This is a genomic window from Hymenobacter sp. B1770 (assembly GCF_049896385.1).
In the GTDB taxonomy this organism is placed as follows: Bacteria; Bacteroidota; Bacteroidia; order Cytophagales; family Hymenobacteraceae; genus Hymenobacter.
This window is the reverse complement of the sequence record NZ_JAFCUF010000005.1, coordinates 169,425-226,646: the sequence shown is the minus strand read 5'-3', so window position 1 is coordinate 226,646 and position 57,222 is coordinate 169,425. Positions and strand designations below refer to the sequence as shown.

47 protein-coding genes and 2 riboswitches (1 of these 49 cut by a window edge) are annotated in these 57,222 nt (G+C 59.0%); of the genes, 28 read left to right on the top strand and 19 right to left on the bottom strand.

From position 1 onward, the window contains the following. Nucleotides 1–37: 37 nt before the first annotated feature. A riboswitch (TPP riboswitch) is annotated at nt 38–136 on the bottom strand. A 44-nt stretch (nt 137–180) separates the two neighbouring features. The 7 genes from ACP7AJ_RS12255 to ACP7AJ_RS12225 all read left to right on the top strand — a co-directional run bounded on the left by ACP7AJ_RS12255 (nt 181) and on the right by ACP7AJ_RS12225 (nt 11,213). Beyond that, on the top strand, nt 181–1,236 hold the full coding sequence (locus tag ACP7AJ_RS12255; RefSeq protein WP_426060493.1) for an acetamidase/formamidase family protein: 1,056 nt from the start codon (nt 181–183) through the stop codon (nt 1,234–1,236). A 342-nt stretch (nt 1,237–1,578) separates the two neighbouring features. Next, nucleotides 1,579–2,040, top strand: a complete 462-nt coding sequence (locus ACP7AJ_RS12250) for a hypothetical protein (RefSeq protein ID WP_426060492.1) — start codon at nt 1,579–1,581, stop codon at nt 2,038–2,040. Then, nucleotides 2,037–2,969, top strand: a complete 933-nt coding sequence (locus tag ACP7AJ_RS12245; RefSeq protein WP_426060491.1) for an alpha/beta hydrolase — start codon at nt 2,037–2,039, stop codon at nt 2,967–2,969. The genes ACP7AJ_RS12250 and ACP7AJ_RS12245 overlap by 4 nt, the downstream gene beginning before the upstream one ends. A 461-nt stretch (nt 2,970–3,430) precedes the next feature. After that, entirely contained in the window at nt 3,431–4,501 is a 1,071-nt protein-coding gene (locus ACP7AJ_RS12240; RefSeq protein ID WP_426060490.1) for a tetratricopeptide repeat protein, read from the top strand. An 82-nt stretch (nt 4,502–4,583) separates the two neighbouring features. Beyond that, the gene (locus ACP7AJ_RS12235; RefSeq protein WP_426060489.1) at nt 4,584–6,647 is read left to right on the top strand and encodes an OmpA family protein; all 2,064 of its coding nucleotides are present in this window, start codon (nt 4,584–4,586) and stop codon (nt 6,645–6,647) included. A 128-nt stretch (nt 6,648–6,775) separates the two neighbouring features. Further along, the gene (locus tag ACP7AJ_RS12230; RefSeq protein ID WP_426060488.1) at nt 6,776–10,411 is read left to right on the top strand and encodes a two-component regulator propeller domain-containing protein; all 3,636 of its coding nucleotides are present in this window, start codon (nt 6,776–6,778) and stop codon (nt 10,409–10,411) included. Nucleotides 10,412–10,472: 61 nt separating this feature from the next. Further along, complete coding sequence (locus tag ACP7AJ_RS12225) at nt 10,473–11,213, top strand: LytR/AlgR family response regulator transcription factor (protein ID WP_426060487.1); 741 nt, start codon at nt 10,473–10,475, stop codon at nt 11,211–11,213. Nucleotides 11,214–11,542: 329 nt separating this feature from the next. On the opposite strand, the gene ACP7AJ_RS12220 is transcribed toward ACP7AJ_RS12225, so the two are convergent. After that, a complete protein-coding gene (locus tag ACP7AJ_RS12220) occupies nt 11,543–13,069 on the bottom strand; it encodes a hypothetical protein (protein ID WP_426060486.1) in 1,527 nt (508 codons plus the stop codon). A 369-nt stretch (nt 13,070–13,438) separates the two neighbouring features. Here ACP7AJ_RS12220 and ACP7AJ_RS12215 point away from each other — a divergent pair, with 369 nt between their 5' ends. The 4 genes from ACP7AJ_RS12215 to ACP7AJ_RS12200 all read left to right on the top strand — a co-directional run bounded on the left by ACP7AJ_RS12215 (nt 13,439) and on the right by ACP7AJ_RS12200 (nt 17,531). Continuing rightward, entirely contained in the window at nt 13,439–13,675 is a 237-nt protein-coding gene (locus tag ACP7AJ_RS12215) for a hypothetical protein (RefSeq protein WP_426060485.1), read from the top strand. 269 nt (nt 13,676–13,944) lie between these two features. Continuing rightward, entirely contained in the window at nt 13,945–15,504 is a 1,560-nt protein-coding gene (locus tag ACP7AJ_RS12210; protein WP_426060484.1) for an ABC transporter substrate-binding protein, read from the top strand. Nucleotides 15,505–15,507: 3 nt separating this feature from the next. Further along, nucleotides 15,508–16,578 (top strand): ABC transporter permease, encoded by a 1,071-nt coding sequence (locus ACP7AJ_RS12205; RefSeq protein WP_426060483.1) that lies wholly within the window; start codon nt 15,508–15,510, stop codon nt 16,576–16,578. Beyond that, complete coding sequence (locus tag ACP7AJ_RS12200) at nt 16,575–17,531, top strand: ABC transporter permease (protein WP_426060482.1); 957 nt, start codon at nt 16,575–16,577, stop codon at nt 17,529–17,531. The genes ACP7AJ_RS12205 and ACP7AJ_RS12200 overlap by 4 nt, the downstream gene beginning before the upstream one ends. Before the next feature lie 747 nt (nt 17,532–18,278). Here ACP7AJ_RS12200 and ACP7AJ_RS12195 read toward each other — a convergent pair. The 6 genes from ACP7AJ_RS12195 to ACP7AJ_RS12170 form a co-directional block, all read right to left on the bottom strand. Beyond that, a complete protein-coding gene (locus tag ACP7AJ_RS12195) occupies nt 18,279–19,190 on the bottom strand; it encodes an SDR family oxidoreductase (protein ID WP_426060481.1) in 912 nt (303 codons plus the stop codon). 79 nt (nt 19,191–19,269) lie between these two features. Next, a complete protein-coding gene (locus ACP7AJ_RS12190) occupies nt 19,270–19,920 on the bottom strand; it encodes a peptidylprolyl isomerase (RefSeq protein ID WP_426060480.1) in 651 nt (216 codons plus the stop codon). Nucleotides 19,921–20,012: 92 nt separating this feature from the next. Continuing rightward, the gene (gene hemC / locus ACP7AJ_RS12185) at nt 20,013–20,945 is read right to left on the bottom strand and encodes a hydroxymethylbilane synthase (RefSeq protein ID WP_426060479.1); all 933 of its coding nucleotides are present in this window, start codon (nt 20,943–20,945) and stop codon (nt 20,013–20,015) included. 38 nt (nt 20,946–20,983) lie between these two features. Next, on the bottom strand, nt 20,984–22,129 hold the full coding sequence (locus ACP7AJ_RS12180) for an ATP-binding protein (protein WP_426060478.1): 1,146 nt from the start codon (nt 22,127–22,129) through the stop codon (nt 20,984–20,986). Further along, on the bottom strand, nt 22,126–23,337 hold the full coding sequence (locus ACP7AJ_RS12175) for a GlmU family protein (RefSeq protein ID WP_426060477.1): 1,212 nt from the start codon (nt 23,335–23,337) through the stop codon (nt 22,126–22,128). The genes ACP7AJ_RS12180 and ACP7AJ_RS12175 overlap by 4 nt, the downstream gene beginning before the upstream one ends. A 174-nt stretch (nt 23,338–23,511) precedes the next feature. Then, nucleotides 23,512–23,781 (bottom strand): type B 50S ribosomal protein L31, encoded by a 270-nt coding sequence (locus ACP7AJ_RS12170; protein WP_068191230.1) that lies wholly within the window; start codon nt 23,779–23,781, stop codon nt 23,512–23,514. A 375-nt stretch (nt 23,782–24,156) separates the two neighbouring features. Between ACP7AJ_RS12170 and rdgB the strand changes: the two genes are divergently transcribed. The 5 genes from rdgB to secDF all read left to right on the top strand — a co-directional run bounded on the left by rdgB (nt 24,157) and on the right by secDF (nt 29,608). After that, nucleotides 24,157–24,741 (top strand): RdgB/HAM1 family non-canonical purine NTP pyrophosphatase, encoded by a 585-nt coding sequence (gene rdgB, locus ACP7AJ_RS12165; protein WP_426060476.1) that lies wholly within the window; start codon nt 24,157–24,159, stop codon nt 24,739–24,741. 93 nt (nt 24,742–24,834) lie between these two features. Further along, nucleotides 24,835–25,461 (top strand): uridine kinase family protein, encoded by a 627-nt coding sequence (locus ACP7AJ_RS12160; RefSeq protein ID WP_426060475.1) that lies wholly within the window; start codon nt 24,835–24,837, stop codon nt 25,459–25,461. Between the two features lie 104 nt (nt 25,462–25,565). Beyond that, on the top strand, nt 25,566–26,027 hold the full coding sequence (locus ACP7AJ_RS12155; RefSeq protein ID WP_426060474.1) for a DUF4268 domain-containing protein: 462 nt from the start codon (nt 25,566–25,568) through the stop codon (nt 26,025–26,027). Nucleotides 26,028–26,114: 87 nt separating this feature from the next. Beyond that, on the top strand, nt 26,115–26,489 hold the full coding sequence (locus ACP7AJ_RS12150; RefSeq protein ID WP_426060473.1) for a hypothetical protein: 375 nt from the start codon (nt 26,115–26,117) through the stop codon (nt 26,487–26,489). 140 nt (nt 26,490–26,629) lie between these two features. Further along, nucleotides 26,630–29,608, top strand: a complete 2,979-nt coding sequence (gene secDF, locus ACP7AJ_RS12145) for a protein translocase subunit SecDF (RefSeq protein ID WP_426060472.1) — start codon at nt 26,630–26,632, stop codon at nt 29,606–29,608. A gap of 361 nt (nt 29,609–29,969) precedes the next feature. Here the strand turns inward: secDF and ACP7AJ_RS12140 are convergent, their stop codons facing one another. The 3 genes from ACP7AJ_RS12140 to ACP7AJ_RS12130 all read right to left on the bottom strand — a co-directional run bounded on the left by ACP7AJ_RS12140 (nt 29,970) and on the right by ACP7AJ_RS12130 (nt 33,655). After that, nucleotides 29,970–30,572, bottom strand: a complete 603-nt coding sequence (locus ACP7AJ_RS12140) for a NifU family protein (protein ID WP_426060471.1) — start codon at nt 30,570–30,572, stop codon at nt 29,970–29,972. 147 nt (nt 30,573–30,719) lie between these two features. After that, nucleotides 30,720–31,799, bottom strand: coding sequence for a chorismate synthase (gene aroC / locus ACP7AJ_RS12135; protein WP_426060470.1), 1,080 nt, complete (start codon nt 31,797–31,799; stop codon nt 30,720–30,722). Nucleotides 31,800–31,990: 191 nt separating this feature from the next. After that, nucleotides 31,991–33,655, bottom strand: coding sequence for a hypothetical protein (locus ACP7AJ_RS12130; RefSeq protein ID WP_426060469.1), 1,665 nt, complete (start codon nt 33,653–33,655; stop codon nt 31,991–31,993). Between the two features lie 294 nt (nt 33,656–33,949). On the opposite strand from ACP7AJ_RS12130, the gene ACP7AJ_RS12125 reads away from it, so the two are divergent. The 7 genes from ACP7AJ_RS12125 (at nt 33,950) to ACP7AJ_RS12095 (ending at nt 40,097) form a co-directional block, all read left to right on the top strand. Then, on the top strand, nt 33,950–34,681 hold the full coding sequence (locus tag ACP7AJ_RS12125) for a ferritin-like domain-containing protein (protein ID WP_426060468.1): 732 nt from the start codon (nt 33,950–33,952) through the stop codon (nt 34,679–34,681). 37 nt (nt 34,682–34,718) lie between these two features. Further along, nucleotides 34,719–35,690: a ferritin-like domain-containing protein gene (locus ACP7AJ_RS12120; RefSeq protein WP_426060467.1), complete on the top strand. Its 972-nt coding sequence runs from the start codon at nt 34,719–34,721 to the stop codon at nt 35,688–35,690. A 354-nt stretch (nt 35,691–36,044) separates the two neighbouring features. Beyond that, nucleotides 36,045–36,845, top strand: coding sequence for a ferritin-like domain-containing protein (locus ACP7AJ_RS12115; RefSeq protein WP_426060466.1), 801 nt, complete (start codon nt 36,045–36,047; stop codon nt 36,843–36,845). A gap of 39 nt (nt 36,846–36,884) precedes the next feature. Then, nucleotides 36,885–37,898: a ferritin-like domain-containing protein gene (locus ACP7AJ_RS12110; RefSeq protein ID WP_426060465.1), complete on the top strand. Its 1,014-nt coding sequence runs from the start codon at nt 36,885–36,887 to the stop codon at nt 37,896–37,898. A 146-nt stretch (nt 37,899–38,044) separates the two neighbouring features. Next, a complete protein-coding gene (locus ACP7AJ_RS12105) occupies nt 38,045–38,761 on the top strand; it encodes a ferritin-like domain-containing protein (protein ID WP_426060464.1) in 717 nt (238 codons plus the stop codon). Nucleotides 38,762–38,784: 23 nt separating this feature from the next. Further along, nucleotides 38,785–39,672 carry a ferritin-like domain-containing protein gene (locus ACP7AJ_RS12100; RefSeq protein ID WP_426060463.1) on the top strand — a complete coding sequence of 296 codons (888 nt, stop codon included), beginning with the start codon at nt 38,785–38,787 and terminating at the stop codon, nt 39,670–39,672. A 209-nt stretch (nt 39,673–39,881) separates the two neighbouring features. Then, on the top strand, nt 39,882–40,097 hold the full coding sequence (locus tag ACP7AJ_RS12095) for a hypothetical protein (RefSeq protein WP_426060462.1): 216 nt from the start codon (nt 39,882–39,884) through the stop codon (nt 40,095–40,097). Between the two features lie 41 nt (nt 40,098–40,138). On the opposite strand, the gene queG is transcribed toward ACP7AJ_RS12095, so the two are convergent. From queG to ACP7AJ_RS12065, 6 genes are all read right to left on the bottom strand, one after another. After that, nucleotides 40,139–41,074 carry a tRNA epoxyqueuosine(34) reductase QueG gene (queG, locus tag ACP7AJ_RS12090; RefSeq protein WP_426060461.1) on the bottom strand — a complete coding sequence of 312 codons (936 nt, stop codon included), beginning with the start codon at nt 41,072–41,074 and terminating at the stop codon, nt 40,139–40,141. A 161-nt stretch (nt 41,075–41,235) separates the two neighbouring features. Next, nucleotides 41,236–42,291, bottom strand: coding sequence for a Holliday junction branch migration DNA helicase RuvB (gene ruvB, locus ACP7AJ_RS12085; RefSeq protein WP_426060460.1), 1,056 nt, complete (start codon nt 42,289–42,291; stop codon nt 41,236–41,238). A 220-nt stretch (nt 42,292–42,511) separates the two neighbouring features. Next, on the bottom strand, nt 42,512–42,859 hold the full coding sequence (locus ACP7AJ_RS12080; protein WP_426060459.1) for an HIRAN domain-containing protein: 348 nt from the start codon (nt 42,857–42,859) through the stop codon (nt 42,512–42,514). A gap of 159 nt (nt 42,860–43,018) precedes the next feature. Continuing rightward, nucleotides 43,019–43,450, bottom strand: coding sequence for a hypothetical protein (locus ACP7AJ_RS12075; RefSeq protein WP_426060458.1), 432 nt, complete (start codon nt 43,448–43,450; stop codon nt 43,019–43,021). Nucleotides 43,451–43,665: 215 nt separating this feature from the next. Next, a complete protein-coding gene (locus ACP7AJ_RS12070) occupies nt 43,666–44,319 on the bottom strand; it encodes a hypothetical protein (RefSeq protein ID WP_426060457.1) in 654 nt (217 codons plus the stop codon). Between the two features lie 107 nt (nt 44,320–44,426). After that, nucleotides 44,427–45,662 (bottom strand): acyl-CoA dehydrogenase family protein, encoded by a 1,236-nt coding sequence (locus ACP7AJ_RS12065; protein WP_426060456.1) that lies wholly within the window; start codon nt 45,660–45,662, stop codon nt 44,427–44,429. Nucleotides 45,663–45,932: 270 nt separating this feature from the next. Between ACP7AJ_RS12065 and ACP7AJ_RS12060 the strand changes: the two genes are divergently transcribed. From ACP7AJ_RS12060 to ACP7AJ_RS12050, 3 genes are all read left to right on the top strand, one after another. After that, entirely contained in the window at nt 45,933–47,753 is a 1,821-nt protein-coding gene (locus ACP7AJ_RS12060; protein ID WP_426060455.1) for a TrkH family potassium uptake protein, read from the top strand. 22 nt (nt 47,754–47,775) lie between these two features. Next, complete coding sequence (locus ACP7AJ_RS12055) at nt 47,776–48,456, top strand: potassium channel family protein (protein ID WP_426060454.1); 681 nt, start codon at nt 47,776–47,778, stop codon at nt 48,454–48,456. A gap of 110 nt (nt 48,457–48,566) precedes the next feature. Further along, the gene (locus tag ACP7AJ_RS12050) at nt 48,567–50,306 is read left to right on the top strand and encodes an APC family permease (protein ID WP_426060453.1); all 1,740 of its coding nucleotides are present in this window, start codon (nt 48,567–48,569) and stop codon (nt 50,304–50,306) included. Nucleotides 50,307–50,560: 254 nt separating this feature from the next. On the opposite strand, the gene ACP7AJ_RS12045 is transcribed toward ACP7AJ_RS12050, so the two are convergent. Further along, nucleotides 50,561–53,047 (bottom strand): TonB-dependent receptor, encoded by a 2,487-nt coding sequence (locus ACP7AJ_RS12045; protein WP_426060452.1) that lies wholly within the window; start codon nt 53,045–53,047, stop codon nt 50,561–50,563. Between the two features lie 61 nt (nt 53,048–53,108). Next, a riboswitch (TPP riboswitch) is annotated at nt 53,109–53,213 on the bottom strand. A 174-nt stretch (nt 53,214–53,387) separates the two neighbouring features. Between ACP7AJ_RS12045 and ACP7AJ_RS12040 the strand changes: the two genes are divergently transcribed. Continuing rightward, nucleotides 53,388–53,612: a hypothetical protein gene (locus ACP7AJ_RS12040; RefSeq protein WP_426060451.1), complete on the top strand. Its 225-nt coding sequence runs from the start codon at nt 53,388–53,390 to the stop codon at nt 53,610–53,612. 400 nt (nt 53,613–54,012) lie between these two features. Continuing rightward, on the top strand, nt 54,013–55,074 hold the full coding sequence (locus ACP7AJ_RS12035) for a Brp/Blh family beta-carotene 15,15'-dioxygenase (protein ID WP_426060450.1): 1,062 nt from the start codon (nt 54,013–54,015) through the stop codon (nt 55,072–55,074). A 24-nt stretch (nt 55,075–55,098) separates the two neighbouring features. Here ACP7AJ_RS12035 and ACP7AJ_RS12030 read toward each other — a convergent pair whose 3' ends face one another. After that, on the bottom strand, nt 55,099–56,535 hold the full coding sequence (locus tag ACP7AJ_RS12030; RefSeq protein ID WP_426060449.1) for an AAA family ATPase: 1,437 nt from the start codon (nt 56,533–56,535) through the stop codon (nt 55,099–55,101). 235 nt (nt 56,536–56,770) lie between these two features. Continuing rightward, nucleotides 56,771–57,222: the 3' portion of a nicotinamide riboside transporter PnuC gene (gene pnuC, locus ACP7AJ_RS12025; RefSeq protein WP_426060448.1), read on the bottom strand. Its footprint extends 199 nt past the window's final position; 452 of the gene's 651 nt are visible here — the last part of the coding sequence; its start codon lies beyond the right edge, outside the window; its stop codon occupies nt 56,771–56,773.

Below are 57,222 nucleotides of genomic sequence, written 5' to 3'. Positions count from 1 at the left end.
GCGGGCGCCGGCCACGGCCCACCCCTAAGGCAGCCGCGTGCGGACCAGTACTTTTCCCTTCGCCGGTATTATCCGGATTCAGGTTCCAAGGGTATCATCTCAGCCTCGCCAAAGCGAAGCACCCCTAAAGTTTATGGCCAAATCTAAGCAGCGCTTCTGATATAGTGCGTACTTGCCTACATGAACCACCGCCGAATACTCGTCCGCGCAGCCCTGCATGTTGTTGCAGCAACGGGGCTGACTTTAGCTGCCCAGGCCCAAAAAGCTACCCATCAGCTGCCCATCACCCCGGCCACCGCCGCCTGGGGGTACTACGATGCCGCCGCGCCGCCCGTGCTGCGCATCAAATCGGGCGAAACGGTGGAAGTGCATACGCTCATCACCTCCACCCCGGCCCGGCTGGAAGGCGCTGGCCTGCCGCCCGCCCAGGTGGAGCCAGCCCTGCGCGAAATCGTGGAAAAAGTCACCAACAAGGGGCCGGGCGGACACATTCTCACCGGTCCCATCTTTGTGGAAGGCGCCGAGCCGGGCGATGTGCTTGAAGTACGCATTCACTCTGTCAAGCTGGCCATTCCCTACGCCTACAATGCCTTTGGCCCCAAGAGCGGCTTCATTCCGGAAGACTTTCCCTACGCCAAAATGCGCATCATCCCGTTGGATGAAAAGAAGATGGTGGCCTACTTTGCGCCCGGTATCGAGGTGCCACTACGGCCGTTTTTTGGGAGCATGGGCGTGGCGCCGCCCGCCGCATCCGGCCGCGTAAACAGTGCCCCGCCCGGCATTCACGGCGGCAACCTGGACAATAAAGAGCTGGTGGCCGGCACCACCCTCTACCTGCCGGTGCACGCAGCGGGCGCGCTGTTTTTTGTGGGCGACGGCCACGCCGGCCAAGGCAACGGCGAAGTAGACATTACGGGGCTGGAGACTTCGCTCCAGGGCAAGCTGCAGTTCATTGTGCGCAAAGACCTGCACCTGACCCTGCCCCGGGCCGAAACGCCCACCGCCTACATTAGCATGGGGCTGAACGAAGACCTGACCCTGGCGGCCAAGGACGCGGTGCGCGAAATGATAAACTTCCTTGTAACCGAAAAAAAGCTGAGCCGCGACGATGCCTACATGCTGTGCAGCGTGGCCGGCGACCTGAACACCACGCAAGTAGTGGACGGTACCCGCGGCGCCCACATGATTATGCCCAAAAGCATTTTTAAAAAAGCACCGAAAGCCGAGCGCAAATAAGCGCATTAATTCGAATGCCAGCTGCAATCTTATGCTCTGGGCTTGGCTCAGTTACGCTCGTTTAATTACGGTCATATAAATAATTTATTTGCATATGGATTCGTAAAAACAAATCGCTACTTTAGGTCTGGTAGCGCCTTTTTAGCAGTGGCTTATGCAAACTAAAAAACGGCTTATCTCAGCTTATGAGGCTCTATCCCAACCAGTGTAGCCACTCTTTTTTGCGGCCCAATGCTTTTAAAATTTACCAAGTCTGGGGTTGTTAAATGCGTGGGGCTTCTGCTGCCCCTGGGGCTGCTTACAGCCCCGGCCCGAGGGCAGGGAGCATCCCTAGAGGCGGGCTTGCGGTTCCAAAAAACCCTGAATCTGTACTACGAAAACGGCCTAACGGTGCAATACCGCAACCCGGGGCTGCTGAGCAACCGGCTACAACTGGGCCTGACCTATGTCGGCAGTCGGCTGGGTTCGGCCATCGGGTCCAATGCCATTAAGCAGGACAATGTCTTTTTGTCCGGGGCCTACCTATTCCGCATGCGCCGCACAGTGCATCCCTTTGTGCGGGCCAATGCCGGCTGGTTTCGAGCAGATTACGAATCTGATATTTTTAAGAATTTAACCAACTCTTCGCCCCTGCTCTCCACGGAGCTGGGCCTCTTGGTTCCCACCATACGCCGCATCAGTGCCGAGGCTTCGCTGGGCTATAACCTGCTTACAGGCGACGGCAGTGACAGCCCCGGCACCCTTTTTCCGATTTTTTATCAGGTTAGCCTCACATACGCCATCTTCAAACCGGCCGCCGAATGAAAAAATTAGCGCCTCTGATTTTGCTGTTTCTTGCGTTGGCCGGCTGCGGCAAGAGCCCCGAGATTAGCCCGGACACCCTTGATGGCGACGTCATTTTTGATGCCTCGCTGTACCAGCCCGAAAAGTATTTGGTGTCGCGGGCCAAGCCTCAGCCCACGCCGACCGAAGCTCAACGACCAGTGCTCATTGCAGTGCACGGCTATAGTGCTTCCACATTTGAGTGGGATGAGTTCCGGCAGTGGGCCGGCAGCCGCACCGACTTCTCAATTTCGCAGGTGCTGATGGGCGGACACGGTCGCGATTATGCCTCCTTTAAGCAGGCTTCGTGGCGCGACTGGCAGTTGCCCATTATGGAAGAATACCAACGGCTGGAGCAGGCCGGCTACAAGAACATTAGCCTGGCCGGGTCTTCTACGGGCTGTACCGTTATTCTGGAAATGCTGGCCAATGGCTACTTCAACCACCACCAAAAGCCCAGGCAGCTGTTTTTAATCGACCCCAACGTGGTGCCTTCGGATAAATTACTGACCCTGGTGGGCGTAGTGGGCCCGCTGCTGGGCTATGTAACAGCCGATAACACCACGGCCGAAGACAGGCACTGGTACCACTACCGCCCCTACGAAACGCTGCGAGAGTTGCGCACCGTGGTCAACATCGTGCGCAAAGACTTGCAAAATGGCTTCAAGTTACCGGCGGGCTCCCAACTCAAAGTGTATAAATCCGAAACCGACCCCACCGCTGACCCGGTTAGCGCGGTACTGATTCACAAAGGCCTGAAAACTATTGATGGCAAGCCAGTAGACGTGAGCATGGTCAACTCCAGCCTGCACGTTTTTACCCGCCTGGACCTCCGAGAAAACATCACCTCCAAAGACCGTGAAAACCAGCGTCAGGCCTTCGAAGACATTGCCCTTCGGCTAACCAAGTAACAGCAGCGCTTGAGGCCTCTATTCATGGTTTAATGGGCTTCATTTTGTGACACTTGCACCCCTGCTTATTTACGGCAGGGTGAGAAACGGGCGTTATTCCGGGCATAAAACGGCGTTTAGCCAAGAGCGCATTCCTGCCAGTGCGCAGTTAGTGCTAGGGCGCGGTCCAAGAAAAAGCTTGTGAGTGGTGAGGTCAGACGGGGCGAACGCCGCTCTGTCGAAGCTTTTTTATGCGTGGCGCGCAACGATGCCCAACAGCGAACATTGGTAACCAAACCAAGAAATGCGCTTTGGCTGCGCAAGAGCTACTTCTGCCAAAAGGGAGGAGTAGTTAAGAGAAAGGTATTGGGTGTAATTCTTTGAAATGACCGGGCATATACTTTAAGTGGAGCATGGTCTAAAAAATAAAATCCAATATATTCGCTCCGTATGCGCTTCAATTAGACTATTATCTAGAAATTATGCCAAATACTCTACTTTTCTTCTTGTTGCTGGCGGCGCCCGCCGTGGCACACGCCCAAGTAGATTCGGTGCGGGCCAGCACCCTGCCCGGGCCGCAACTGGCTGAGAAGGCCTACAACAGCGGCCTCGCCAGCTTCAACGCCCAGAGCTACCCCGCCGCACTGCGCAGCTTCGACCAGGCCATTGCTGCCAAAGAGGACTTTGCCGCCGCCTATACCAACCGCGCCGCCACCCGCTACGAACTCAAAGAATACCTCCAAGCGCTGGCCGACTACGACCAGGCCCTGAAGCTGGAGCCAGGCAGCTACACCGGCTACTTTGGCCGGGCCCGGGTGCGCGAAGCCCAAAACCAGCTCGCCGAGGCCGACCAGGACTACTCCGAAGCAGTGAAGGCCAAGCCCGACTACGCCCCGGCTTGGTATAACCGCGGCGTGTTGCGCTTCGAGAAAGGCGATTACCAAGCCGCCCGCGACGATTTTGCCGCCGCCATTAAGGCCGACCCCAAATTGGCTTACGCCTACCACGACCGCGGCAGCGCCAACCAGAAGCTTAGCAACTACACCGCTGCCAACCAAGACTATACCCAGGCCCTCGCCCTGCAGCCCGACCTGCTCCCGGCCCTGCTGAACCGCGCCACCACCGAGCGACGCTCCGGCCAGCTGCCTCAGGCCCTGCGCGACTACGACGCCTACCTCGTTAAGAAAGCCGACAACGCTCTGGCCTTCAGCAACCGCGGCAGCGCCCGTTTCGAAAACAAAGATTACGTCGGCGCCATCGCCGATTTCAGTCAGGCCATCAAGCTCGACGCCAAGTACGCCTACGCCTGGAACAACCGCGCCGCCGCCCAGCTCAAGCTGGAAAAATATGCCGAAGCCGCCGCCGATGCCAGCGAGGCCATCAAGCTAAAACCCGACTACGCCGAGGCCTACTTCAACCGCGGCCATGCCCGCGAAATGCTCCGCCAGGCCGACGAGGCCTGCCAGGATTGGCGCAAAGCCGCTTCGCTCGGCATTGCAGTGGGAGATAGATACGCGGCCGCGGCTGGCTGCGCCGGCGAGGCTGCTGACTAAAAGAACGTCAGGCCCAGCATTTGTCATGCTTCACAAGCTCAGCATGACAACCGGTTAGTTTTATTATCTATTCCATACCATTATGTCCTTCTATACCCGCCTATTTCTGCTCCTACTACTTGTTACGCCCGCATTCCAAGCAACTGCCCAAAGCGTAGCCTTTACCAAAGACCATTTTTCTGATAATAGGGAAGGCTTGCGGGAAGCCGTGCGTGCCCTTAAGGACGGTGACAACGAATACACCGCCGACCCGCCGCGCTACGCCCAGGCCCTGCCCCACTACCTGGCCGCCCAGCAGTTCAACCCCAACAACGCGGGGCTAAACGTAAAAATCGGCGACTGCTATCTGCATTCGGCTACCAAAACGGCTGCCCTCCCCTACCTGCAAAAGGCAGCCAAGCTCGACGTCACGGCCGATGCCCGCACGCACTACCTGCTGGGCCGCGCCCTGCATTTGAGTGCCAAGTGGCGCGAAGCCATTGCCGAGTACCAGCAAGCCCAACCTGTGGGCGGCAACACCCGCAACGGCAGCTCCGAAACCCTCACGGCTAACGACCTGCAACGCTACATTCAACAATGCCGCAACGGCCAGCAACTGATGGCCCGCCCCGTGCGCGTGTTCGTCGACAATGCTGGGCCGGAGCTGAACTCCGCCGATTCCGACTACGGCCCCGTGGTATCGGCCGATGAATCGACCATCCTGATAACCTCGCGACGGGCCGGCTCGACCGGCGGTAAAAAGGACGCCGAGGGCAACGGCTACTTTGAAGACATCTACCAGTCCACCTGGAAGGGCAAAGCTTGGAGCCGCGCCACCAACCTGGGCGCCCCCGTAAACACCGACGACCACAACGCCACCGTGGGCTTGGCCCCCGATGGCCAGCGCATGCTGGTGTACTCGGGCAGCAACGGCGGCGACATCCTCGAAGCCAACCTCGGCGGCAGCGCCTGGAGCAAGCCGAAGCAGCTGGGCTCGCGCATCAATACCAAATACCACGAAACTTCGGCCACCTACTCGCCCGATGGCCGGTTTCTGTACTTCGTAAGCGACCGGGAAGAGGGCAGCCTGGGCCGTTCCGACATTTATAAAGTAGAGTTGGAAAGCCGCAACCCGCCCGTAAACCTGGGCTCGGCCATCAACACGGCCTATGGCGAGGAGGGCGTGTTTATGGCGCCCGATGGCAAAACCATGTTTTTCTCCTCAGAAGGCCACAACACCATGGGTGGCTACGACATCTTCAAATCGGTGTTTGAGAACGGCAAGTGGAGCACGCCCGAGAACCTGGGCTGGCCCATCAATACCCCCGACGACGACGTGTTTTTTGTAACCTCGGCCTCGGGGCGGCACGGCTACTACTCCAGCGACCGGCCCGGTGGCCTCGGCGCCAAAGACATTTACCGCATCACCTTCCTCGGGCCTGAGAAGCAGCCCTTGCTGAGCGAAGAAGACCAGCTGCTGGCGTCGCGCCTGGCCCCTGTGAAGCAGGCTGTGCTGGAGCCCGCCGTGGCCGTGGCCACCGCCCAGGTCACCATCCTGAAAGGCACCGTGACCGACGATGCTACCAAGCAGCCCGTGGAAGCCGCCATCGACCTCATCGACAACAAAAGCGGCCTCACCATTGCCAGCTTCCGCAGCAACTCCACCTCGGGCCGCTTCCTGGTAAGTTTGCCTTCGGGCACCAACTACGGCATTGTGGTGCGGCAGGACGGCTACCTGTTCCACTCCGAAAATTTTGACCTGCCGGCCGGCGCCGCCTATGCCGAGGTGGTGAAAGACGTCCCGCTGAAACGGCTGGAAGTAGGCACCACCATCGTGCTGCGCAACATTTTCTTCGACACTGGCAAAGCCGACCTGCGCCCGGAAAGCACCGCCGAGCTGGAGCGCCTGCAGAAGCTGCTCACCGAAACCCCGGCCCTGAAGCTGGAAATGGCCGGCCACACCGACGACGTGGGCGATGCCACCAAAAACCAGGACCTCAGCCAGCGCCGGGCTCAAGCCGTGGTTACTTACCTCACGCAGCACGGCATTGCGCCCGCCCGCCTCACGGCGGCGGGCTACGGCGAAACGCGCCCCGTGGTGCCCAACACCAACAAAGCCAGCCGTCAGCTTAACCGTCGCACCGAGTTTAAGGTGACCGCCAAGTAGCAGCGGCGGCGAGTCAGAGTGAATGGATGGTGCGCACGGCGGTTGCACAGTGGGCGTAATGGCCCGTAGCAGGCGCAGGGTTTCTACCTTGTGGCATTAAAAGACTGGGGAACCAGTTGCTGCGCTGCTTGAAACTTCTCCTCCACTTTCTGTATGCCCGGCGCGCGGGCTTGCTGTTGTTGGCGCTACTAGCCTTGGTGCTGGTGTTCACCCGCCCGGCCAAGGCCCAACAGACGTTTCTGCGCCAGTTTGGGCCCATGGAAGGCTTGCGCACGCCGTTCATTTACGCGCTGCTGCAGGACCGCCAAGGGTACCTTTGGCTGGGCACCGCCGAAGGCTTGGTGCGCTACGACGGCACCCGCTTCGTTACGTTCACCAAGAAAAACGGCCTCACCGAAGACTTTGTGGTCTCGTTGCGCGAAGACTCTGCCAGCGGGCGCCTGTGGGTGGGCCACTACCAGGGCGGCATTTCGGTAAGTGGAGGGCCCACTGGCCCCTTCGCTCTCGCCGACCGCGCCACCGCGCCCGCCGGCCTGCGGCTGCCCGCCAACGGCCCCCCGCCCGCCGACACCGCACGCATCAATAGTTACCTGCGGCGCTATCGGCTGCGTTTGCCTAATGGCGTGGTACCCACCAGCCTGCTCGAAGACCGGGAGGGCAATACGTGGCTGGGCACCGCGGGCCAGGGCCTGTGGCGGCACGCCGACCGCTACCTAGCCCGCTACCCCACGCCAGCCGGTAGTGCGCCGCCCGTAGCCCTATGCCCCGGCCCGGACGGTACCTTGTTGATGAGCACCGCCCTGGGGCTGCAATTATTCAGCAGCACCGGCAGATGGGGCAAACCCCTAAGGCAGGGTCCGGCGGTGTCGGTTCGAGCCGTGCTGCCGCGACCCGGCTCCGGGCGCGGCTACTGGGTTGGCACCACCGGCAACGGCCTGTGGCGATACTCTCCGTCTGGAGCTTCGCGCCGGGTGAAGGGCCTGCCTTCTACCCTTGAAGTAACGGCCCTGGCTTACGCGCCCAGCAGTGGCCTGTGGGTGGGCACTGCCGCCAACGGCCTGTACCTGCTGCCGACCGACTCCACCCAGCCCGCTCGCCATTTCACCACCGCTGAAGGGCTGCTGCAAAACACGATTTACACGTTGCTGGCCGACCGCCAGGGCCGGGTATGGGTGGGCACCCACGGCACCGGCCTGGCCAATTACAACCCCAGCTCCCAGCAGTTCACTTACCATCAACTCAGCAAAACCGGCGTGTCCATCAGCAGCTTTGCCGAGGATGCCCAAGGCCGGGTGTGGGTCGGCACCGAAGGCCAGGGCCTCTACTGCCTGGCCAACAAGAAATGGCGCCATTACAACGCCGCGCACAGCCTCTCCACCAACTTTGTGTACGGGCTGCTGGCGCTACCAACTCTTGCCACGGCCAAGGACGCGGGAGAATGGCTGCTGCTGTCGCACTTGCAAGGCCTGTCGTTATTCGAAGCCACCACGGGCAAATTCACCCCTCTGGCCGCGGCCACCGATACCCTGGCGCGCGACTCCCGGGGCCCGCTGGCGCTGGCCACCGGCCCGCAGCCAACGGCTTGGGCTGCCACCCGCGCCGGCCTGGTTCGGCTTGACTTGCGCGAGGCGCTGGGCTGGGCCCGCGCATTACCTCCCGGCTTGGTCCTGACCACCGCCGAGGTAGACGGCGAACCGCGCACGGTAGCCGGCCTGGGCGAGCTTTCGGCCACGCGACACCGGGTAAGCTTTGGTTTTGAGGGAATAAGTTTAGCAGCTGGTAACGAAGCCCTCGCCTACCAATACCGCCTGCGGGGCCTTTCGGATGCCTGGAGCCACCCCAGCGCTTCGCCCGAAGCCCAGTTTCCTGGCCTGGATGCGGGGCGATATGTGTTGGAAGCCCGCACCCGTCGCGGCCCGGCGGGTGCCTGGAGCCCGGTGGTCAGGGCGGAATTTGGCATCGCCACACCATTTTGGCGCACGTGGTGGTTTGCCGGGCTTGTGCTGTTGATGGCTGGTGGCGGGGTGTTTGGCATTATGCGGGTGCGTGAGCGGGCCCTGCGCCAAACCCAGCTCCTGCTGGAGCGCACCGTGGTGGAGCGCACCGCCGAGCTGCGCCAGCAAAAGGCCCACATCGAAAACATCAACGCCGACCTGGTGGTGGCTCGCGATGCTGCCGAGGCTTCCCGCAAAGCCAAAGCGCAGTTTCTGGCCAACATGAGCCACGAAATCCGCACGCCGATGAATGCCGTCATTGGCCTCACCAATTTGCTGCAGGCCACCCGCCTCACCCCAGAACAGGGCGAATACCTCACGGCCATCGAGTCGTCGTCGCAAAACCTACTGGTGATTATCAACGACATTCTCGACAGCTCCAAGATGGAAGCCGGCAAGCTGTCGCTCGAGCAAGTGCCCTTCCGCCTGCCCGAGGCTGTGCGGCGGCTCGGGGCCATGTTCAAGTACGCCACCGACACCAAAGGCTTGTTTTTCTTGGTCAATGTAGCGTCCAACGTACCGGCCGCCGTCTTCGGCGACCCAGTGCGCCTCAATCAGATATTGGTTAACCTAGTTGGAAACGCTATCAAGTTCACCCGCGGGGGCGGCGTAACCGTCACGGTGGAAGCCGTGCCTGTGCCATCGGCTCATGAAGCGCAGGCTGCTGGTTCCTCCGACAATCAATTTCTGCACTCGAAGGTATTAGTGGGCTTTTCTGTGCGCGACACCGGCTTAGGCATCCCAGCCGACAAGCTGGGGGCAATTTTCGAAGACTTTTCGCAGGCCAACACGTCCACTACCCGCGAGTTTGGTGGCACCGGCCTGGGCCTGAGCATCGCCCGCAATCTGGTGCAGCTCCACGGCGGGCAGCTGAGCGTTATTAGCGACGAAGGTCAAGGCTCCGAGTTCTTTTTTGAGCTGCCCTATGAGGTAGCCGACGAGGCCCTTGCCCTACCCGCGGCCGACCAAGGCCTGCTGGCGGCATTTGAGCCAACCCTGCGGGTGCTGGTAGCTGAAGACAATGCCTTGAACCAGCTGGTAGCCCGCAAAACGTTGGAAGCTTGGAATGTTGAAGTTGTGATTGCCGAAAACGGCCGCCTCGCCGTTGAGGCGGTAGCAGCCACGCCTACTCCCTTCGACGCCGTGCTAATGGACGTGCAGATGCCCGAAATGGATGGCTACGAAGCCGCCCGCCAGCTGCGCCAACTTTTCCCCGACGCCGCCCGACTGCCCATCATCGGCCTCACGGCCTCGGTACTGCCCGAAGACCGGGTGCTTGCCCTGGCCGCCGGCATGAACGACACCTTGGCCAAGCCTTTCGAACCCGCCGTGCTCTACGCACGGCTGGCTCATTTCACGGGCCGAACGCAACCGCCAACTGCGCTGCCCGCAGAAGCAAAAGATGCCCCCCAACCCGTTAAGCTTGCGACACAACCGGCCAGCATCGTGCCCGATTGGCAGCTACTAGAGGAGCTTGCCTGCGGCAATGAAGCCTTCCTGCAGCAGATTGTAGGCACCTTTCTCATTGAAGCCCCGGCCCTGGAAGCGTTACTGGCCACTCATTGCGCCGCGGACCCCGCAGCCCTGGCCGGTGCCGCCCACAAACTAAAAGGGCAGGTGGCCTACTTCGGCGTCCCTGTGCTTCACTCCCAGCTCGATGACTTGGAGCGCGCCGCTCGGCAGCCCCCTGGCACCCAGTGCGAGCCCTTGGTGGCCAGCATCCGCCAGCAGTTAGCTGAACTATACCCGCAGCTGGCAGCCCGGGCTTGACGCGAATTAACTGAACCCGCCAACTTACATTCGTTGGCCTATCTAGTTAACAAGGGCCTTTATGTCTGCTTCCACTTCCGTTGCTTCCTTGAATTGTTTGGTTGTTGACGACGACCCCCTCTCGGTGCAGGTGGTACTCAACTGCATTGCCAACACAGCCTTTTTAAATGCAGTGGGCAGCTACACCAACCCCGTAGAAGCCGCCGAAGCCCTGCGCACCCACCCCGTCGACCTGCTGTTCCTGGACGTTGAGATGCCGCTCATGTCGGGCATAGAACTGTTGCGAACCCTGCAGCATCCGCCGTTGGTGGTGCTCATTACCAGCAGCAAGGAATACGCCGTGCAGGCGTATGAATACTCCGTAGTTGACTACCTGATGAAGCCAGTCAGCTACGCCCGCTTCCTGCAGGCTTCCCAAAAAGCCCTCGAAGCTGCTAAGCGCCAGCCTGCTGCTACCAGCACCGAGGCCATTGAAAACCCAGCCCCGAACGCAGACTTCACTTTTGTAAAAGTTGACAACAAGCTGGTGCGGGTAGCTTTCGATGACGTGCACTACGTAGAGGCCCTCGGCGACTACGTGCACATTGTGACGGGGCAGAGCAAACACATTGTGTACAGCACCATGAAGGCTGTTGAGGAGAAATTCCCTACTAGCCGCTTCATCCGCATTCACCGCTCGTTCATCGTCAACTTCAATCGCATCCAAGCGCTGGAAGACAACACCATGTTGGTTGAGGGCAAGAATATCCCCGTGGGCCAGACCTACCTACGTGACGTGATGCAGCGCCTCAACCGGTTTTAAGCTGGGAAGCACGTGTCGCTTTTTGCACTTACTTGCGCTTCTCATTGCTGCGGCATGAGTTTTCTACATCGATTTTTCGGCAAAAATTTTTGGCTCTCGTGGCAGTAATGATGCTTTTCGCTAGCCTCGGCTGCTATGCTCAAGAGGCCGGTGACATCTCCAGCATGCACTGCAAAGCGCCCGGCCGGGTGCGGGTAAGCGAAACTGTGGCCCTCGCGACTCCGACGACTGCACTGGCAGCCATTGCATGACATGCGGCGTGGTAGTGGAGCCGCGTCAATAGGGCTCCACTACCACGCCGCGCAGACAGAATGCGCAACCGAATCCGGCTAAACAGAACTTGACTCTTTCGCGACCGGTGCTCCCTCGCGCAGCAGACGCAGCACCAGCTCCCACAAGTGCTCGTAGGGGATGATTTCAACCTCAGCAAATGCCTCGCCAGGCGGAGGCGTTTCGCGCAGTTGCTGCAGCAGCGCCTTGCCTCGTTCGGCAGCCTGGGCCGCGTCGAAATTTTTGTCAATTATCACCTGAAGCAGACGCAGGAAAAGCCGGCTTCGCAGCGTGGTAGGCTCGTACAAGTGCCGCTGTTGGTATTTCCGCAAGCGCTCCAGGCGCAATAGCACCTCTTCCAAATTGCGTTCGCGCAGGAAGTGAAGCAGCTGCAGCACCAAAATAGCCACGTTGTGGCCCCGCTTATCGCGGCTGTATTCCGGGAGTTGCAATACCCATTGGGCTATTTGCCGCTGCCGGGCCGTTGTTACCCGTTGCGGCGGCAGCACAAACTCGATGTACGACCGGTACAGGTCCCAGCGCTGCAGAGCGGTTTCCAACTGGTTCGGGTACCCAGGGTTTTTAGCGGTTAAGGTTAATAAATGCTGGGCCCGCTCGTACTGCTCTGCGTGCAGTGCCAGCAGCACATGGTGCTCTTGGAAATAGAACCAGTTGTTGGATGAAGGGTGAAAATCGCGGGAATATTGCTCTGCCAGCCGCAATCCTTGCATGGGTTGCCGACTGCGCAAATAGGCATAAATGCTCACAAAGTGATTGAAGCGAATATCAAATCGCCGAGCGTTAACCTTGCCCTCGCGCAAGCGCCGGGCCGCCGCCGCCGTCACCCGAATCATTTCGGAGAAATTGCCCTGCAATTCCTCATAAGCTAGTCGCGCCCGGTACACCAGATTGTAGGTAGTGAAACTGCGGGCTCGACGGTGCAGTGCTTCCAGTTGTTCTATGCGGCAAGGCAATACGGCCAATACTGCTCGACGTGCGGCTACGGTACCACTCAGCGCAAGTTGCGTATCGGCATAAAGCTGCTCTGCCTCGTCTTCCCAGGCTAATAACTGCTGGGCCCGTAACAGGACCTTTACTATCTTCTTATAAGGAATTGCCTGCCGTTGCTCCGTGTGTAGGTTACGGAGCATCCGGGCACTTTGCACAACATATTGAGTAAATTCTCCTGCCTCCGCAAGCCGTAAGCACCTTTGAAGCATGCGTTCGGAAAGCTTAAAGTCCCGCTCAGCATACAGAATACTTACCTTGTGCAACTGGTCCAAGCACTCCAGCTCATATCGGCGCGACACAAAATGCCTGGGGTCGGAATGGTCAAGAAAATATAATTGATTGAGCAGTTTGCTTCGAACGCGAGACTGCAGCTTTTGCAGCGCTCGCACGTTCGCTACCGTTGGCTTGCCATATAATGCTTTTACTACTTGTAGTTGAGTAGAATCCGGTGCCTTCGTCAGTATCGATACGAATTGATTTTCTTTATTCGACTGATTGTTGCGCATGTCTAGAACCGGCAGCGACGTTAAGCCTCTGAATGTCACAATCCGCGCCAAATTTGCAATTTCATTCATCTCGAAATCGCTTTATTTGCCTGTATTCGGCATTTTTGCTCTCCGCAGGGATTTAAAGGCCGAGTCACATTCACCACTAATCTTTCCTTTTCTGACCGCATACTAACCATGACCTTTGTATTGTGCTGGTTTATCACAATTCTACTGCTTTGACGTCACAAATTCGTCTTTTTTTCTCAAAGAGAACCAAATAAGGTGCGATGTAGAAACAAATAAAGGCGATTATCCCATTTACAATAACTTTTTTTATAATATTTATAAACTATATGCAAGTCTGAATTAGGACAACATTGTCCTTTTGCACGGCATCGTAAAGCGTCAACTTTGTGTCAATCAAATACCTGACACCTCTTTTAATACATAACGACCGTGCTGAATATCCTCGCCTTCGCCCTGCTCCATTTCGCCAGTCTGTCATCTAGCGTTACCAAGGAAATTGCCGCTACGCAGACTGTCCCTACTACTATTAGCACCGAAACCACTAAAGTTGGCGGCACAGGCGGCTGGGTCGGTGACATCGCCGCTGTAGGTGGCACCGGCGGCTGGGTCGGCGACATCGCCGCTGTGGGCGGCACAGGTGGTTGGGTTGGCGACATCGTTGCATAAGCTCTAGCGCCCTACACCTCTTGGTTTCGTGTATATCTTGCCTTACTGTTTCGGCAGTAGCCGCCCAGATATATCGCATGAAGCCAACTTTTTCAGTTAGTTTATTGCTCTCTGCTGCAATAGCCTTACTGCTACAGGGCTGTTCTAGTCCGGAGAATAAGTCGGGCAGCATCCGTGTGCGTTGGGCTCATGACCCTGAGGTGCTGAATATACTACAGATACCAAGTCAGCTGGCTTTTGATGCGGCCAACTTGGCATATGTAAGCTTATTGCACACCAATTTCTCAGCGGAGAGGCTTGAGCCGGCACTGGCCGAAACGTTGCCTGTAGCCCAATACATCGGCGACTCGCTGACCCGGCTTTCCTACCAGATACGGTCGGTGGCGACCTGGGATGATGGCCGCCCGGTGTTAGCCACGGATGTGGACTTCACCCTAAAGCTGATGTTTTGCCCGGGCCTGCCCAACGAAACAGCTCGACTGCAATACAACTTTATTCGGGCTCTTATCCCGGACCCCGACGACTCTCGCCACTTCACGCTGGAGTGCCGGGGTCAGTCATTGGAATATCCAGAAACATCGGGCGACTTTTTTATTTTGCCAGAGGCTGCTATCGACCCAAAAGGGCTTCTGCGGCGCTTTTCGCTGGCCGAGTTGCAGCGCCTGCCAGCCAATGCCCCACCCGACTCGGCACTTGCCGCAGTGGCCCGGCGCTTTCAGGCTTTTGCCCCGGGCGCGTTGCCGGGCTGTGGCCCCTACCGTCTTTCTGCTTGGGAAAAGGACCGGTACCTGACCTTTCGTCGCAAAGAGAACTGGTGGGGGAGCAAACTTGAACCAACTCCTTTCGTGCTGCAGGCCCGCCCCTCGCAGCTCGACTTTGTTATCATTCCGGATGCCTCTACAGCGAGCCTGGCACTTCAGCGCGGCGATTTGGATGTATTTCCGCAAGTGCCAGCCCGCGAGTTTGCCCGTTTGCGCAATTCCCGCTCCGCCCGTACCAAGCTGGCATTCTATTCAGTGCCTTCGCACGATGTCGTAACAGCGGGTTTTAATACCCGCCGGCCGGCTCTGGCCGACGCGCTTACGCGCAAAGCCCTGGGGCGCTGCTTCGACACTGCGGGCTTGATTAAGGCCACCCAGCTCGGAGCCGGCCAACAAACGGTCGGCATTATCAGCCCCCTCGACCGAGCCAACTACAACGACAGCCTTAGGCCCCTGCCGTTTGACCTGACTACCGCCGCCTCGATGTTGCGCCAGGCCGGCTGGCGCCGCGAGGCCAAGGGTGACGACGCGGGCTGGGTTCGGACCAAACCGCAGGGCAAGCCGCAGCGGCTTCGTCTGGTGGTGCGCTATCGAGCCGATGAGCCAACTTTTGCCACTGCCGCGCTGCAGTTTCAGGCGGCGGCGGCGAGCATAGGCGTGGCTGTATCGCTTTTGCCTACCGAATCAGGGTCCTTCACGGCAGCTTTGAAAGCGGGTGACTTTGATATGTACGTGCGCACCCTGCGAGGCAATCCGTTTATGTTCAATTACATTCCTTTGTACCACTCCAGGGCTTTGGGGCAAAGCAATGTTACCGGTTTCAGCACGCCCGCCAGCGACCGTCTCATTGATGAAATTACGACCGCCAAAACCCCCCAGCGCAAGTCTCAGCTGCTACGGCGCTTCCAAGCAATGCTGCAGACTGAAGCCCCAATTATCCCACTGTTTTTCCTGCCGAACCGCGTCGTGGCCCGCCGTGATTTAACCGGATTGCACGTCAACAGCCTCAAACCAGGCTTTGCCATTGGCACCGTGGAGCGCACGGCCGTGCCCGCTCCAACTCCTTAACCAATGGCGTGGTCATTACTTTGGCGTCTCTTTCGGACGCTGCTCGCCGTGTGGGCCCTCGCCTCAGTGGTCTTTCTGCTAAGCCACTACGATACTGATACCGCCTCGCAATTTACTTTGCCTGATTCGTCGGAGCTTATCGGCGCCGGGAGCACCTCCGACTCAACACAATACCAAGCGGCGCACTCAGCTGTCCTCCACCGCCTGGGTCTCGACCTGCCCTTGTTTTATGTAGGACGTAAAGCGCCTTCCCGTACCAGCTCAACCCGGTGGCAGTGGCACGGCTTCGCCAATCAGTACCACCGGTGGTTTATCGGCGTGCTGCAAGGTGACTTGGGCAAATCTTTTCGTACTGGTCAAGCCGTAGGTACCCGTCTGTTTTCTGCCCTTGCTTATACCTTACCCCTTACTGGTACGGCGGCCCTGTTGGCCATCCTGGCGGCCCTGGCCCTGGCGCAGCGGCTGGCGGCTGGCCCGTGGTGGCAGCGCCCTGTGCGCTCCTTGCTGGTAAGCTTGCATGCGCTGCCGCTTTTTGTGGTGGCGCTGCTCTTGCTACTGCTATTTGCCAACCCCGAGGTCTTTGCTTGGTTTCCAGCATATGGGCTAGACCAGCCCACCAACGCAACGGCGAGCCCTTGGGCCCGCACCGCCACCTACCTGCTGCACATGGTGCTGCCCACATCGGCCCTCGTCCTTACGGCGCTGCCAGACCTTACCCTACAGCTCACCGCCGCCCTAACCCAGGAGCTGGGCACCGATTATGCCACCACTGCCCGCGCCAAGGGTCTGTCAGGCAGCGCCGTAATCCGGCACCATGCCCTGCGCAACGCGCTGCTGCCCACCCTCACCCAAATCAGCGAGCTGTTGCCGGCGCTGGTGGCTGGGGCTTTGGTCGTGGAGGTGGTGTTTGCGCTTCCCGGCATGGGCCGCTTGCTAGCGGACGCCGCGTCCTCCCGCGACTACCCTGTGCTGGTGGGGGGAGTGCTGCTGACAGGCGCAGCCCGCTTACTGGCCCTTTTGCTCGCCGACCTTCTCTACCTCTGGGCCGACCCCCGCATCCGTTGGCAGCCTTGACCCGCACTCTTACCTCTTGGCCACAAAAGCTCGCCATTGCCTGGCTGACTCTGGTGGGCCTCACCGCGCTGCTGGCCAACGTACTACCCTTGCCTTATCAGCCGGGCGTGCTTGATTTGATACATACTTCCGAGCCACCCTTTGCTTCAGACTCTCATTGGCTGGGCACCGACCCCCAGGGCCGCGACGTGCTCACCCTGCTCGTCTTTGGGGCCCGCACTGCCGTGCTACTCACCTTGCCTGCAGCGCTTTTGTCGGCTATGGTGGGGGGCGTGCTGGGCGGGGCCGCTGGGTTTTGTGGCAATCGTGCCCGGGTTGCGTTTCCATATTGGCTACTGGCCATAGGAGGGGTGTGGTGGGCATTGCAATTGCCCATGCCCTGGTTGGGGATGGCGGTAGCGGTTCTGGGCGCCGGCCTGGCAGCTGGCGCTTCGTTGCGCCAACGCGCCCTGGCTGCCTGGCCAGTCCCCGTCAATTCCCTGGTGATGGGCGCCGCCACTACGCTTGATACCATCCCCCGCTTGGTGCTGGTGGTAGCCATTGCGGCCGGCTCGGGCTTGTCGGCCTCCGGCTTACTGGCGCTTTTTACGCTTACGACCTGGCCGCATGCGGCCCGCTTGGTACGTGCCCAAATGCTGCGCGTGCGTGCCCTTCCCTTTATAGAAGCAGCCCGTGCGGCCGGGGTTTCAGAAAATAGAATTTGGCTGCAACATGCCTTGCCGCATGCTCTCCAGCCCCTACGAGTGGCCTTTCCATTGAGTGTAGCGGGCCTGCTGGGATTAGAGAGTACGTTGTCGTTTTTGGGCATTGGCTTGCCGCCAAACGTAGCAAGTTGGGGCCGACTTATGGCCACTGTTCGCGACGCCCCCGACGCCTGGTGGGGATTTGTTTTTCCAGCTATTATATTGATATTAACCATATTAAGCCTTACATCACTAAGCAAAAAGCCCTAAGTCTGTTGCTAACCTTAGCGAAAATGCTATAAGAAACCGGGCCGCAAAAATGTCCGGAATGACCCTTGCTGTTCCAGCAGTACCGATGTCACAAATCACACTTTTTTATGAGTACTAGAACCATGACCCACCTCAACTGATTGCCGGAGCAAGCCTTTGTTTATCATATATTTAAAAATCTGTCGAAATAAACACTGCTTTCAGACAGTGGTTAATTTGGGATATTTCATTGTGATATTCTACCTCAAACATCGAATTTAACATGTCTAAATAGCAAGCATAGTGTCCTTTTTACAGGTAAAATCAGGCCTTAACATTGTATTGCCTTAGGGCGACTCCTTTCATCCGTGTTGCCCTATACTCCCCTCCTCTACCATGGTTTTATGTACTTACTTATTTACCCTTCGCTAACTACCTCCCGCCGTTCGAAAGTGCTAAGTCGTCCGGCATCAAGTGCCACCGACTTTGTTACTCCCGATGGCATGGTTGTCCCGCGGGCCCTAGGCGAAGCCGCTTTGCTAGGCCGCACCGCTGTACTAGTAGGTGGCCTTTTGGTAGGAATCTGGCCTTCTGCTTAAAGCTCTTCTCTTTTAGCATCTGACCCATTTCTAAGTCTTCAGTTCGCTCCAGTTCGCGCTAGCATCACTTCATCAACCCCTCTCTCTACCATCTACCCAACACACCCGTCTTTGCTCACTGTCTACCCCTGTTGAGCTTAAACCCGCCGTCTACCCCGGTGGGTTTTTTTTAGCCAACCACAGCTGTGCTTTGGCTGCCTACAATGCCGATGCCCTCGGCAAAAGAATGCGGCTGGTAACCGAGGTCGCGGCGGGCTTTGTCGATGACAAAGCCAGTGCGGGCCGGGCGTCGGGCGGGCTGCGAAAAGGTGCTGGCGGTTACCCGCTCAATCAACTCTTTGTCGAGGCTAAAGTGGTCGGCTACGCGCAGGGCCATGGCGTAGGGCGTTAGCAGTTCGTCGCTGCTCAAGTGGTAGATGCCTTGCGCACCATGGCGGGCCAGCAGCCAGCAGCCGTGGGCGAGGTCTTCAGCCAGGGTAGGCGTACGCCATTGGTCGTCTACTACTTTAATGGGCTTGCCTGCGCGCAAGGAATCGCGCACCCACACCACAATGTTGGTGCGGCCGTATTCATGCGCCACCCCATACACCAGCACCGTGCGGGCTATGGCCCAGCGGCCGGCGCTGGCCTGCACGAGGCGCTCGGCGGCGAGCTTGCTCTGGCCATAAAAATTCACGGGGCCTGGTTCATCTTCTTCTACCAGGGGGCCTGCCTCGCCGCTAAAAATAAAATCGGTGCTTAGGTGGGTAAGGTGGATGTTCTGCTCGGCGCAAGCAGCGACGAGGTGTTCTACCGCGGTTACGTTGTGCAGCCAGCACGCTTCCTGGTTTAGCTCGCATTCATCCACATTGGTCATGGCGGCCGTGTGGATAACGTGGCTCGGCCGCTCCTGCGCCAGCACCTGCCGCACCTGCGCAGCATCGGATACATCAAGGGTTATAAAAGACAGGTCGGGGTAGAGGCCGGCCAGTTTATTGGCCCCGCGGGAAGTCGCTACTACTGCTATTTCTGCCTGGAGGCGAAGCAGCGCCACTAGTTTCTGGCCCAACAGGCCGTTGGAACCCGTGATGAGAATTTTCATAGCGGAGCGAAAAGGAAAGAAGGAGGCCTGAATAACGGCTTGAGCAGCAATCGTTCAGGCCTCCTCCTTTGGTTTCAATTTAATACGTGTAGCCGTAGAGCTTGGCAATTTTCTTGCGGTTCAACTTCTGCGTCTTCATGGTCATCTTGATGTCGGCAACTGGGTGGTCGCGTTCATTGCGCGGCAGGTTGGCAATTTTGTCGATGACGTCCAGGCCCTGAATCGTTTGGCCAAACACCGTGTACTGTCCATCCAGAAAGTGAGTGCCACTGCGGTTTTGAACCAGATAGAACTGCGAGATGCTGCTGGCACGCTGCGGGTTGGCAAAATCGCCTTGGCGTGCAGCGGCCAGGGCACCGTAGTTGTGCTGGTGACCAGCAGCAAATTCGGCCGGGATGGTGCCTTCGTTGGCTTGGCCCAGGCCATCGTTGCTGGGGTCAGCGTCTTTGGAGTTACTGTCGCCGCCCTGAATCATAAAGTTTGGGATGACGCGGTGAAACGAGGTGCCGTCGTAGAATCCGCTTTTGGCTTTCTGCAGAAAGTTGGCTTTGTGCAGAGGAGTGTCATCAAAAAGAATAAGCCGGATAACACCTTGCGTCGTGGTGATGGTGACGACTTCGTCGCGGCCTTTTCTTTTGGTAGGCTTGGCGGGTTTATCGGTGGCGAAAGCGGGGCCAGCCATCCACAACAAGGCCAGCAGCAGCAACCCCAGACGATGGATATTGAACATGACTTAAGAGAAATGGTAAGATAGAAGTGCCAGCAAAATTACAGCAGCTCGGGAGCAACGCTGAGTCAGCAGCTTGCAAGAAGCATTTGGCTTTACCCGCGGTGTTCTCGAATGCTCGCCAGTATTTCACGGCCCCCACGGGCCAGCACCGAGTCGGCCACGGCCACGCCCAGCCCGCGCGCACCTGCCGCTTCGGCGTGCTGAATTTCCTCCACATACTCCTCGCCGCTCAGGCTGATGAGCCCGCCATGCAGGCGCAGGAGGCCTTCGGCATCGAGCGTGGCCAGGGCAAATGAGGGAATGCTGCACCCGCCTTCCATGGTATGCAGGAAGGCCCGCTCGGCCAGCAGGCAGGTGTGCGTGGCGGGGTGGTCGAGGGCGGTTTTGAGCTGGGCCTTCAGGTCGTCGTCCAGGTCGGCGGCGCACTCGATGGCGATGCTGCCCTGCCCCGTAGCGGGCACAAACAGATTGGTGGGCAGCACGTGGCGCACGAGGTGGTCGTAGCCCATGCGGTGCACGCCGGCATAAGCCAGCACCAGCGCATCGAACTGGCCTTCCTCCAGCTTGCGGAGCCGCGTCTGCAGGTTGCCGCGGGCTTCGGCAGTAGTGGCCTCGGGGTAGAAGCGGCGCAGCTGGGCCTTGCGGCGGGTGCTGCTGGTGCCCAGCACAATTCCGGGCTTATTGAGCGAAAACTGTTCGTTGAAGCTCAGTACCACGTCGTTGACCTGCTCGCGCTCCAGAAAGGCCAGCAACTCCAAATCGGATGGTATGCTGCTTTGCACGTCCTTGGCCGAGTGCACGGCCAGGTGCGTTTCGCGCCGCCGCAGGCTTTCCTCCAACTCTTCGGTGAAGACGCCTTTTGATCCGATTTTGGCCAGGGAACGGTCCTGCACAGCGTCGCCAGTGGTTTGCATGGGCACGATTTCGGTGGCAAAGCCGGCGTTGTTTAGTAGGCTGGCCACGTGCTCGGTTTGCCAGAGGGCAAGGCGGCTGGCGCGCGTGGCCAGGCGAATGGGAAAGCTCATGTAGTAGGTTCTATTTGATATTGAAAGCCTTCGCCGCCTTAGGCCTGCGCCAGACGCAATTGGCTGCCTAAGCGTAGCGAGCTGTCGACAAACACCATGCGCGGATTGGCGTTGCGCTCGATGTGGTAGTGGGCATCGGTCAGCTCTTTGGTGAGCAGGTCGGCGTTGCGTGGCGTCACAAACTTGGCAAAGCCGATAACGAATTGTTGTTCGCTGCCAGCTAAGTGAGGCACAAATTTTGGGTCGACACCAAACAGCAACACCTTGCGAATCAACCCCAACGAATAAGCCAGCAGCTCCTTCTGGTTTTCACGGCCCAGCTTCTGAAATTCTTCGCTTTTCTTCAGAATATCACCCGCCTTGCTGCCGTAGTTGAAACACAGACGCATCCAGTCCCGGAAAAATTCGAAATAATCGTTGTCGGCGTTGGTGTCGCGGCTCGCCAGGGCCGCTCCGAGGCTGCCGTCAGCCAGCTGCGCTACCTGCCGGGCTTTGGCCTCGGGCACGTGGTGCTGGGCGTGGAGGTAACTAGTAATGTCGTCTTCCGAAAAGGGGCGCACCACCACCGGCTGCACCCGGCTGATGATGGTGGGCAGCAACTGCTCGGGTGCACTTGACACCAGCAGGAAGATGGTGGCGGGCGGGGGCTCCTCCAGCAGCTTCAGCACGGCGTTAGCAGCAGCGGGGTGCATCAGCTCGGGCAACCAGAGGATGACAATTTTGAAGCGCGCCTCGAAGGCCTTCAGAGACACCAGCTTGAGAATTTGCACGGCTTCATCTTTGGAGATGTTACCCTGCTTGTTCTCGGCCCCAATGTGCTGCATCCAGTCGTTGAGGCCCTGGTAGGGATTATCGAGCACGAAGGTGCGCCACTCGCCCATAAACTTGTTACTCACCGCATCCTTAGTCACCGTTTTGGTGGTTGTCACGGGCACGATGAAGTTTAGGTCGGGGTGAGCTAGCTTGGCGGTTTTGGTGCAGGCGGGGCAGTGGCCGCAGCTGTCCTCGGCGTCCGGCGTGCGCGTTTCGCAGTTTAGGTACTGGGCGTAAGCCAACGCCAGTGCTAGCGCGGCACCGCCCTCGCTGCCCCGAAAAAGCTGGGCGTGCGCCACGTGCTGCCGCTGCACCGATTGGCGCAGCAGCTGCTTGACGGGGGCTTGGTTGGGGATTTCGGCGAAGGTCATGCTTTCTCCTTGTCCCAAATTCTGTCCTTGGCCGTCGCCTCAAATACCGTCTTCATAATGCCCTGCTCCACCTCATTATAAGGCAGCGCTCGCCGGGCCATTACCCGCTCGGCCACCTCCGCTACTTTGGGAAGCTTAAAGGTTTCGAAGCCCGCAGCACCGCCCCAGCTGAAGCTCGGAATGAACGTGCGTGGGAAGCCTGCCCCAAAAATATTGGCGCCCACGCCCACCACCGTGCCGGTATTAAACATGGTATTAATGCCGCACTTGCTGTGGTCGCCCATCATCAGGCCGCAGAAGGTTTGGCCGGTATCGACGAAGCGGCTTGCCACGTGGCTCCAGATTTTGACGGACGCGTAGTTGTTTTTGAGATTGGAAGTATTGGTATCGGCCCCCAGGTTGCACCATTCGCCAATCACGGAGTTGCCGAGGTAGCCGTCGTGGCCTTTGTTGGAATAGCCCAACAAAATGCTGTTGCCTACTTCGCCGCCCACTTTGGAATGCGGGCCCACGGTGTTGTCGCCGCGCATTTTGGCCCCGGCGTTGATGTGCGAACCCTCGCACAAAGCCAGTGGACCTTTGATAATCGCGCCCTCGTGCACCTGCGAGTTTTTGCCTAGGTAGATAGGGCCATCTTCGGCATTGAGAATGGCGGCGCGAATTTTCACGCCTTCTTCAATGAAGATGTTCTCGGCCCCATACACAATGGTGTGGGGGTCATTCACGGGCTGCGAGGTGCGGCCTTGGGTAAGCAAGGCGAAATCGCGCCGGATTTCCACTCCATTAAAGAGGAAGAGCTGCCAGGGGCGCTTGATAACGGCCACCGGCTCGGCTACTTGCTGGGTTTCGGGCAGGCCATCCTGAATCAACTCGGCCACCAGGGAGGCATCGGCAACGTGGGCAGCCACTAATAAATCGTCGGAATAGAGGGCGTGGCCGGGCCGCAGGGCCTGCACTTGACGAATAAGCAACTCATCAGGGCACACGGCCCCGTTGATGACGAGGGCCGGGCCGCTCACGTTGCCAGCCGGAAACTTGGCTTGCAGGTAAGGCTGGGTAAGGTAGCCCACCGATGCAGCCCCCAGCCGGTGCTGCCACTTCTCGGCCAGCGTGAGGATGCCGCAGCGCAAGGCTGCCACGGGCCGCGTGAAGGTGAAGGGCAGCAAGTGCGGCCGAATGGCAGGGTCATCAAAAAGCAGAACGTGCATGTTTTTTAGCTATTGGCTAATAGCTGTTGGCTATTAGCTTTTTCGTTAGAGCAACACAAATCTACGGCCGGCAGCTTAGCTGCCCGGCACAAAAAAAACTCCTTCCGGGCACACCGAAAGGAGTTCTTAAAAAGCTAATAGCTGACAGCCAGTGACTAACAGCTAATTAACCAGCTATTCTTTGTTGGCGCTGTTCTGCTCTTTCTTGGCGTAGCGGCTGCGGAACTTCTCCACACGGCCGGCCGTGTCAATGAACATGTTTTTGCCGGTGTAGAAGGGGTGCGAAGCACTGCTTACTTCGATTTTCACCAGCGGATAAGTTTTGCCGTCTTCCATCGTGATGGTGTCGGTCGGCTTCATCGTGGAGCGGGTGATGAACTTAAAATCCGAGGAAGTGTCTTGGAACACGACTTCCTGATACTCGGGATGCGTCTCTTTTTTCATATCGGGGGCCAGTTTTACCAGTTGAACCCTGCCGATTTTGCGGAAGGGACTGCAAAAGTACAGCTTAGCTCCTAAATACCCAACTCTGCTCCCAATATTTTCCGTACCCGGCGCCCCGCGAGTGCGTGCGGATGAGGTTGTTGCCTTTTAAAAACGTCTCCGTCATGCTGAGCTTGCGAAGCATCTAATCACCCCTGAACCTTTCGTTCGAACGTGATAAGATGCTTCGCAGACTCAGCATGACAGATAACTTGCAGACGCAGCGAAAGCAACGCTTAGCTACGCCGAGCTTCCCTTCGACGAGCCCAGTAGAATTGCTGCCCGACGCTTTCTTAACAATTAGCTTCCCGCTCTCTCAAAGACACCTTTAATTATATGACCCAACTCTGCTTTGCCTCGAATAATGAGCACAAGCTCGAAGAAATTCGTCCGCTCCTCCCCGTTGGCCTTACGTTGCTGAGCTTGGCCGACATCGGCTGCCAGGAAGAACTGCCCGAAACCCAGGACACCCTGGCTGGCAACGCCCGCCAGAAAGCCGAATACGTGCGCGAGCACTACAGCGTGGATTGCTTTGCCGACGACACCGGCCTGGAAGTAACCGCCCTCAACGGCGAGCCGGGCGTGTACTCGGCCCGGTACGCCGGCCCCCAACGGCTGGCCTCCGACAACGTGGCCAAGCTCATCCAGGAGCTCCGGGGCGCTACCGACCGCTCGGCCCGGTTCCGGACAGTGGTAGCCCTGGCCCGTGCCGATGGCTCGGTGCAGGAATTTGCCGGAGAAGTAATGGGCCATATCACGGAGGAGCCGCGGGGCACGGGCGGCTTCGGGTACGACCCCGTGTTTGTGCCCGCCGAGGGCGACGGCCGCACGTTTGCCGAAATGAGCGGCGCCGAGAAAAACCGCCACAGCCACCGGGCGCGGGCTGTGGCGGGGCTACTGGCATTTTTGAATGCGGAATAAGGAAATGAGGCAGAAGGGGTTTTGGCGCTACTAGTCAATTCTTCGGGCCTCGGTTCTCGTACCTCATTCCGCCAAGCATTATCTTTGCCTGCTATGCAAACCCCTTATCTTATTGGCATCACCGGCGGCAGCGCTTCTGGCAAAACCACCTTTCTGCGCCGGCTATTGGCGGCCTTCCCCGAAGACCAGATTTGCCTTATCTCGCAGGACAACTACTATCACCCTCGTGAAAAGCAGCTGCGCGACGATAAGGGCATCGAAAACTTTGACCTCCCCGCCAGCATCGACGCGGCCGCTTACGCCGAAGATGTGCTGCGCATCAGCCAGGGCCACGAAGTGCGGCGCACGGAATACACTTTCAATAACGCGGCCGTAACCCCCAAGGAGCTGGTGTTCCGGCCGGCCCCCATTGTGGTGGTGGAAGGCATCTTCGTATTTCACTTCGAAGAAATTGCCAAGCTGCTCGACCTTAAAGTGTACATCGACGCTCAGGAGCATGTGAAGCTGCACCGCCGCATCATCCGCGACCGCGACGAGCGGGGCTATGACTTGGCCGATGTGCTCTACCGCTACACGCACCACGTGGCGCCTACTTACGAGCAGTTCATCGCGCCATACAAGCACTACGCTGACATCGTCATCCCAAACAACCGGCACTTCGAGAGGGGATTGGAGGTGCTGGTAGGCTTCCTGCAAGGCAAGGTGGTGGCAGAACGCTAATTAACACTATCCTCCACGGCTCTGAATTTATTCGCGAGAGATATAGGTTTAAAAGCACGTTGGGCCCTACCCGACGTGCTTTTTTTTGCACCGACACCACCAGCATGTATAGCAAAGCAGAAGTAACACAGCTCCGCCAGGCTTTTTGGACGGCTTTTGGGCAGTACATGGCCCCAGTGCCTTCGGCCGAAGGCGAGACTACCAACTGGATAAATTACAAAACCGGCGTCAAGAATCTGTACTTCCGGATGCAGGCCGACAATCGCAAGGCCACCATTGCCATCGAGCTGAGCCACCCGGATGCGGGCATCCGGGAGCTGTTTTTTGAGCAGTTTCTGGAGTTGAAATCCCTACTGCACGAGGCGCTGGGTGAGGAATGGACCTGGGAAGCCGATGCTACCGATGCCCAGGGCAGTCCGTTTAGCCGCATTTACACCGAGCTGAGCCCGGTTAATCTCTTCAGCCGCGACGACTGGCCGGCGCTGATTTCGTTTTTTAAGCCCCGCATCATTGCCCTTGATGCCTTCTGGGCCGATGCCCAATACACCTTTGAAGCGCTCAAATAGCACCTTGACAAGCTGCAAATGAGCGTAATGGCTGACCTTGCCTTCATTCACTTCAAAAGATTATCTTTGCAGTCCCCGTACATACCCATGCTGGACTTGCTCTCTCGTTTTTGGTTTTCGCTCCGCTTTGCCCTGCTCACCGCCACGGTGCTGCTGGTGCTGGGCCTGAACCAACGTGCCGTGAGCGTACTGCGCCTGCCAGTGGGCAAAGGCGAGACGCGCTTGGCCGCGCCGCCCAAGGCAACGGTGGTGAAACAAAAAGTATTGCTGGAAGCCACGGCGATGCTGGAGCACTTTGTGGCTCCTCCATTGGCAGCGTGGCTGCCTTCGGCCGTGCCGACCATGTGGCTCCCGGCGTTGCGCCGGGCGCTGGCGGTGCCGCGTCTGCACGCTGGCGTTCGGGCCGGCGAGGTTTTCCGGGTCCGGCTTTTAGCCGTGGCGCTGTCGCCGCAAGCTCCCTAAAGTTGGTTGGCATCCAAGCCTTATCAGTGAACAGTTGACGGAGTTGCTCCGGGCTGTTGGCGGAGGCTTGTTGAGTTGCCATTCTCTCGTTTCACTGCTTACTAAAAATTGCCCACTGACAACTGTTAATTGATTTCACAATGCGTAACAAAGGATTAATCATCGCCCTCACCGTCGTCGTGACGGCGCTGTGTGCGTACTTCCTGTTCTTCACCTACGTCTCGCGCGGGGTGCAGCAGAAAGCAGTGGCATACGCCACACGCAACGGCAAGCTCGACGAAACGGCCCGCCAGCACTACCTGGATTCGGTGTGGCGCGCGCCGGTGTTCGGCCCCTTCACCTACCGGGAAGTGCGCCAGAGCGAACTGGGCCTCGGCCTCGACCTGAAAGGCGGCATGCACGTAACGCTGGAGGTTTCGCCGGTGGAAATCGTGAAAGCCATGAGCGGCAACAGCAAAGACCCCGCGTTCAACAAGGCCCTCGAGCAAGCACAGGAAGCCCAAAAAACCAATTCGGGCACGCCGTTTACGACGCTCTTCTCGCAGGCTTACCAAGCAGTTGCTCCCGGCAAGCCGTTGGCCACCACCTTCGCCAATACCACCAACAAGAGCCGCGGCATCGACATCAACTCGTCGAACGACAAGGTAATTGCCGCCATCGACAAAGAAGTTGACGAAGCCATCGACCGCTCGTTCAACATCCTGCGTACCCGCGTCGACAAGTTTGGCGTGAACCAGCCCAGCATTCAGCGCGTGAAGGGCACCGGCCGCATCCAGATTGAGCTGCCTGGCGTCGACAACCCCGACCGCGTGCGCAAACTGCTACAAGGCCAAGCCAAATTGGAGTTCTGGGAGGTATGGAACCAGAACGAAGTAGGCCCTTATCTAGTGCAGCTCGACCAGCAGCTTTCGGCCAAAGAAGCCGCTGCAAAAGCCGGCACCAAGCCTGCTAACGCTACAGCTACTACGGCCGCTGCTGGCGACACCACTTCCCTTGCTGCCCAGCTTGCCAAGAAAACCAAGGATGCCGCTGCTGACTCGGCTGCCACCTCGGCCAAAGGCGGCCAGTTGGCCCGCCTCTTCACCATGCCCGGCCGCCTAGGCGTGAACCTGCGCGACACCGCTCGCATGAACGCCATCCTGCGCTCGCCCGAAGCTAAAGCCATACTGCCCCCCACCCTGGCCCTGCTCTGGAACCTGAAGCCGACCACCATTGACAAGCAGGAATACCTGGAGCTGGTGCCCGTGCGCAAAACCCGCAACGGCGTGCCCCCATTGAGCGGCGAAGTAATCAGCGACGCCCGCTCGGACATTGGCCAGAACGGCCAGCCCGAAGTACTGATGAACATGACCCCCGCTGGCTCGCGCAAGTGGGCTAAGATGACCGGCGCCAACATTGGCCGCCAGGTAGCCATGGTGCTCGATGACTACGTGTGCTCGGCCCCGGTGGTGCAGAGCGAGATTACGGGCGGCGGCACCAGCATTACAGGCAGCTTCGCCATTGAAGACACCCAGGACCTGGCCAACCAGCTCAAGGCTGGTAAACTGCCTGCTCCTACGCGCATTGTGGAAGAAGCCATTGTGGGCCCTTCGCTCGGCAAGGAAGCCATCAACCAAGGTTTGTACTCGTCGCTGGCTGGGTTGATTATCATCATGATTTTCATGGCCGCCTACTACGGCCGCGCTGGCCTGGTAGCCGACGTATCGCTGCTCTTCAACATGTTCCTGATTCTGGGTGTGCTGGCGCAGTTCGGCACGGCCCTCACACTGCCCGGCATCGCGGGTTTGATTCTGGTGATTGCCTCGGCTATTGACGCCAACGTGTTGATTTTCGAACGCATTCGGGAAGAACTGGCCCATGGCCTGACTGTGCCCGATGCCATCAACAAAGGCTACTCACGCGCTTTCTCGGCCATTTTCGACTCGAACGTAACCACCATGCTGATTGCCGTGATTCTCGGCTTCTTCGGCACGGGCCCGGTGCAGAGCTTCGCCGTTACCCTTGGTATTGGTGTACTCACGTCGTTCCTGTCGGCCGTGTTCGTGTCGCGCCTCATCATCGAGTGGATGGTAAAGGGCAAGGACGACCACAGCCTGACCTTCGACACCTTCCTGTCGCGCAACTTGTTCAAGAACCTCAACTTTGACATCGTGGGCAAGCGCAAAATTGCTTATGCTTTCTCCACGATTGTTATTCTCATCGGCTTTGGCCTGATGGCTGTGCAGGGCGGCCCCAACCTGGGTGTCGATTTCCAGGGTGGCCGGGCTTATGTAGTTGATTTCAACAAGACCATGATTGCCTCCAACGTGGCCGACCAGCTGCGCCCAGCTTTCAAGGGTGCGGGCCTTGAAGTGAAGCAATTCGGCAGCCCCAACCGCCTGCGTGTCACCACGGGCTACCTGGCCCAGGACGAAAGCACAGCGGCTGATGCCACCGTATTGACGGCCCTCAACCAAGGCCTGCAGAAGTACAGCGCCGATGCTCCGGAAATTAAGTCGAGCACGAAAGTGGGCGCCACCATTGCCGACGACATCAAGCGCACTTCGGTGCTTTCGCTGGGCCTCACGCTGCTGGGTATCTTCATCTACGTGTTGTTCCGCTTCGATAAGTGGCAGTTCTCCATGGCGGCCGTGGTGGCTCTGTTCCACGATGCGCTGCTCGTTATCGCGGCCTTCCCCATTGCCCGCGCTTTCGGCGTGACGTATGAGATGGACCAGATTTTCGTGGCTGCCGTGCTCACGGTGCTGGGCTTCTCGATGAACGACACCGTGGTTATCTACGACCGTATCCGGGAATACCTGCGCGAGAATCCCAAGCTGACCTTCGCCCAAGTAGTGAACCCGGCTTTGAACTCGACTTTTTCACGGACCATCATTACGTCTTCGACCATCCTGATGGTGGTTATCGTGTTGTACATCTTCGGTGGCGAAACGCTGCGCTCGTTCTCGTTCTCGATGATTATCGGTATGATTTTCGGCACATACTCGTCGCTGTTCATCGCTACACCGATTATCCTCGACACCTACGGCAAGAAGGAGGAGCGTGAGCGTCTCGCTGCTGGCCAGGATACAACTGGCCTGCCTACCGATGCTCCTAAGCTGAGCTCGGCATCCGCATAATCAGCGATTTCGCGGATTATTGGCTGCGCTATTTCAGCAGACCGTATTCTTTGAGCATTTACAAACAAGGCCGCCCAATGGGCGGCCTTGTTTGCGTGTGAGACTTTCGGATTGAAATGGGAGATGCCTGCCTATAAGCTCAATTCACGGCGCGATGCAAGCGAAGCCTTTGTTATGGCGGGCTCCTGCCCTGGCCTCCTCCCTGCGGGTGAGGCGTTCGCCATAGCAAAGGCCCACACACTTAGCCTTGGAATGTAAAAAGCCTCGACTCTGCTCAGAGTCGGGGCTTTTAAAAGTAGAATTAGGAGCAACAAGACAGTATCGAACTGTCAAATTCGATGCTCTTGCCTCATAAGCTCACTTATACCGTGATGCCTTCGGCTACCACGCTTTGCACCTCGGGCACCATGCGCTTCAGCAGGTTCTCGATACCGGACTTGAGGGTAACTGTGGCCGAGGGGCAGCCAGAGCACGAACCTTGCAGGTTCACGGTCACGATGCCTTCGTGGTAGCTTTTGAAGGTGATGTTGCCACCGTCCTGCTCCACGGCGGGACGCACGTAGTTATCGAGCAGGTCGATTACTTTCTGGGCAATCTGGCCGTCTTGCTGGGTGGGGTCGCCGGCGGTAGCGGCTTGGGCAGCCTTCTGCTCGGCGGCGGGGTCAACCAGGAAAATGGGGCCACCGGCCTCTACGTAGCTTTTCAAGAACTGGCGCAGCTCGGGGATGAGCTGGGTCCAAGCCAGCTCGGGCTGGCTTTTGGTGATGGTAACGAAGTTCTGGGCAATGAACACACGGCCCACGTAATCGAACCCAAACAGTTCCTGCGCCAAAGGCGAGTTGGAAGCGGCTTCGAGGTTGGGATAATCCACGCTCACGCCGTCAGCCAGCAGGTTAGCGTTCAGGACAAACTTCATGCTCTCCGGGTTGGGAGAAGCTTCAGCATAAATGGAAACTGCAGACATGGCTTGGGGGCTTAATATCGAAGGGAGTAGTTGCAGGGATTGCAACAGCTAATCTACAACCGCATTGGGCCGGTAGAGGTTGCAAATGTACCTACATCATTTGACTTAGTGAGGCTGGCGCCTTCGGAAGCTTCCTTTAGCGCCCCCCTACAGCCGATTGGCTCGGGCACGCAGCAATAAATCAGCCAGCACCAATTGTGTCATGGCTTCTACAATGGGCACCGCACGGGGCAGCACGCACGCGTCGTGGCGGCCGCGGCCCACCAGGGTAATGGCTTCGCCCTGGTCGTTGATGGTTTGCTGGGGCTGCAGCAAGGTGGCCACTGGCTTGAAAGCCACCCGGAAATAAATATCCTGGCCGTTGCTAATTCCGCCCTGGCTGCCGCCGCTGTGGTTAGTGCGAGTTCGGACGGTTCCGGCTTCGTCGGTGTAGAACTCATCGTTGTGCACCGAGCCGGGCAGTTTTGTGCCAGCAAACCCGGACCCGAACTCAAAGCCCTTCACGGCGTTGATGCTGAGCAGGGCGTGGCCCAGCACCGCGGGCAGTTTGTCGAACACAGGCTCGCCCAGGCCCACAGGCACGTGGCGCGCCACGCCGGTTATTACGCCGCCCACGGTGTCGTGCGCGGCCTGGGCCTCGCGGATGCGGGCTTCCATACGCACGGCGGTATCGGGGTGCGGGCACCGCACGGGATTGGTGTCGATGAGGCTGAGGTCCAATTCCTGATATTCCAGGGGCACTTCTACTTCGCCCACGGCCGAGACATAGGCGGCAATCTCGACGCCAAAGTGGGCCAGCAGCTGCCCGGCAATGGCGCCCGCGGCTACGCGGGCCGCCGTTTCGCGGGCCGAACTGCGGCCACCGCCGCGGTGGTCGCGCCGGCCGTATTTCACGTCGTAGGTATAGTCGGCGTGGCTGGGCCGGTAGGCTTTCGCAATGTGAGAGTAGTCGTCGGAGCGCTGGTCGGCGTTGGGAATAAAAAGGCTGATGGGTGTGCCCGTGGTATAGCCTTCGAACAGCCCGGACTGAATCTGAACCGTGTCCGACTCTTTGCGCGGCGTGGTCAGGTCCGACTGGCCGGGCCGGCGCCGGTCTAGGGCAGTTTGGATGTGGGCGACCTCCACGGCCACGCCCGCCGGGCAGCCGTCGATAATCACGCCGATGCCCGCCCCGTGCGACTCGCCAAATGTGGTGATGCGAAAGAGAGAGCCGAAGGTGCTGGACATGACTGGTTGCTAGTTACGGGTGGCTTGTTTCTGATTAAGTTGGCCAATGGAGGGGTTGGCATTAGCGCTTTGCGCCCGCACATCCTCACGTTAGCACCGCGCCCCCTGCGGAAATACCGCCTGCGGCTACGGCTTGGGCCCTCTATAAGCCCAACAACCTGGTCGCAAAGTTGGCACGGCGCCGCCGAAAATCAGCTCGACCGCCCGGCCCGCCACCAGCCAAACCCCGCCACGCCCACTAAGCCTAGCAACAGCCAGCTGGCGTAGCGGTGCACATCGCGGTACACATCCAGCGACTGCAGCCGGGTATCGGCCTCGGCCAGCGCCGGACCATAAAAAGGGTCGTCTTCAGGCTTAGGCAGCGCTATTGGCACAGCCAGCTCGCCTCTAGCAGTGGGCCGGATTCCGGGCCGGAGCGTGTCGTAACGAACAGTTACGGGGTTGAATACAACGAGGCGCACCAAGCTGTCTAAAGGTATTGTTCCGGGCTCCCGCGCTACCAAGCGGTAGCGAAATAGCTTGCGACCTCCGCCCGATGTGGCCTGCTCGCGTACCTCCGGGCCGTACACTTCCAGGCCTGGGTAAGCACTGAAAACCGGCGCCAGCACAGCCGACAAATTGCCCCGGCCTTCAACCCCAAAGGTGTAGGTGATGGACTGCCCCACCCGAAAAGCAGCCCGGCTTATGGCTTCCCCTAGGCGGAAGTTGCCCACCGGCACCACCCCGCCCTGCGGGTGGGGCGGCAGGGGCCGCACCTGCACTGCAGTACCCGCCGATAGGTAGCTTTTGTAGCCCGCCAAGCGGTTGTCCTGCCCCGGCTCGGGCTTCTTGAGGAACTTAAACTTCACCATGGTCAGGGCCAGGGCTGGGAAGGTTAGGGCCTGGGGCGTGAGGGGATAGTAAACATTCTCGGCGAGCCGGAAGCGCAGGTATAGCTGGCCCTGGCTACGAACGGTGTCGGGAGTAATACTGGGCTCGGGGCCGGGCTCCTGCCAGGCGGTGGACTGGTGCAGCGCCCGCAGCAACGGTGGCAACTGGTTGCTGAAGTCGTGAAAGGCCAGCATGGCCTGGTCGGGCGGCGTTAGGTAGAAGTAGAGGCCCACCCGCACGCCTTCGCCTACAAATACGCTTTGTCGGTCGGCTACCACGGCCAGAAAGGCGCGGTCGTGCAGTTCCTGGTACAGCGCCGGCTTGGGCTTGCCAAACAACTTGTCGAGGTCGCCCACGGCCTGCAGCGGAGCCGTGGGATTGGCCGGCGGGGTAAGGGCCGACGGGCTGGCGGGTGGGGTGGCTGGCAAGCCCGCAGCCGGATTAGCGGGCCCCGTAACCGGTGCTGCACCTAGCGGGGTGCCCGGGGCACTCGCTGGTGGCGCCACCAGCACAGCGGCGGGCGGCGGGTCGGCCGAAGGCGGGGTCGCAGCGGGTGGGGCCGGCCCCACCCGAACCAAGCTCCCGCTGCTGCGCACTACTACTCCATTCACCGTGAGCTGAAAAGGTTTGATAACGTACTCGCCCTCGCCGTAGGGTACGTAGCGCTGCGTAATGATAAGGTCGGAAAACCGGCGGCCTTGCACAATGCGGGTGGTGGTGGTGCTGGTTTTGCCGCTCTTTTTAAAGCCCTCCAGCTCGGGAAACTCCGAGTACGTGTCCAGGGCTTTGTCCCGCAGCCGGAAGGCCAGGGTGAACACCCCCGTAACGGGCAGCGAGCCAGGCCCTGGCAGCAACGTCACATCGGCTGCGGTAGTGGGGCTGGCCTTGGGTTTGGGTTGGGGAGCTGCTTTGATAGCAGCAGTGGGCAGCACAGCAGCTTGGCCGTGGGCAGCACTCGCACCCAACCAACCGAACAATAACGCCATCCACCCAAATAATCTTCCCATAATCGCAGGCTCGTTAGCGGACCCTAAAAGTAGCTTTAAACGCGGAAATCCGCTTTCTCAGCGGCGTTGCAATTGCAAAACCCGCAACATAATCTAGCTAAACAATAAAAATTTACAGGTTAGTCAATCCTTTTGGCTAGGTATTACCGTATCTGCATTCAAATCCCCATTAACTGTTCTGGTTCCCCCAAAAAAACGGGCCATCGGCACCGTGCGGGATTTTATTGCCCATCCGGTAATAGTTCAAACTTTCACCTAACCATTTCCTTGCTCATGTCTGATAACCTTCAGCCCCGTGGTTCCGACGAAACCACGCTCGCCCAGCCGCTGTACACGCCCATCAAGCGGCGCTCGTTCTTCATGTATGCAGGTGCTACCGCCGGCGCTACTGCACTGGTATTAGCCGGCTGCTCGAAAGACAGCGACCCGGTCATGAATAGCAACCTAGTGACCTTGGGCACCGGTGACTTTCGTGTGCTCAACTACGCCTATGCGCTGGAGCAGCTCGAAGCTGCCTTCTACACCACTTTGCGTGATGGTGCTTACTACAAAGGTTTGGCCGCGGCCAGCGCCGAGAAACAAATCCTGGACGACCTGTACTACCACGAGGTTATTCACCGTGAGTTTTTCAAGGCAGCCCTGGGCACCAACGCCATCAAGCCGTTGACTCCCAATTTTGGCGCCATTAACATGGCCGACCGGGCTAGCGTGCTAGGTGCCGCCAGAACGTTTGAAGACCTGGGCGTTGCGGCCTATAACGGCGCTGGTCAGTTCCTGGAATCGCCGCTTTTCCTCACCATCGCGGGCAAGATTGTATCGGTTGAAGCCCGTCACGCGGCCATCATCCGCGACCTGCTGGCCGAGTCCACCTTCGTGGGCAACGACGTGGTGACTCTCACCGAAAATACCAGCCTGGAGCGTTCCAAGACGCCTACCGAAGTGGTAGCCGCCGCCAACGGCTTCCTGGCTGAAGGCTCTAAGATTGACGCTTCGAGCCTCCGGTAACCCTCTCCCTTTTTCTAAATCCTGACTTTTTATAGCCATGAATATTCTTCAAATAATCTCGGAAATCGAGAAAGTGGACCCGGAAGTGTACGACCGTCTTGACTCACGTCGCAGCATTTTCAAGCACATGTCCGGCCTCGGCCAGAAGCTGTCGGCGGCAGCCCTGCCCCTGGCAATGGGAGCCGTCCTGAACAAGGCATATGCGCAAACGCCCATGAACGCCTCTATTGGCGATGTGCTCAACTTTGCCCTGAGCCTGGAATACCTGGAACAATACTTCTATCAGCGCGGCCAAGGGACTGCGACTCTGCAGACCCAGTTTAGCGCTACCAACCGCACGGCCTTGAACCTGATTGCCAAGGACGAAGTGAACCACGTCGCGTTCCTGATAGCAGCCATGAGGGGTGCTAACATCACGCCCATCGGCGACCCCGGTGCTGCTACGTTTGACTTTACTGGCGGCAAAGGCGGTGCGCCCGGTCCACTCGCGACGGTATTTACCGATGCAGGCACTTACCTGGCTGTAGCCCAAGCGCTGGAAGACACCGGAGTGCGCGCCTACAAAGGTGGTGCGCCCCTGCTCATGAGCAACAAACCGGTGCTCACGGCGGCCTTGAACATCCACTCCGTAGAAGCCCGCCACGCTTCCCGTCTGCGCACCATGCGCCGCGCAGGTGCCATGAATGACCGCGCCTCCATGGTGGCAGCTGGTAGCAACCCCAGCTCTTCGCCCAAAAGCTGGATTTCCGGCACCGATGGCGGTGGCCCCGCCCCGGCTGTGACCGCGCCCGTGTACGGTGCTGGCAATAACACCAATGCTCCTGCCGGCGTGACTTTCCCAGCTGAAGACAACGTGACTCAGGGTGGTGTGAACCTGCAAACTGCTTTGGCTTCGCTGAACTTCCCGGCCGCTGCTTTCTCGGAGGCCTTCGACGAACCCCTGGATGTGACGACGGTGAAAACCATTGCCCGCACGTTTGTTGTCAATGGCAGCACCTTCCTCGCTTAGTCGCAGCACTAGGTTTTAATATTTTTGAAAAAGCCGCTCCACTTGGAGCGGCTTTTTTCATTTCATGTAGGCTGTCGCACACCTGAAGCCAGTACTGCTCATGCGGAACAGGCTTTTTTCATTATCCTCTATGCTAGAAGCGTCGCTGTTCCTGTTTCAGTATTATCAAGGTTCAGCTTTTTTACAGCACCTTTCGCCGCGAATCAACCTTTTGGCGTGAGATGACCGTAGTTGCTCTGCTTCTTGCCTGCGGGCCATGCTCTTTGTTGTAACTCAGCATTGACCTGAGCCAAATATTTTCCGGGATGCTCCGAACCCAACTTCTCTTCACTTGTACTCCTAAGCTTTTTACCCATGTCAGACACTATTCCGTCTACCAGTTCCGACGGTTTTCCTCCCGCGGAGCCTCTGTATGTGCCCATTAAACGGCGCTCTTTTTTCATGTACGCTGGCGCCACCGCTGGGGCCACGGCCCTGGTGCTGGCCGGGTGCAGCAAAGAAGAGAGTTCAAACCCAGCCCCGGGCCTCGTCAACGTAGGCCCCACAGGCCCGAATGACCTGGGCGTACTCAACTACGCATATGCCCTGGAGCAGCTGGAGGCCGCGTTTTACACCCAAGTCAAAGAAGGAGCCTACTACAAAGCCCTGGGTGCAACAAGCGCCGAGAAGCAAATTCTCGACGACCTGCACTACCACGAAGTGGCCCACCGCGAGTTCTTTAAAGCAGCCCTAGGCAACAATGCCATCCGCGTCCTGGAGCCAGAGTTTGGCAACATTGACTTTGGCGTGCGCGAGGGCGCGGCTGGCGGCAAGCTGGGCGTGCTTCAAGCGGCCAAGGCGTTCGAAGACCTCGGCGTAGCAGCCTACAACGGCGCGGGCAAGTTCATCCAGACGCCGCTCAACCTGGTTCTGGCCGGCAAGATTGTGTCGGTAGAAGCGCGGCATGCCTCGCTCATCCGCGACCTGCTGGCCGAGGCCACCTTCGTGGCCGACGACGTGGTGCAAGTGACCACCGGCGGCCCCATTGTGGCGGGTGGCCCCAACTCTGCCACGCCCACGGGCCTGGAGCGCTCCAAGTCTCCGGCCGAGGTCGTGGCCGTGGCCAACACTTTTCTCAAAGAGGGCTCGAAGCTGGACGTTTCCGGCTTGGTGTAGGCTGCGGCGGCCTTTCTTCTGTTTTAATCTTCCTGCTCCATGAATATCCTTAATCTCCTCTCCGACATTGAAAAGGTCGACCCCGAAGTATACGACCGGCTCGACTCGCGCCGCCGCGTGTTCCAGCACCTGAGCGGGCTGGGCGGCAAGCTCGCCGCGGCAGCCGTGCCGCTGGCCCTGGGCGCCGTGCTCAACAAAGCTTACGCGGGCGCCACCGCCACCCAGGCCACCGTGCTGGAAGTGCTCAACTACGCGCTGCTGCTCGAACACCTGGAAGCCAACTTCTACAACCTTGGCATGGGCAACACCGCCATCACCGGTGGCCTCAGCGCCAATAACGTCAAAGCCCTCAACACCATCAAAGCCGACGAGAACAACCACGTAGTTTTCCTGCGTGGGGTGATTTCGGCGGCGCCTTTCAGCTCGACGCCCGTAAACCCGGCGGTTTCCGACTTCGATTACACCGGCGCCCAGGGCGGCGCACGCGCGGCGCTTTTCCCCGATGTGCTCTCCAACCCCGCCACTTTCTTGGCGGTGGCTCAGGCCCTGGAAGACACCGGCGTGCGCGCCTACAAAGGCAGCGCTACCGACCTGATGACGAACAAAACCGTGCTCGAAGCCGCTCTCAACATTCACTCCGTTGAAGCCCGCCACGCTGCCCGCCTGCGTACCATGCGCCGCGGCGGTGCATTAAACGACCGCGCCTCCCTGGTAGTAGCTAGTGGCAGTGCCAGCACTTCGCCCAAAAGCTGGGTGAGGGGCCGCGACGCCAACGGTCCCGCCCCGGGCAAGACCGACGCCGTGTATGGCCCCGGCATGCCGGCAACGGGTACTGCCACCACTATTTTCTTTCCTGCCGAAGACAACGTGATGCAGGCCACGGCTAATATCACTACTCTGCTCAACTCGGCTGCCATCGAGGGCCTCACCGCGGCCAATGCGGCGCTGGCCGCTTCCGAAGCATTCGACGAGCCCCTGGACATGGCCACGGTGAAAGCCATTGCCCGCAATTTTGTGAAAACGGGCACGCCCACTTTTGCGCTGCTCTCGTAGCTGCCACACTGCTTGCCAGCAAATTTTAGCAAAGGATGGCTCCACGGGGGCCATCCTTTTTTTGTGGGCATGCCGCCCCCGCGCCGCTGCGAGTATCTTTGTAGATAGCGACGAGGTGCGTTTGGGCACCTGCTGGTTATTTTCTTATGTCTGATTCATCTTTTTCCTGGAGCGGGGCCTTGCAACGCCGCACCTTTTTGCGGGTTGCGGGCGCTTCGGCGGCTACTGCGTCGCTTGTCCTGGCCGGCTGCTCCGACCCAGTTTCCGAGCCCGTTGCAGTCACCCAGAACGTGCTGCGGCTGGGCAGTGGCGACTCTGGCCTGCTCAACTACCTCTACCTACTAAAGCAGCTCGAAGCCGCGTTCTATCAAAAGGTAGTAGATACGCCCCCCAGCGACTTCGTAGCCGGCGATAAAGCAGCTTTCGACGACCTTCGCGACCACGGGCTGACGCACCGTGAAACCCTCCGCTTTGTGCTGGGTACGGGTGCCTATGATGTCGGCTTTGCGCAACCTCTGGCGTTTGACTTCTCCACCTTCGTGTTGACCTCACGCGCTGGCGTGCTCACCGCTGCCCAACAGCTCGAGGACTTGAGCGTAGCGGCCTACGCCGGGGCCTTGCCCTTGGTGGCAGCTCCCGCCACGGTAGCCCTGCTAGCCAAGATAGCCTCCGTGGAGGCCCGCCACGCTGCGTTTATCCGCGACCTGCGTACGCCCGGCACCTTCGCCGGCAACGACGTGGTGGTGAATGCAGGGACGCTGCAAAGCGTGAGCCTGGCCAAAACGCCCGTCCAGGTAGTGGATGAGGCCAAAGCATTTTTCTTGCCCGTTGTCGTAGCAGCCGAAACCCTGCCCACGGCTTAGGCCCTCTTATTGCCCGTTTCCGCATGAATCTTCTCTCGCTCCTCGACCGCCTCAGCACCGCCGACGCTCCTTCGGAAGCCGCCCCGCGCCGCGACCTGCTTCGCCAGCTTGGACAGGCCGGTGCCCGGGCAGCCGCCACAGCCGTGCCGCTGGCCCTGGCTACCCCAGCCCTCGCGGCACCTACCAACACCACGCTCGATGCCGCCCTGTTGCTGCTCAAGTTGGAAGACTTGCTGGTGGCGCTATATACCCAGGCCCTGGACACGGTGCTTGCTAACGCAACCCACGCGGCCGTACGGCCCGACTTTCAGCGCATGCTTCAGCAGCAGCAGGGTCATGCGCAATTTTTTCGCACCGCCCTTACAACGGCAGGGTTCACGCCCCCCACGGCGCCGGCTTTCGACTTCAGCGGCCGCCGGAACAATGCGGCCAACCCGGTGCTATTCCCCGGCGTGATGAGTGACTATAACGCTTTTCTGCAGCTAGCCCAGCAGCTTGAAGACGCCAGCGCCAGCATTTATCTTGGCCAAATCGGCTTTTTCACCGCCGATAAGCAGCTTCTTAATGCTGTACTGCGCATGCAGCCCGTAGAGGCTCGCCACGCTTCGCACCTACGCACCCTACGCCGGGCGGCCCCCAACCCCACCGTCGTAAAAAGCTGGCCCAGCACTGCCGACACGGCCCCCTCCCCTGCCGTGCTAGTGCCCAGCCCGGCGAGCGGCAGCAATGCCCCGGTGAGCATTTACAGCTTCGAAACCAACGAAACTCAGCGGCTTGGTAACAACCCGGTGATTCCTTTCCCCACCGTCCTCACGGGGAACAACGCGGTGCAGTTCCGGGCCATTGCCGAGGCCTTCGACGAGCCCCTGCCCACGGCTCAGGCTACAGCCCTGCTTGCTATATTTAGCTAAGGCTATAAAATTTTGGCATTTAAGCTAAAAAGAGCAGTCCCGGCTGCTCTTTTCGCGTATCAGGGGCTCTTATGAGGGTATTGGCAGGCACTGACCCCTTGCGAAATCCGCCTCAAATATCGTATATTTATTAAGGGTGTGAGTGAAGCTCTTCGCTAGGGCTGGCTTGCCCTTGCATCTACTTTCTTACCTTTCGTACTCCTGTTGCTATGCTAGACTACGTGAAAATGATTCTGCTGAAGGTTAGCTTCAACAAGGCGCTATTTGAAAAAGAACTCCGCAAGGCTTTAAAAATGCTTACGCCCGCGGAAGTACCCGATTTTCGGGTTTGGTGCTACCAGCAATTTGCCCGCGTCTACCGGCGCGTGCTACAGCGTGTATTCGGCAACTTAGACGAATCCAGCTTCAGGCTCGATATCGGATAATCGCTGTTAAACCCTGCTACTGTACACCCAGCCACACTTGCTTAGTCGCTGTCAAGCACAAACTTAATATTACGCTTTAGCCCTTCGTAACCCGTGCGCTTCACGGCCGACTGGCGGAATAGCTCGGTGAATAATTCGTGGGTGATTTCGCGCCAGTCGCCGGGCGTCAAGTCTTTCAGTCCTGGCGCCGGGTTGAACTGCGGCTCGGTGTGCGGCTTCGAGAAGCGGTTCCACGGGCACACGTCCTGGCAGATGTCGCAGCCGAACACCCAGTTGCCGAACTGCCCGCCTACTTCCGTGGGAATCTGGTCTTTCAGCTCGATGGTGAAGTAGCTAATGCACTTGCTGCCGTCCACCACGTAAGCTTCGGTAATGGCTTGGGTGGGGCAGGCGTCCATGCATTTGGTGCAGGTGCCGCAGTAGTCCCGAATGGGACCATCAGCGGGCAGTTCCACGTCCACTATCAGCTCAGCGATGAAGTAAAAAGAGCCGGTGCCGGGCGTGATGAGGTTGGAGTTTTTGCCCACCCAGCCCAGACCGCTTTTTTTGGCCCAGGCCTTGTCGAGCACGGGGGCCGAATCGACGAAGCAGCGGCCGCCTATTTGGCCTATCTCGGCTTCCATATCAGCCAATAGCAGCTTTAGCTTGTCTTTGATGACGAAGTGGTAGTCGCGGCCGTAGGCGTACTTGCTGATTTTGAGGGTGTCGTCGGGCTGCTGGTCTTCCGGCGCGGGGTAATAGTTGAGCAGCAGCGAAATCACCGATTTGGCACCATCCACCAGCAGGCGCGGGTCGAGACGCTTGTCGAAGTGGTTTTCCATGTAGCCCATGCGGCCGTTCATGCGCTTGGTGAGCCAGGTTTCCAGGCGCGGGGCTTCTTCTTCCAGGAACTCGGCCTTGGAAATGCCGCAGGCCATGAAGCCAAGCTCGGCCGCGCGGCGCTTGATGAAAGGGGCCCACTCAGACTGGGGAAGCATTGGCAAAGGGAAATGGAACTATGAAGAAACGAGAAACGCGCCGCTGGGGGCGGCGCGTTCCGTTTTGGCTGTAGAGACGCATACTTGCGTCTCATCATTGAACGGTTACGTGCGAACGGTAATGCCGAATGGCGCGGACAACAAGACGCAAATATGCGTCTCTACCCCTGCGTAATCTCGGCAAACAGGTCGCCGTTGTTGCCACGCAGGTGCTGGGGCAGCAGGCGGCCCAAGTGCTGGTACGCCGCTTCAGTAGCCTCGCGGCCCCGCGAAGTGCGTTTGATGTAGCCTTCCTGAATCAGGAACGGCTCGTACACTTCCTCAATGGTTTCGCCTTCTTCGCCGCAAGCCGTGGCGATGGTGCTGATGCCTACCGGACCACCCTTGAACTTGTCGATGATGGTGGTGAGGATGCGCTTGTCCATGTCGTCGAGGCCGCGGGCGTCTACGTCCAAGGCGTTGAGGGCGAACTGTGCGATTTCCACCGTGATGGTGCCGTCACCCTTAATCTGGGCGAAGTCACGGGTGCGGCGCAGCAGATTGTTGGCGATACGCGGGGTGCCACGCGAGCGGCGGGCAATTTCAAAGGCTGCATCCTCGTGAATAGGCGTGCCGAGGATTTCGGCCGAACGGTGCACGATGGTGGTCAGCAGCTTCGAATCGTAGTACTCCAGGCGGGCCGAGATGCCGAAACGGGCGCGCAGCGGCGCCGTGAGCATGCCCGAGCGCGTGGTAGCGCCCACGAGGGTGAAGGGCGAAAGCGAAATCTGCACCGAGCGAGCATTCGGACCCGAATCGAGCATGATGTCGATGCGGTAGTCCTCCATGGCCGAGTACAGGTACTCTTCCACCACGGGGTTGAGGCGGTGGATTTCGTCGATGAACAGCACGTCGTGCGGCTCCAGGTTGGTGAGCAGGCCGGCGAGGTCGCTCGGCTTGTCCAGCACCGGGCCGGAAGTCATCTTGATGCCCGAGCCCAACTCGTTGGCGATGATGTGCGAGAGGGTGGTTTTGCCCAGGCCGGGAGGGCCGTGCAGCAACACGTGGTCGAGGGCGTCGCCGCGCTGCTTGGTGGCGGCCACGAACACCTTCAGGTTCTCCAGAATCTTTTCCTGGCCCGTGAAGTCGTCGAACGACAGCGGCCGCAGGGCTTTGTCGATGTCCTTGTCGGTAGCATCGAAATTTTCGTTGCTGCCAGTGAGATAGGCTTCGCGCATAATGATAATTGCTAAAATTATTGGTTGCTTGTTGCTAAGCTAGTGAGTAACCGTGTTGCTGGCAAAAAAGCTCCGTGTTAAGATAAAAATCCTTCTGTCATCCTGAGCACAGCGAAGGACCTTATCACGCTTGCGCCAAATGATACTACTGCAAACTTTTCAGCGGCGATAAGGTCCTTCGCTGTGCTCAGGATGACAGGCGGTTTCTGAATTTCACCTCTTACTCGTGCAGCAGCACTTCAATGTCCAGGTGCAGCCAATCCGATTCCCAAGACTTGTGGTTGAGTCGGGCGGTGAGGTTTTTGCCAGCGTCAAGCAAGCGTGCTACGGTTTCGTTGCGGCCCTCGGGCAGGTAGCCGAGCCACACGTTGGCGGGGTCGGTAGCGGGAGCGGTGTGCACCTGCACGGCCCAGTCATCGTATTTGTTGCTGGGCTCGCGGCTGAGCTGCAGGGCTTGGCCCACGCTTAGGCTGGGCTCGTATTGCACGAGGTTGTCGCGGTGCGAAGTGCCGGCCACGAGGCATTCGAGCAGCACGAGGGGTTCGGAATCGGTGACGATTTTCATCATGGGACCAAATTACGGCATAGGCGGCGGGTTTAAGTCAAAGCCGCAGTAGGTTATGCCGTAGGCAACAGCAGCGTTGCGTAGCTGCAAACAAGCAACAAGCCGGCTTGGGAAGAAAGCCGGCTTGCTACTACAGGAATCAAAATGTGTGACGAGCAAGTGCTAGCTCTGGTTGCCGCTCTTGCTGCCCTGGCTTTTGCCCTGGCCGCCATCGCCGCGGGGACCTTTGGCCGTGTGCGAGGTTTGGGCGCTGGGCGTGCGCAGGTGCGGCTCGTTGCTTTGGCCGGCGCCCTTGGTACCGCCCTCGTCTTTGTTGGGGCTGGTGGTGTCGGGGTTTAGCTCGGCGTGGCGGCCGGGGGTGTTGCCACCGTCGCCACTCACGACGCTTGATACGCCATCAGAGGAGCCAGTATCAGCAGTGCTATCGGGTGAGTAGAAGCCTTCGCCGGTGCGGGTGCGGTCGTGGTGTTGCAGGTTGGGGTCGGGGCCGCCCTGGCGCATTTCTATGCCTTCGCGGCGGTATTCTTCCTTGTCGTGCTCGCGGCGCTCCTGGCGGCGGGTTTCGGCGTTTTCGTGCTCTTGGTTGTCGGACATGGCTGGTTAAGGATAAGTGGAAAGGAAGCTTTTTATACGAGCCGCCCACCAACTGTGATATCCTCTGTTCCTGGCCTTTGACTCTTCGCCCGCAGCTTTAGCGGCTTATATTTCCTAGCGACGAAGTAATATTTTGGCTGTTGACTGGTGAGAATTCAGCGCGGAGCAACTGGCACTAGGTTTAAGTCCGCTGCCGTGACTTGAACGCATGATGTTTAAGATTGTGCAGTACTTAGAATTTTGACGAGGAGCCATTGATTCCCATGGCGGCGAATAGTTACTGTGTAATACACGGCACACTTAAATCCACACCAATACGTAAAGATCAGAGTTGCTACGTTGAAGTTTTTCGAAAATAGCGGCAAGCTTATGCCGTAAATAGAATGCCCATAGCGTCGGTAAACTTCTTTCATAAAGTCTGGACGCCTATTCTGAATTGCCCGGATTGAATCTGTTGGCACAATAGCATAACCCTTCAATCGCGCAGCATCTAACTGAAAACCGCGCGAATCACGTGCCTGAAGCCCATAAAAAGCGGTATCGGTAGCACTCAGCACCTGTTCTTTCATTAGTCCAGCTAGGTCTTCTGGCGATACATCAGGACCGCTACTCTCACTTATCGTAACCCCGTCGAATAAGGGCTGACCGAACGAGAATGGCGCCACACTACCGCCCTGTTCCCACTTCATGACTGGGTTTTCTACAAAATGCTCAACAAGTGCATAAATGACGGTGTCTGGAACAAACAAGTACGGCTTGGGTCGTCCCCAGGTGCGCGGCGGACGCGTACGAGAGCGTTCATGCTGGCCAGGTTGACAGCCGTTAAAGCCAAGAATCGTCCATAGTACCAGCAGAAGTGCCATTTTCATAGTTGTGTTGCTGAGAAAAGCTAGGCACATCATCCTGCTAATATGCAAAACGGCTGCTCTGGACAAGAGCAGCCGTTTTCTTTTCAATACTCTAGAAAGAAAGAAGTTTATTTAAACGCCTGAATGCCGGTAATATCTGCCCCCGTAATCAGCAAATGAATGTCGTGCGTGCCCTCGTAGGTAATCACCGACTCCAGGTTCATCATGTGGCGCATGATGGGGTACTCGCCGGTGATGCCCATGCCGCCGTGAATCTGGCGGGCTTCGCGGGCAATGTGCAGGGCCATGTCGACGGAGTTGCGCTTGGCCATGGAGATTTGGGCGCTGGTGGCTTTGCCTTCGTTTTTGAGCACGCCCAGGCGCCAGGCCATGAGCTGGGCCTTGGTGATTTCGGTAATCATCTCGGCTAGTTTCTTCTGCTGGAGCTGGAAGCTGGCGATGGGCTTGCCGAACTGCTCGCGCTGCAGCGAGTACTTCAGGGCCGATTCGTAGCAGTCGATGGCCGCGCCAATGGCGCCCCAGGCAATGCCGAAGCGGGCCGAGTCGAGGCAGGAGAGCGGGCCGCGCAGGCCTTCGATGTTGGGCAGAATGTTCTCCTTGGGGATTTTCACGTCTTCGAACACCAGCTCGCCGGTGGTGCTGGCGCGCAGGCTCCACTTGTTGTGGATTTCGGGGGTCGAGAAGCCTTCCATGCCGCGCTCCACAATCACGCCCTTGATGCGGCCCTGCTCATTTTTGGCCCACACCACGGCCACCTGGCACTCGGGCGAGTTCGAAATCCAGAGCTTGGCGCCATTTAGGAGATAATGGTCGCCTTTGTCCTCGATTTTGGTGGTCATGCCACCGGGGTTCGAGCCGTGGTCGGGCTCGGTGAGGCCAAAGCAGCCCAGCCACTCGCCGGAGGCCAGCTTGGGCAGGTACTTGTTGCGCTGCTCCTCCGAGCCGTACTGGTAGATGGGGAACATCACCAGCGAGCCCTGCACCGAGGCTGTGGAGCGCATGCCGGAATCGCCGCGCTCAATCTCCTGCATGATGAGGCCGTAGCTGATGTAGTCGAGCCCACCGCCGCCGTACTCCTGCGGAATGGTGGGGCCGAAAGCGCCGACGTCGCCAAACTTCTTCACGATTTCGCTGGGGAAGTGGCCGTCCTGCGCCCACTTCTCGATGCTGGGCGAAATCTCCTTCTTCACGAAGTCGCGGATGCTCTGGCGAATGAGGATGTGCTCCTCGGTGAGCAGCCCGTCGAGGTCGAAATAGTCGGTGAAGCCGTTGGCGTTGGTGCTGCCCTTCTGGGCGGTGTGGGCTTTGGACTCCGGGGAAAGAACGTCGGCTTGGGAAGACATAACGGGGAATGAGTTGGGTGGGAGGCTCAAAGATAAAAGTTTTGAGACGAGCCGGCCGCCAACAGAACAGCCGATAGGCAAGCGGGTTCCGGCTCGTCCCGAATTCATCGCTCATCTTTAGGCCTTCAAATTACGTAGCGCCTACCTTTCCGGCTGGGCGGCAGTGGCAGCGCCGGTGTTTTCAGCGGCTGGGCACGGGCCCAATCGACAATATGTAAGCCCGAGGCGCGGCCTAATCCTCAGCTTGCGGCGTGCTCTAATTCCCTCTCTATGCGCCTTCCTAAATTCAGCGAGCACCTTCACGAGCGCCTGCAAGAACAGCGTCCGCAGCTGGTATCCCGGGCCGACTCCGTGCTGTTCTACCTCAGCCTGGGCGGCTTGTTCGTTTTCCTCTACGACTTGGGGTTTGCGCACAGCCCGGAGGCTGAGCAAACGCTAACGTACTTCTACGGGGCCTACATGCTGTGCATGATGCTGGTGCTGGGGCTGCGCCTGGTTTTGCTGAATAAGGCCGGCATGCCGAGGAGTTGGATAATTGCGGAATATGTACTGATTTTTTTCGCCGGGTGCAGCGTACTGCTGGCTTTTCTACCGTCACAATCGGTGCTGCCCGGCACCCTGGTGGGCCAGTACGTAGAGCAAGACCTAGTGATTCTGGCGGTGCTGGTGTACGTCTTTCTCATCGAGCTTTCGCGGCGCTCGCTCAATTTTTATCGCCTCCGCTACAACCCCGCTCTGCTGTTCATCGCCAGTTTTATTCTGTTGATAGTGCTGGGCGCGGGTCTGCTGCTGCTGCCCCGGGCTACGACCAATGGCATAAGTCCGCTCGACGCCCTGTTTACTTCGGCCAGTGCCGTGTGCGTCACTGGCCTGATTACCGTGGACACGGCCACGGCCTTCTCAGGCTTCGGCAAGGCGGTTATTCTGATACTGATTCAGCTTGGGGGACTCGGTATCATGACGTTTACGAGCTTTCTGGCGCTGTTTTTCCAACGCTCGTCGTCGTTCCAGAACCAGTTGTTCATGCAAGGCCTCATCAACGAGGAAAGCATCGGCAACACCATGCGCACCATCGGCAACATTGTCTGGATCACGTTTTTAGTGGAGTTTGTTGGGGCCTGCTTCATTTATGCATCGATTGGGCCGGCCGAAATCCCCCGCCTGCACGACCGGGTGGAGTTCGCCATTTTCCACTCCATCTCGGCCTTTTGCAACGCGGGCTTCTCCACGCTTTCGGCAGGTCTCTACGACACCAACTTTCGCTTTAACTACGGCTTTCAACTCGTTATCATTGCCCTGATTATCATCGGCGGCATTGGCTTCCCCATCATTTTCAACCTCTACCGCTACCTCCGGGCCGCGGGCCGCAACCGCTGGCGGCAACTCTACTACCGCGAACGGCTGGTGTATACGCCGCGCATCATCAACATCAACACCAAAATTGTGCTGCTGACCTCGGCGGCGCTGACAGTGGCCGGCACTGTGCTCTATTTCGGCATGGAGTACAACAACACCATGCGCGAGCACACCGGCATGGGCAAGTTCGTGACGGCGCTGTTTGGCGGCGTCACGCCCCGCACCGCCGGCTTCAACACCGTGGACATGGCCCAGTTGACGATGCCGCTCGTGCTCATTTATCTGCTGCTGATGTGGATTGGAGCGTCGCCGGGCTCTACAGGCGGCGGCATCAAAACCACTACGTTTGCGCTGGCCTTGCTGAACATCTACAGCATTGCCCGGGGCAAGGAGCGGCTGGAAATATTTGGGCGGCACGTGCCCGCCAAATCGGTGCAGCAGGCCTTTGCCGTGATGATGCTGTCGTCGCTGGTTATTGGCGTTGCCATTCTGCTGATTAAATATTTCGACCCCGCTATTCCGCTCGCCCAAGTCGCTTTTGAGGCGTTTTCGGCCTACAGCACCGTCGGGCTCACGCTGGGCATCACCGGCGGCCTGAGCGCAGGGAGTAAGCTGGTAGTCATCGTCACCATGTTTTTGGGCCGGGTGGGCACCTTCACCCTCATTGCCGGCGTGGTCACCAAAATCAACGACCAAAACTACCGCTACCCTTCCGAAAACATTATCATTACGTAGCGTCCCGCAAGCACCACATCACATGAAATACATAATTATTGGGTTGGGCTACTTCGGCTCGTCGTTGGCCTCGAAGCTCACGGAAATGGGTCACGAAGTCATTGCCGTCGACAGTGACATTGCCAAGGTCACGCAACACAAAGACCGCATCACGCACACCGTGTGCCTCGACGCCCGCGACCAGCAGGCCCTGGCTACGCTGCCGCTCAGCGATACCGACATGGTGCTCGTGGGCATCGGCGAAGACTTTGGGGCGTCGGTGATGGCCGTGGCCAACTTCAAGCAGCTGGGGGTGAAAAGGCTCATTGGCCGCGCCATTTCGCCCCTGCACCAAACCGTGCTGGAAGCCATTGGCGTCGACAGAATAATTCGTCCCGAAACGGAGTCGGCCGAACGCCTGGCCAAGAGCCTTGACCTGAAGGACATTCTCGACTCCCTGGATTTGACGGAAGACTACAACATCATCCAGGCCACGGTGCCGGTGCGCTACGTGGGCAGAACCATTCAGGAAGCCAACTTCCGCCAAAAGTATAACATCAACGTGCTCACCATCATCCGCCCCAAGGACTCCACCAACCTATTTGGCCGCTCGCAGCGCAAGCCGTCGGCCATTGGCGTGGTGGCGGCCGATACGGTTTTTCAGGCCGACGACATCATGGTGCTGTTTGGTAAGATGGAAGACATCCGGAAGGTGCTGCATTAAAACCGGGCGGCAGGTAGCCGCGCGTCGGGCTTTTACGTTAGCCGCTGCGCGAAGCCAGCCGTCTCCGGCTTGCCCGCCGGCTGTTACCTTAGCCGCCCCATTCAGCTGCCATGAGCCACGGAAAGAAACTTAACGAACTAGAAGCCACCGCCATATGCGGCAACGACATTTCCTCGTCGTGCCTGTACGTGTCGGCGTTGGCCATTTCCTACGCCGGGCAATACGCTTGGCTGGCCCTCTTGACGGTGGGCGCGGTGCTGTTTTTGTTCCGCAAAATCTACGGCGAGGTCGTGGGTGCCCTGCCCCTGAACGGCGGCGCCTACAACGTGCTGCTGAACACCACCAGCAAGCGCAACGCCGCGCTGGCCGCCTGCCTCACCATCCTGTCGTACATGGCCACGGCCGTGCTTTCGGCCAACGAGGGCATGCACTACCTGCACACGCTCTGGCACGGGCTGCCCATCATTCCGGCCACCATGGGGCTGCTGGCGCTGTTTCTGCTGCTCACCATCCTGGGCATTTCGGAGTCGGCCATCGTGGCGGTGGGCATTTTTATTCTGCACCTGGTGTCGCTCACGGTGCTGGTGGGCGTGGCGGTGTGGTACCTGGCCACGCAAGGCATGCCCAACCTCTCGCTCAACTTTGCGGCGCCGGTGAAGGGCGGCAGCGTGCTCAACGCGCTGTTTTTCGGGTTTAGCGCGGCCATGCTGGGCATTTCGGGCTTCGAAAGCTCGGCCAACTTTGTGGAGGAGCAGGACCGGGGCGTGTTTCAGAAAACGTTGCGCAACATGTGGGTGGTGGTCACAGTGTTCAACCCACTCATTGCGTTTCTGGCCATTGCGGTGCTGCCGCTGGTGGAAGTAGGCAAGCACACCGAAACGCTGCTTTCGCACTTGGGTACCGTCACGGGCGGGCCCTGGCTGGGCACACTGATTTCGGTGGATGCCGTGGCTGTGCTCAGCGGGGCCGTGCTCACCTCCTTTGTGGGCGTGAGTGGCCTGATGAAACGCATGACCTTGGACCGCATTCTGCCCCAGTTCTTCCTGAGAGAGAACAAGCGCGGCAGCAACTACATGATTCTCATCACGTTCTTTTTGCTATGTGTTTCGGTGCTGCTCATCACCAACGGGCAGCTGGGGCCGCTGGCGGGCGTGTACACCATTTCCTTTCTGTCGGTAATGGCATTTTTTGCCATCGGCAACTTCCTGCTGAAAGGCAAACGGCCGCATTTGCCGCGGCCGGTGTACGCGGGCATTGTGACGGTTACGCTGGCTTTGGTGGGCGTGCTGGTGGCCTTGTTTGGCAACGTCAAGATTCACCCCGAGTACCTGGTGGTATTTCTGCAATACTTCCTGCCCAGCATGGCCGTGGTGTCCATCATGCTCAACCGCATGGCCATTTTGACCTTCATTTTGTCGGCTGTGGAGTCGTTTGAGCGGCAGCTGCCCCGGGCCTCCCGTCTGGGCCGCCTCATGGTGCACCGGCAGCTACGGCAGCTGGCCCAGCAGGAGTTCGTGTTTTTCACCAAAGGAGACAACGTGGCCAACCTCAACAAGGTGATGACCTACGTGGTGGAAAACGAATTCACCAACAAGCTAAAAATCGTGACCCTGCTCCGCGATGGCGAGAAATTCCCCGAAGAGCTGCTCAACGACATCCGCGTGCTGGACCGGGCTTATCCGCAGGTCGACATCGATTTCGTGACCATTGACGGGCAGTTCGGCCCCCCGCTGATTGAGAAGCTGTCGGCGCAGTGGAACATCCCCAAGAACTTCATGTTCATCGGCTCGCCCGGCGACCGGTTCCCGTATCAGATTTCGGAGTTGGGCGGGGTGCGGTTGATTATTTGATGGGGTAATGAGGCTGGCTCGCCCACTGTCATTGCGAGTGGAACGCAGTGGGGCGCGACAATCCGTCCTCTGCCTCTCAGTCCCCTTAAAGATGTGACTCATTAAAAAAGTCCCGGCGCCATTGCTGGCGCCGGGACTTTTTGCATAAGGGCTTTGCACATTAGAAGGTTGGTCGCTGCGAGAGGACGGATTAGCTCCGCTGACCTTCGGTTGCCGCGCTCCGCTCGCAATGACAGTGGCCGCACGCTCCTTTCTTAAAACTTTAAGTTTACCGAAGCCAAGAAGTTGCGGGTAGCCTGCGGGAAGTACCAGTTGAAGGTTTCGAGCTGACTGCTGGCACCGATGTAGCTATAGGTATAGCCGTTGGCCACGTATTCGCGGTTCAACACGTTGTTTACGAGCACAGCCAGTTCAATTTCCTTCACAAAAACCGGACGGATGGCGTAGCGCACCCGGAAATCGAGCACCTGGTAGGGCGCGATGCTGCGGTTGGTGTTTTCGGAGTTGTCTAAATACTGGCGGCTCACTGCTTTGTAGAGGAAAGCCAGGCGCAGGTTTTTCACGGGCTGGCCTTCCAGCGTCTGAGCCGATACAGCGGCCGGCGAGTAAGATATAATCGAGGTGCGCGGCGCGGCGGCTACAGGGTTATAATCGGCGTCGTAAGTCACATCTTGGTAGCCCAAAATGCGGTTCTGGCTAAGGGTGAGCGTGCTGCTGTAGCTGATTTGGTCGTTGGCCGACACGAAGCCGGTAAGCTCTACGCCGCGGCGGTAGCTGCGGGCCACGTTGGTGCGCAGGGGCGCGCCCACGTCGTTGAGCTGGCCGGTGGCCACCAGCTGGTTGTGGTAGTTCATGTAAAAGCCGTTGGCTTCCAGGCGCACGGCGGTGTTGCCGCCCAGCAGGTCCAGGCCGGTGCGGCTGAAGCGATAGCCGCCTTCGAAATCTTCGAGGCGCTCGGGCTTGGCGCTCTGGTCGCCGGCGGGGCGGTCGACGAAGTCGGCGCGCACGGGCTCGCGCTGGCCCACGGCGAAGCTGGCGTAGAGCTGCTGGCCTTCGGCCAGGGCGAAGGTGACGCCGGCTTTGGGGTTGAAGAAGGTGTAGTCGGCGCGGGTGGCTACGTTGCTCTGGTCGTCATCGATGCCGTTGATGCGGTAGGCTATGCGGCGCAGCTGCAGGTCGCCGTACACGCCCAGGCGGGGCAGCACCTGCCAGGTGGCACGGGCGTAGGCGTTGTAGTCGGTTTTGGTGGCGTTGTTGAAGTAGTAGCGCTGGCGGTGGCCAATGGTAGTGGCGTATTGCGCCCAGATGATTTCGCCGTAATGGTCGTTGTCGAACTTATTGGCCGCGCCGCCCAGCGTGGCCTGGAACCGGTCGTTGTCCTTGGGCTGGTAGTTCAGGGCGAAGGTGGCCCCGTAGAAGTAGTTATCGAGCCACTTCTGGTCGATTAGGTCGGTGCGGGCGATGGTCTGGTTGCCGATTACCACGTTGGGCAAGCCGTAGGCCGAAAAGCGGCGGCGGGCCCGGAAGCTTTCGTAGTAGCCGAAGCCGCGGGTGAGGTGCAGCGCCGCGCCGATGTTCCAGTCCGAGCCCAGGCCCTCCGAGAGGTGCAATTGGTAATGGTTTTGCTGGTAGTTGTCGGTCTGGTTGTCGTAGGTGTAATAGCTGTAGCGGCGGCCTTCCTGTAGCACCCGGTCAGCATTGGCCGGCGTCAGCTCGCCGTTATCCACATAAATTTTCAACAAATCCCGGTTGCCGGTAATGGCCGGCTCGGGCACCCCGTTCCAGGCCTGGTAGGTTTTCTCGCGCCCCGAGAAGGTGATGAACTTAAGCAGCGTGTTCTTGGCTTGGTAACCCGCAGCCAGGTAGTAGGACTTCAAATCCGAGGACGCCCGGTTCATGTAGCCGTCGGTGGCAATGCGCGAGAGGCGGCCATCCACGGTAAAGTGCCCGCCCAGCAAGCCGGTGCCGAACTGCACGTTGTTTTTCCAGGTGTTGAAGGAGCCGTAGCTGTTGTTGGTTTCGGCGTAGGCCTCGCGGCGCACGTCGAGCGTGCTGATGTTGATGCTGGCGCCGAAGGCCGCGCCGCCGTTCTGGCTGGTGCCCACGCCCCGCTGCACCTGCAGGCTGTTGATGGACGAGGCCAGGTCCGGCAGGTTCACCAAAAAAGCGCCGCGCGACTCCGGGTCGTTCAGCGGCACGCCGTTAATGGTCATGTTGATGCCCGTGGTGCCCGTGCCCCGGATGCGGATGTCGGTGTAGCCCACGCCGGCCCCAGCGTCGGAGGTCACCACCACGGAGGGTGTCTGGTCGAGCAGGTAGGGCAGGTCCTGGCCGAAGTTACGCTTGGCCAGGTCTTCCCGGCCGAGGTTGGTGTAGGCCGTGGCGGTGCGGTCGCTGGCGCGCTGGGCCGTCACCAGGGCTTCGCCGGTGAGCACCGCACTGGGCTGGAGCGAGGTGCTCAGCCGCTGCTCGGCTTCCTGGCCCTGCAATTGCCGCAGCAGTGTTTCATAGCCCAGGAAGCTGATGCGCAGCTCGTGCCGGCCCGCCGGCACCGCCGGCAGCGTGAAGGCGCCAGTGGCGTCAGTAGCCGGGCCAGCAGCACCGTCGAGTAAAATGGTGGCGCCGGGCAGTGGCTCACCCGTGCGGGCATCGGTAACGGTGCCGGACACCGGCCCTTGGGCCCGTGCCGGCGCGGTGGCCAGCGCACACAGCGCAGCCCCCGCGAAGAATACTTTTTTCAAAAAGATTTTGGCGTAAAATATGGAACACGCCGGCGCCCCAGGGGTCGGAGCGGCAGCGGAAACGTCCGCGGATTGTTTATTCCCTTCGCCGGCATTACCCGGTTCAGGTTCGATGGGTATCATCTCAGCCACCTTCTTTTAAAAGGCAGCACCCCTAAACAGGGCACAAAGGTACAAACCCGGCTCTGGTACAGCAGCAAAATTTGGCAATTGACCCATCGGGCACCAACACATCCCTTGGTCGTTTGTTGAAAGTCAATTAATTTAGAGACGTCCGCCGGCGCAACGCCGGCAGGCAAAGCTTCGTTGAAAGTTTTGCACCGCTTTAGCTGCTTCCGTCATGTTTAGCCTCATCTACGCCGTTGCTTTCTGTGCTTTTTTCCTGTTCATGCTGGTGCTTCCGCGCCGACGGCGCGCCGTTCCTCCTCCCCCGCCGCACGACGGCGACGACGATGGTGGCGAACCACATGACCCCGGCCTGCCCGACCTGGACCTGCCGCCCGGTATTTCCCGGCCCATCAACGACTGGGAGCCCGATTACAACAAACGCCGGGTAGGGGTTTAGGGCACTCTTCACTGATTGCATTTGCTTGACAAGGTTACCACGGGTAAGCTAAGGAGCAGTTTTTGGGCCCACTAACGGCCTTAAAACTGCTCTTTTTTTGCCGCCTCCGCACCTATGAGCGTACCGACAATGAGCAGTATCGACACCGACAGCAAAACCCGCTTTGGCCCGGTGAATGCACGGTAAGGCTTAGCGCAGTGCGCCAGTAAAAGTCGCCACTGTCAGCGCGGCTTCCGTAGTAGAGGCCAGTCTATGCTTGAGCTATGCTTGTGGAGCAATTGGGTATCCTATGAGCAAAGAACTCTGGCCCAACCTCACTGGGGCAGAGTTCTCAACAGGCCTTGTGCGTGGGCTAGTTGTACAACAGCTACGTTGTTACTCACTGCCATGCTACTATTCTATGCCTAGTTCTCTCGCTCCCGGATGGTCTTCCCATCGGCACCATTCCTACGCTGCTGTGCTGGCACTAGTGGGCCTTGGGCTAGCATTTCCGGCGGTGGCGGGCGTACTGCTTGGAGTACCATTAGCTATAGGCATGGTGGTGCTCGGTGTGGCCCACGGCGCCTGCGACCAGTTTGTGCTGCCGGCCCGCCAGCCCGCAGGCCGCGCCCTGACGGGGTGGCACTACTGGCGGCAGTTTCTAGCGGGCTACCTTGGTCTGGCCGCACTGGTGGGCTTGCTCTGGTGGCTGTGGCCGGCAGCTACGGTGGCAGGCTTTTTCCTACTCACGGTGTGGCACTGGGGCTCAGCCGATGCTCCCACTAACAAACAGGTGCCCACCGGCTGGTGGCTCGCGCATAGCCTGCTGCGCGGCTTGCTGATTTTTGCAGTACCCGCCTGGGGCCGCGCCCACGAAACCATGAGCCTGGTAAACGAGCTGCTCGCTTTCGTAGGCGCAGAGGCCGTTTCGGCCTCCACTTTCGGAGCCATTGCGGTGGTGCTAGGCGTGCTGGTAATGGGTGGGCACGCAGCACTTTGGGCCGGGTATGCGAGGCAGCACCGAACCGGTTTTCTCAAAACCGAGCTGGTGGAGGTGTCGGTGCTAATATTGCTGTTTGTGGCCCTGCCCCCGCGGCTTTCGGTGGCAGTGTATTTTGTGTTCTGGCACAGTTTACAGCACATTCTGCGCCTCAATGGCTGGCTGGGTTACGCTTCTGGCGCCAAAGGTCAGGCAGCTCGTTCGGAATTGCTGGCGCAGCTCGTTTTCTTTCTGCGGCGGGCGGCGCCGCTGCTGCTCGTCAGCTGCGTAGCGCTGCTGGTACTGGGCCGCGTGTTGGCGCCACGCCTGCCCGATGCCACAGCTTGGTTTAGTCTGGCGTTGGTGGTGGCCGCCATTGTCACCCTGCCCCACGCCTTATTAGTCACGACAGTGATGGACGCGCACCGGTGGCAAAGCCTGGGGCTGGGTAAGTGCGCATTGTCTCCCACCCTAAGAACTGCAGCGGCCAGGATGCACTCGTAAAAACACCCGTCCGCTCGCCCGTGCCTAGCCCACTTCAATGGTGTAAGACGCCGAAAACACCTGGCCGGGCTCCAGCGTGAGAATGCCCTCTTTTTCGCGCAGCTCGCCGGGCTCGCCTGTGGGGCTGGCAATGCCGTGCCAGGGCTCTACGCACACAAATCCTGCCCCTGGTCCCTTAGTCCAGAGGCCGAGGTAGGGAAAGCCATCGAACTGAAACCGCACGAAATGCGCCGACTTGCGCGAGCGCAGGGTGAGGCGCGTGAAATCGTAGTGTTTGAAAACCAGAGCGTCGTCGGCAAACAGCTCGTAGGTGAGCGGCAGCTCCCGCTCGTCGTTCAGCACGGGCGCAGTTTGGCCGGTGAGCAGGCCGCCATGCAGTAAGTGGCGCTCCAAGGTCACCGGGTGGTCGAACTCAAAGTAATAATCCTCGAAGGCCTCGTCGGGCAGCAAGGGGCAGCGAACGGCCGGGTGCGCGCCAATGCTGAACAGCAAGGGCTGGTCGGTGGCGGGGTTGCGCACGTCCCAGCGCACCGTGAGCAGGGCGTCGCGCAGGGCGTAAGTGATGGTCAGCTCGAAGGCAAACGGGAACACTGCGCGGGTGGCCTCGTCGTGCTGCAGCTGAAACACCAGCTCGGTGGGGCTGTGCCGTAGCACGGCAAAAACCTGGTCGCGAGCAAAACCGTGCTGCGGCAGCTTGTAGTCGCGGCCCTCGTGGTGATAGGCATCGCCGGGCAGGCGCCCCACCAGCGGAAACAGCACGGGCGCGTGGCGCGCCCACACGGCGGGGTCGGCCGGCCACAGGTATTCGAGGCCGTTGGCCGACGTAATCAGGCTGGTGAGTTCGGCGCCATGCGCGGCAAACGTGGCCCGGCAGCTGGGCGAAACGAGGGAGTAGTGAGCAGGCGGAGCCGGCATGGGTTTCACGGGTAAAGCGGTGGGGTGCGAAGTTGCGCGCAACAGCTCATCAATCAGAAAACAAGCCTGGGAGAAACGTCGCTCGCCGTTGCCGGTTATCTCGGCAAAGTTGGCCATTTGCTCGCGCAGCTCGCGTTGATATAAGTCATAGAACTGCTGCCGCAGGTGAGGGTGCTCGCGCAGGGGGTCGGGCTGCCAGGGCATATCGATGCCCATCAGCAGCACCAGGTCGTACTGCTGCTGATTCATTCGGCTCAGTATCCATTCCGGGCAATGCCCAAAGGCGTGCTCGGCCCAGATTTTAATTACCAGCATGTCGCTGTCGTAGAAAACCACCCGGTGGGCACGGGCCTCAGCCTCGACTTCGGCAGCTACTTGGCCGCGGGCTATTTCTTCCAGGTCCTCGGGCGTGTAGTGAGGGCCGGATACTGCCAGGTATTCACGGGCAAATTCGGGGGCAAAGGTGGTGCCGTAGTGCGCCGCCAAACGGGCGGCCAATGTGGATTTGCCCGTGGATTCGGGGCCGGTAAGGGAAACGCGCAGCAACGTAGGGTGGAAAAGAACGGTGAAGGGAAAGAGTCGGCTATAAGTCAGGAATTACTACTGGATGAAGAATCAGGTTGTCCCCAATGGCGGGTGGAACACAAAGGGGCTGCCATACGAACCCAATAAAACCAGCTTAGACAGGGCAACTCAGCGTGTGCTTATTGACCTTGTATTAGTAGCTGTACGCGAATTTTAGGCTGGAATGCCAGGTTCTAAAAAAATCCCACCTATTCCATCAGGCGGCTATTTGCTGTGGCTGGGCTTCCTGCATTCGCAGCTCGCGTCGCCATTGCCAGTACCCATACACCGCCAACCCCGTGAACACCACATACAGGCCGCTGGTCAGGTAGAGGTGCCGATGCCAATACATGCCAATGTAGACGACATCGACGCCTATCCACAGCAGCCAGTTTTCGAGGTTGCGGCGCGACAGCAGCGTTTGGGCTGCCAGGCTAATGGCCGTGGTGCTGCTGTCCAGATACGGCAGGGCCGCGTCGGTGTGGCGGCTAAGCAATACCCCGGCCACCACCGCATACAGCAGCCCCGCTCCGCTTAGCCACCATCCCACGTGCCGCGGCGTGCGCGTGATGGGCAGTTGGGGAGCATCGGGCGTGGCAGCGCCCCGCAGCCATTTCACCCAACCATATATCAAAAGACTGATGAAAGCCAGCTGCAAGCCAGCGTCTG

What these genes read in the sequence shown, in the direction of transcription:
- ACP7AJ_RS12150 (WP_426060473.1), top strand. Translation starts at nt 26,115, where the DNA reads ATGCTGGACTTGCTCTCTCGTTTTTGGTTTTCGCTCCGCTTTGCCCTG.
- ACP7AJ_RS12235 (WP_426060489.1), top strand. Translation starts at nt 4,584, where the DNA reads ATGTCCTTCTATACCCGCCTATTTCTGCTCCTACTACTTGTTACGCCC.
- ACP7AJ_RS12120 (WP_426060467.1), top strand. Translation starts at nt 34,719, where the DNA reads ATGAATATTCTTCAAATAATCTCGGAAATCGAGAAAGTGGACCCGGAA.
- ACP7AJ_RS12225 (WP_426060487.1), top strand. Translation starts at nt 10,473, where the DNA reads ATGTCTGCTTCCACTTCCGTTGCTTCCTTGAATTGTTTGGTTGTTGAC.
- ACP7AJ_RS12130 (WP_426060469.1), bottom strand. Translation starts at nt 33,655, where the DNA reads ATGGCGTTATTGTTCGGTTGGTTGGGTGCGAGTGCTGCCCACGGCCAA.
- ACP7AJ_RS12105 (WP_426060464.1), top strand. Translation starts at nt 38,045, where the DNA reads ATGTCTGATTCATCTTTTTCCTGGAGCGGGGCCTTGCAACGCCGCACC.
- ACP7AJ_RS12240 (WP_426060490.1), top strand. Translation starts at nt 3,431, where the DNA reads ATGCCAAATACTCTACTTTTCTTCTTGTTGCTGGCGGCGCCCGCCGTG.
- queG (WP_426060461.1), bottom strand. Translation starts at nt 41,074, where the DNA reads ATGCTTCCCCAGTCTGAGTGGGCCCCTTTCATCAAGCGCCGCGCGGCC.
- ACP7AJ_RS12245 (WP_426060491.1), top strand. Translation starts at nt 2,037, where the DNA reads ATGAAAAAATTAGCGCCTCTGATTTTGCTGTTTCTTGCGTTGGCCGGC.
- ACP7AJ_RS12060 (WP_426060455.1), top strand. Translation starts at nt 45,933, where the DNA reads ATGCGCCTTCCTAAATTCAGCGAGCACCTTCACGAGCGCCTGCAAGAA.
- ruvB (WP_426060460.1), bottom strand. Translation starts at nt 42,291, where the DNA reads ATGCGCGAAGCCTATCTCACTGGCAGCAACGAAAATTTCGATGCTACC.
- ACP7AJ_RS12125 (WP_426060468.1), top strand. Translation starts at nt 33,950, where the DNA reads ATGTCTGATAACCTTCAGCCCCGTGGTTCCGACGAAACCACGCTCGCC.
- ACP7AJ_RS12155 (WP_426060474.1), top strand. Translation starts at nt 25,566, where the DNA reads ATGTATAGCAAAGCAGAAGTAACACAGCTCCGCCAGGCTTTTTGGACG.
- ACP7AJ_RS12065 (WP_426060456.1), bottom strand. Translation starts at nt 45,662, where the DNA reads ATGTCTTCCCAAGCCGACGTTCTTTCCCCGGAGTCCAAAGCCCACACC.
- ACP7AJ_RS12080 (WP_426060459.1), bottom strand. Translation starts at nt 42,859, where the DNA reads ATGATGAAAATCGTCACCGATTCCGAACCCCTCGTGCTGCTCGAATGC.
- ACP7AJ_RS12190 (WP_426060480.1), bottom strand. Translation starts at nt 19,920, where the DNA reads ATGTTCAATATCCATCGTCTGGGGTTGCTGCTGCTGGCCTTGTTGTGG.
- ACP7AJ_RS12070 (WP_426060457.1), bottom strand. Translation starts at nt 44,319, where the DNA reads ATGAAAATGGCACTTCTGCTGGTACTATGGACGATTCTTGGCTTTAAC.
- hemC (WP_426060479.1), bottom strand. Translation starts at nt 20,945, where the DNA reads ATGAGCTTTCCCATTCGCCTGGCCACGCGCGCCAGCCGCCTTGCCCTC.
- ACP7AJ_RS12100 (WP_426060463.1), top strand. Translation starts at nt 38,785, where the DNA reads ATGAATCTTCTCTCGCTCCTCGACCGCCTCAGCACCGCCGACGCTCCT.
- ACP7AJ_RS12160 (WP_426060475.1), top strand. Translation starts at nt 24,835, where the DNA reads ATGCAAACCCCTTATCTTATTGGCATCACCGGCGGCAGCGCTTCTGGC.
- ACP7AJ_RS12055 (WP_426060454.1), top strand. Translation starts at nt 47,776, where the DNA reads ATGAAATACATAATTATTGGGTTGGGCTACTTCGGCTCGTCGTTGGCC.
- ACP7AJ_RS12255 (WP_426060493.1), top strand. Translation starts at nt 181, where the DNA reads ATGAACCACCGCCGAATACTCGTCCGCGCAGCCCTGCATGTTGTTGCA.
- ACP7AJ_RS12195 (WP_426060481.1), bottom strand. Translation starts at nt 19,190, where the DNA reads ATGAAAATTCTCATCACGGGTTCCAACGGCCTGTTGGGCCAGAAACTA.
- ACP7AJ_RS12110 (WP_426060465.1), top strand. Translation starts at nt 36,885, where the DNA reads ATGAATATCCTTAATCTCCTCTCCGACATTGAAAAGGTCGACCCCGAA.
- aroC (WP_426060470.1), bottom strand. Translation starts at nt 31,799, where the DNA reads ATGTCCAGCACCTTCGGCTCTCTCTTTCGCATCACCACATTTGGCGAG.
- ACP7AJ_RS12205 (WP_426060483.1), top strand. Translation starts at nt 15,508, where the DNA reads ATGGCGTGGTCATTACTTTGGCGTCTCTTTCGGACGCTGCTCGCCGTG.
- ACP7AJ_RS12040 (WP_426060451.1), top strand. Translation starts at nt 53,388, where the DNA reads ATGTTTAGCCTCATCTACGCCGTTGCTTTCTGTGCTTTTTTCCTGTTC.
- ACP7AJ_RS12220 (WP_426060486.1), bottom strand. Translation starts at nt 13,069, where the DNA reads ATGAATGAAATTGCAAATTTGGCGCGGATTGTGACATTCAGAGGCTTA.
- ACP7AJ_RS12075 (WP_426060458.1), bottom strand. Translation starts at nt 43,450, where the DNA reads ATGTCCGACAACCAAGAGCACGAAAACGCCGAAACCCGCCGCCAGGAG.
- ACP7AJ_RS12140 (WP_426060471.1), bottom strand. Translation starts at nt 30,572, where the DNA reads ATGTCTGCAGTTTCCATTTATGCTGAAGCTTCTCCCAACCCGGAGAGC.
- ACP7AJ_RS12035 (WP_426060450.1), top strand. Translation starts at nt 54,013, where the DNA reads ATGCCTAGTTCTCTCGCTCCCGGATGGTCTTCCCATCGGCACCATTCC.
- rdgB (WP_426060476.1), top strand. Translation starts at nt 24,157, where the DNA reads ATGACCCAACTCTGCTTTGCCTCGAATAATGAGCACAAGCTCGAAGAA.
- secDF (WP_426060472.1), top strand. Translation starts at nt 26,630, where the DNA reads ATGCGTAACAAAGGATTAATCATCGCCCTCACCGTCGTCGTGACGGCG.
- ACP7AJ_RS12050 (WP_426060453.1), top strand. Translation starts at nt 48,567, where the DNA reads ATGAGCCACGGAAAGAAACTTAACGAACTAGAAGCCACCGCCATATGC.
- ACP7AJ_RS12170 (WP_068191230.1), bottom strand. Translation starts at nt 23,781, where the DNA reads ATGAAAAAAGAGACGCATCCCGAGTATCAGGAAGTCGTGTTCCAAGAC.
- ACP7AJ_RS12180 (WP_426060478.1), bottom strand. Translation starts at nt 22,129, where the DNA reads ATGACCTTCGCCGAAATCCCCAACCAAGCCCCCGTCAAGCAGCTGCTG.
- ACP7AJ_RS12175 (WP_426060477.1), bottom strand. Translation starts at nt 23,337, where the DNA reads ATGCACGTTCTGCTTTTTGATGACCCTGCCATTCGGCCGCACTTGCTG.
- ACP7AJ_RS12115 (WP_426060466.1), top strand. Translation starts at nt 36,045, where the DNA reads ATGTCAGACACTATTCCGTCTACCAGTTCCGACGGTTTTCCTCCCGCG.
- ACP7AJ_RS12095 (WP_426060462.1), top strand. Translation starts at nt 39,882, where the DNA reads ATGCTAGACTACGTGAAAATGATTCTGCTGAAGGTTAGCTTCAACAAG.